This window comes from Pseudomonas sp. NPDC090752 (assembly GCF_055584805.1).
Window position 1 is genome coordinate 228,361 of the sequence record NZ_JBVJLI010000003.1, and the last position, 55,684, is coordinate 284,044.

Here is a 55,684-nt window from a genome sequence, read left to right on the forward strand (position 1 = left end):
AAGCACACCTCCGAAGACGAATGCTCAGGTCTGGCTGACGCAGCGCTGATGGCCCGCGATATCCCGGACCTGGACCTTTACCATGACTGGGACATCGAACCCGAGCAAGCCATCGAGATGGCGCTGGCCTGCGAGGCTGCGGCATTCGACGCCGACCCGCGCATCCTCAATGCCGATGGCACTACCCTCAACACCCACCAGGGCTGCCGTGTGTACGGCAACAGCCACGGTTTCATCGGCGGCTACGCCTCCACCCGGCACAGCCTGAGCTGCGTGATGATCGCCGAAGGCGATGGGCAGATGCAGCGTGATTACTGGTATGACGTGAACCGCCAGGGCAACCTGTTGGCCGATCCGCGCAGCATTGGCCAGCGCGCGGCGCAGCGTGCTGCCAGCCGCCTCGGTGCGCGCCCGGTGAAAACCTGCGAGGTGCCGGTGCTGTTTTCCGCAGAGTTGGCCGGCGGCTTGTTCGGCAGCTTCCTGTCGGCGATTTCCGGTGGCAATCTGTACCGCAAATCATCGTTCCTTGACGGCGCCATGGGCCAGCGCCTGTTCCCCACTTGGCTGACCCTCGACGAGCGTCCGCACATTCCGCGCGCCTTGGGCAGTGCAGCATTCGACGGTGATGGCCTGGCCACCTATGCCAAACCGTTCGTCGATAAAGGTGAGCTGGTTTCGTATCTGCTGGGGACCTATTCCGGCCGCAAGCTCGGCCTGCCGAGCACGGCCAACTCGGGCGGCGTGCATAACCTTTACGTCACCCATGGCGTAGAGGATCAGGCGGCGCTGATCCGGCGCATGGGCCGTGGCTTGCTGGTAACCGAGTTGATGGGTCATGGCCTGAACATGGTTACCGGCGATTACTCGCGCGGCGCAGCAGGCTTCTGGGTAGAAAATGGCGAAATTCAGCACGCCGTGCAGGAAGTGACCATCGCCGGCAATATGAAAGACATGTTCCAGCAAATTGTCGCGATCGGTAGCGATCTAGAAACGCGCAGCAACATCCATACCGGCTCTGTACTGATTGAAAAAATGACCGTTGCAGGAAGCTGATCAGCTGGCGATTCCTGCAAATACAAAAGACCCGGCCTTCGCGCCGGGTTTTTTCTTTCATCACGCCACACTTGAAGTGATTCTGTTTATCACTTAATAATGAATATCATTACCCAGTAACTCCGGTCGATGATGTTCATGAAAACCGTCCTCCACGAACTGCCCTACCTGGAAAACTGGCGCTGGCTCAGCCGGCGCATCCGCTGTGCCCTCGAGCCCGACGAGCCGCGCTTGATCGAGCATTACTTAGCCGAAGGCCGCTACCTGGTGTGCTGCACCGAAACCTCGCCATGGACGGTGGCGCTGACTTCCTTCCGCCTGCTGCTGGATACCGCCTGCGACCGCATGCTGCCGTGGCATTGGCGCTGCTTGTGCCTGGACCAGGCGTGGCGCCCGTTGCTCGACCTGCGCAACCTCGACCGTCAGGAACACAACCAGCGCTGGCAGCCGTACGCCCTGCAACTGGCCAATTGCCGCTTGTTGCCGTCGATTTCTCCCGATGAACTGATGCAAGGATTTGATGATGAGTGATACCCGTATCGAGCGTGACAGCATGGGTGAACTGCAGGTGCCGGCTCAGGCCTTGTACGGCGCCCAGACCCAGCGCGCGGTCGACAACTTCCCGATCAGCGGCCAGCGCATGCCGGCTCAGTTCATCCGCGCCTTACTGCTGGCCAAGGCCGCAGCCGCCAAGGCCAACATTGAACTGGAGCAGATTTCCGCCGGGCAGGGCCAGGCCATCGTCAAGGCGGTCGAGCAACTGCTGGCCGGCGACTTCATCCAGCACTTCCCGGTGGACGTCTACCAGACCGGCTCTGGCACCAGCTCGAACATGAACGCCAACGAGGTCATCGCCACCCTGGCCAGCCGCCTGCACAGCGAGCCGGTCAATGCCAACGACCACGTCAACTGCGGCCAGAGCAGCAACGACATCATCCCGACCACCATTCACGTCAGTGCCGCGCTGGCACTGCACGAACAGTTGCTGCCCGCGCTGGACCACCTGGCGCAGGTGATCGAGGCCAAGTCGCTGCAGGTGCATCGGTACGTGAAGACTGGCCGTACCCACTTGATGGATGCCATGCCGGTGCGCATGAGCCAGGTACTCGATGGCTGGGCGGCACAGATCAAGGCTGCCAAGGCGCATATCGAAGCGACGCTACCGAGCCTGCAGGCGCTGGCCCAGGGTGGTACTGCCGTCGGTACCGGGATCAACGCCCACCCACAGTTCGCTGCCGGTTTCGCCCGTCAGCTGAGCACCCTGACCCAGGTCGAATTCACCCCGGGACAGAACCTGTTCGCCTTGATCGGTTCGCAGGACACCGCCGTTGCGCTGTCCGGCCAGCTCAAGACCACTGCCGTGGCGTTGATGAAGATCGCCAACGACCTGCGCTGGATGAACTCCGGCCCGCTCGCCGGCCTCGGCGAAATCGAACTGCAAGGCCTGCAGCCGGGCTCCTCGATCATGCCGGGCAAGGTCAACCCGGTAATCCCGGAAGCCACCGCCATGGTCGCCGCTCAGGTCATCGGCAACGACGCGACCATCGCCGTGGCCGGCCAGTCAGGCAACTTCGAGCTCAACGTGATGTTGCCGGTGATCGCCCGCAACCTGCTGGAGAGCATCGAGCTGATGGCCAATGCCAGCCGGCTGCTGGCCGACAAGGCCATCTCCAGCTTCAAGGTCAACGAAGGCAAGCTCAAGGAGGCTCTGGCGCGCAACCCAATCCTGGTCACCGCGTTGAACCCGATCATCGGCTACCTCAAGGCCGCCGAAATCGCCAAGACCGCCTACAAGGAAGGCCGGCCGATCATCGACGTGGCGCTGGAGCATACCGACCTGTCGCGCGATCAGCTTGAAGCGCTGCTGGACCCGGAAAAACTTACCGCTGGCGGCATCTGACTCGCGACAGCGCTCAGGAGTAAACGTCATGCAGCACTGGAAACGCACCACCGAGACAGCCAATCGCCTGTTCGAACAGGGCGAGCTGGTCGATGCCCGGGAACATTACCTGCAAGCCCTGGCACTGGCCCAGGTGCTCCTCGAGCGCTGGCATGACGTCGACGAAGCGGTGGCGGCGTTCGTCGTCGCCCACCACAACCTGGCCGACCTGCACTTGCGGCTGAGCCAGCCGCAGGAGAGCGCCGACTACCTGTGCGCCGCTCACCAGCGCCTGCTGCAGGCCAGCCAGGAGGCGCGCCTGCCCCAGGCGCTGCGTGATGCCGCGCTGCGCCACAGCGGTCGCACCTACACCGAGTTGCTGAGTTTTATTGCCGAGTACGGCCAGTACCCGCGCACCGAGCGCCTGCTCAATCGCCAGGCGCCCGCTTCCAGCGAACTGGCTGCCCAGCCGGACCTGACGTCCCGAACCCACGCTTACGGAATCCACTGACATGCCTCATACCTTGCCTGCACTGCCTTATGCCTACGATGCACTGGAACCGCACATCGATACCCAGACCATGGAGATCCACCACACCAAGCACCATCAGACTTACGTCAACGGTCTCAATGCAGCTGTCGAGGGCAGCGAATGGGCCGAATGGCCGGTTGAAAAGCTCGTCGGCGCGGTCAAGCAGCTGCCTGAGAACCTGCGCGGGGCGGTCACCAATCATGGTGGTGGGCATGCCAACCACTCGCTGTTCTGGAGAGTCATGTCGCCGAAGGGGGGCGGTCAGCCACAGGGCCAGGTGGCCAAGGCGATCGAGGTTGAGCTGGGCGGTTTCGAGGCTTTCAAGGACGCCTTCACCAAAGCTGCGTTGACCCGCTTCGGCAGCGGCTGGGCCTGGCTTAGCGTCACACCGGAGAAAAAATTGGTCGTTGAGAGCAGCGGTAACCAGGACAGCCCATTGATGCACGGCAACACCCCGATCCTCGGTCTCGACGTTTGGGAGCACGCCTACTACCTGAAGTATCAGAACCGCCGTCCGGAATACATCGGTGCCTTCTACAACGTCATCGACTGGGCGGAAGTGGAACGTCGTTATCTCGAAACCTGTCAGTGAGTCGAACCGGTATGCGCTCTGAGGTGATGTCTGTCAGCAGTGTTCGCCTGTTCCGACTGGCGGTAGGCACTTTGCTGCTTTTGGTCGGCACGGCCCTGCTGGTGGCGAAGGGTATTGCCTGGCTGGACCTGGAACCCCGCATGTTGCGCGCCCTCGAGGGCGGTGCCTTGTGTGCACTGGGTACGGCGCTGGGTGCAGTACCGGTGCTGGTGATTCGCAATATGCCGGTGGCCCTGGCCGATACCCTGTTGGGCTTCGGCGCAGGGGTGATGCTGGCAGCCACCGCCTTCTCGTTGATCATACCGGGGCTTGATGCGGCACAATCCATTGGCTTCAGCCCATGGGGGGCGGGAGGGCTGATCAGTTTCGGCCTGTTGTTCGGTGCGCTGTGTCTGTTCGTCGTCGATCTGAAGGTATCTGGCGCCTCGCCCGAAGCCTTGGTCGGCAATGGCAACCAGCCCGTGATCGCGGCGCGGATCTGGCTGTTCGTGATCGCCATCATCGCCCACAACATACCCGAGGGCATGGCCATAGGGGTGTCGGCCGGTGGTGGCATGGCCGATGCCGACAGCCTGGCCATGGGCATCGCACTGCAGGACGTACCTGAAGGTCTGGTCATTGCGCTGGTGCTGGCGGGGGCCGGGATGCCTCGCTTCAAGGCATTCCTGATCGGTGCGGCATCGGGGTTGGTCGAGCCACTGGCAGCGGTGATCTGTGCCTGGCTGGTAAATGTTGCCGAGTTGTTGCTACCACTGGGCCTGGCCTGCGCGGCAGGGGCGATGTTGCTGGTGGTGACCCAGGAAATCATTCCCGAATCGCGTAGCAATGGGCATCACCGTTTGGCCAGCTTGGGGCTGTGTGTTGGCTTCTGCTTGATGATGGTGATGGACACGGCGATGTCGTGAGCGCCGCATGCCCTGTGGGAGCGGCTTTAGCCGCGAAGCGGGCGACGCGATGGATGGCACCGGCTTCGCCGGTGTTCGCGGCTGAAGCCGCTCCCACAGGAGGGGTTGTCACTCGCCTTCATCGAAGTAGTTGTTGATCAGCGCCACCAACGCCTCCAGGGCATCACTGTCCTGCTCACCCTCGGTGTGCAGGTGAACTTGGGTGCCTTTGCCCGCCGCCAGCATCATCACCGCCATGATGCTCTTGCCATCCACCAGCTTGTCTGGTGCGCGGCCCACCCGCACCTGGCAGGGAAAGCGCCCGGCCACGCCGACGAACTTGGCGGCCGCCCGGGCATGCAGGCCCAGCTTGTTGATGATGGTGATTTCGCGGGCGGGCATCGTGGTGCGGATCCTGTGGGCTAGAGGTCGCGGTGGCGGACCTGGACGTTTTTCAGTGACTGTTGCAGCAATTGGCCGAGACGTTCGGTGATATAGACCGAGCGGTGGTGGCCGCCGGTGCAGCCAATGGCAATGGTGACATAGGCGCGGTTGCTGGCGGCGAAGCGTGGCAGCCATTTGAGCAGGTAACTGGAGATATCGGAAAACATTTCTTCGACGTCCGGCTGTGCGGCCAGGTAATCGATGACCGGTTGCTCCAGGCCGGAATGCTCACGCAATTCGGGCTTCCAGTAAGGGTTGGGCAAGCAGCGCACGTCGAATACCAGGTCTGCATCGACAGGCATGCCGCGCTTGAAACCGAACGATTCGACCAGGAATGCAGTGCCGGGTTCAGGCTGGTTGAGCAGGCGCAGCTTGATCGAGTCGCGCAGTTGATACAGGTTGAGGTTTGTCGTGTCGATCTTGAGGTCGGCAAGGTCGGCGATCGGCCCGAGCAGCTCGCTTTCCACGCGGATCGCTTCGGCCAGCGAGCGGTCGGCGTTGGTCAGCGGATGGCGCCGACGTGTTTCCGAGAATCGCTTGAGCAGTGTGTCTTCGTCGGCATCGAGAAACAGCACATCGCACTGGATATGGCGACCGCGCGCTTCCGCGAGCAGGTCGGGGAAGCGCGACAGGTGGCTTGGCAAGTTGCGAGCATCAATGGACACCGCTACTTTTGGCTGCTGCAGCTCGGTGTTGATCAGCGCGTTTTCCGCCAGCTGCGGTAGCAGGCCGGCAGGCAGGTTGTCGATGCAGTAATAGCCATTGTCTTCCAATACATCGAGGGCGGTGCTTTTGCCGGAGCCGGACCGGCCGCTGACGATGATCAGGCGCATGTTCAGGCCTCGCTCTGTACGTCCAGGACTACCTGATAGAGGGCCTCGCTGCTGGTAGCGCTACGCAGGCGATCGCGCACATCTTTGCGATCGAGCATGCTGGCGATTTGACGCAGCAATTCGAGGTGGGCATCAGTGGCTGCTTCAGGCACCAGCAGGACGAACAGCAGATCGACCGGTGCGCCATCAATGGCGTCATAATCGATCGGAGCGTCCAGGTGCAGCAGGGCGCTAACCGGGCCAGTGCAATCTTTGATGCGGCAGTGAGGGATGGCGATGCCATTGCCGAAGCCGGTGGAGCCGAGCTTTTCGCGAGCAACCAGCTTTTCGAAGACGTCTTGCATCTCCAGCTCAGGCACTTCTTTGGCAATCAGGTTGGCGACCGTTTCCAGGGCGCGCTTCTTACTGCCACCCGGCACGTTCACCAAGGAACGGCCGGGGGTCAGGATGGTTTCAAGTCGGATCATGGATGAGGGGGATCAGCGGGCAGCTGCACCTTGCAGCAGGCTTTGCTGTTTTTCCTTGTGTTTTTTCAGTTGACGGTCGAGCTTGTCGGCCAGGGCATCGATCGCTGCATACATGTCTTCGTGTTCGGCGTTGGCAACCACTTCTCCACCAGGAATCTGCAAGGTCGCTTCGACCTTCTGCTGCAGCTTCTCGACTTTCATGATGACCTGCACGTTGGTGATCTTGTCGAAGTGACTCTCCACGCGGGCGAGCTTTTCAAGCACATAATCGCGCAGCGGCTGGGTGACTTCTACATGCTGTCCACTGATATTGACTTGCATACAGCTTCTCCTTTGTTGCCCGTGCATAAAGAGGCAGGTCTTGCACCTGCCCCACAAACGCTGTGGCACATCTCAGGCGCTACATCAGTCGCTTGCGCTCACTCGACGGTGCGATGCCGAGGGACTCGCGGTACTTGGCGACGGTGCGACGGGCTACCTGGATGCCTTGTGCTTCCAGTAAACCAGCGATCTTGCTGTCACTCAATGGCTTTTTCGGATTTTCCGCCGCAACCAATTTTTTGATGATCGCGCGGATCGCCGTGGACGAGCATTCTCCGCCTTCGGAGGTGCTGACGTGGCTTGAGAAAAAGTATTTCAACTCATAGATGCCGCGCGGCGTATGCATGAATTTCTGCGTGGTCACCCGCGAAATAGTCGACTCGTGCATGCCCACCGCCTCGGCAATGTCGTGCAGCACCAGGGGCTTCATCGCCTCGTCACCGTGGTCGAGGAAGCCGCGTTGGTGCTCGACGATCTGTGTGGCTACCTTCATCAGTGTTTCGTTGCGGCTCTGCAGGCTCTTGATGAACCAGCGCGCCTCCTGCAACTGGTTGCGCATGAACGTGTTGTCGGCGCTGGTATCGGCGCGGCGCACGAACCCCGCGTACTGCGGGTTGACGCGCAGGCGCGGGATCGCTTCCTGGTTCAGCTCGACCAACCAGCGCTCGCTGTCCTTGCGTACGATGACGTCAGGCACCACGTACTCCGGCTCGCTGGACTCGATCTGCGAGCCGGGGCGCGGGTTGAGGCTCTGCACCAATTCGATGACCTGGCGCAACTCGTCTTCCTTGAGCTTCATGCGGCGCATTAGCTGGCTGTAGTCGCGGCCACCCAGCAGGTCGATGAAATCGCTGACCAGGCGCTTGGCCTCGGCCATCCAAGGCGTGCTGGTCGGCAGTTGGCGCAGTTGCAGCAGCAGGCATTCGCCCAGGTTGCGCGAGGCAATACCGGCAGGTTCGAACTGCTGAATGCGGTGCAGCACCGCTTCGACCTCGTCGAGTTCGATGTCCAGCTCCGGGTCGAAGCCGGCGCAGATTTCTTCGAGGGTGTCCTCCAGGTAGCCCTGGCCGTTGATGCTGTCGATCAAGGTCACGGCGATCAGGCGGTCGGTATCGGACATTGGCGCCAGGTTCAGCTGCCACAGCAAGTGGCTTTGCAGGCTCTCGCCGGCCGAGGTGCGGGTGGTGAAGTCCCACTCGTCGTCATCGTTGCTCGGCAGGCTGCTGGCGCTGGTCTGGTAGATGTCTTCCCAGGCCGTGTCAACCGGAAGCTCATTGGGGATTCGCTCGCTCCACTCACCGTCTTCCAGGTTCTCGGCACTGGCGGTGCTTTCCTGGAAACTGTTGTCCTGGACTTCGGTGACCGGTTTGTTCTCGGCGTTGTCCGCCATCGGGTCGCTGTTGTCGAAGTCGTCGCCGTCTTCCTGACGTTCGAGCATCGGATTGGACTCCAGCGCCTCCTGGATTTCCTGCTGAAGGTCCAGGGTGGAGAGCTGAAGTAGGCGGATGGCCTGTTGCAACTGCGGGGTCATCGTCAGTTGCTGGCCCATTTTTAGGACGAGCGATGGTTTCATGGCTGGGGCTAAATACCTTGTTCGCCGGCGCGCATGCGCCATCCACTACACGAGGGCGCCGGAGCGCCAAATTCAAGCAAGTTTTATGCCTTAAATTGTAGCGTTTGCCTAGAGCGCTGTAACAACTTAAGCCCCATCAAGGCGGCAAGCCCGCGCTCCAGGCACACCCTGGGATCAGAGTCGGAACTCGTGGCCCAGGTAGACTTCCTTGACCAGCTCATTGGCCAGGATAGTCTGCGCATCGCCTTCGGCAATCAACTGGCCGTCGTTGACGATGTAGGCGGTTTCGCAGATATCCAGTGTTTCGCGGACGTTGTGGTCGGTGATCAAGACACCGATGCCCTTCGCCTTGAGGTGGTGGATGATCTGCTTGATGTCGCCAACCGAAATCGGGTCGACACCAGCAAAAGGTTCGTCCAGCAGGATGAACTTCGGTGCGGTCGCCAGGGCGCGCGCGATCTCGACACGGCGGCGTTCGCCACCGGACAGGCTCATGCCGAGGTTGTCACGGATGTGGCTGATGTGGAACTCCTGCAGCAGGCTTTCCAGCTCCTTGCGACGGCCCTCGCGGTCGAGTTCCTTGCGGGTCTCGAGGATGGCCATGATGTTGTCCGCCACCGACAGCTTGCGAAAGATCGACGCTTCCTGCGGCAGGTAGCCGATGCCAGCGCGTGCGCGGCCGTGCATGGGCTGGTGGCTGACATCGAGATTGTCGATGCGCACACGGCCCTGATCGGCCTGGACCAGGCCGACGATCATGTAGAAGCAGGTGGTCTTGCCGGCGCCGTTGGGGCCGAGCAGGCCGACGATCTGGCCGCTGTCGATCGACAGGCTGACGTCGCGCACGACCTGCCGCCCTTTGTAGCTCTTGGCCAGGTGCTGGGCTTTGAGGGTTGCCATTTACTCGGCCTTCTTCTTCGGCTGGATCACCATGTCGATGCGCTGACGCGGGGCGGTGACGTTGCCGCCACGACCGGCGGTCGCCACCTGGGACTTGGTGTTGTAGACGATTTTCTCGCCTTCGGTGGTGTTGCCTTCGTTCTCGACCTTGGCGCGATCGGTGAGGATGACCGTGTCTTTCTGCGCCTGGTACTGGATGGTCACGGCCCAGCCTTTCATCTTGTCGGGCTTGGCAGTGCTCTGCTGTTGCTCGAAATAGGCCAGGTTGCCCACCGAGGTGACCACGTCGATGTCGCCGTTGGCGGCACGGGTCATGGTCACGGTGTTGCCTTTGATCATCATCGAGCCTTGGGTGATGATGACGTCGCCGGTATAGGTGGCCACGCCTTGCTTATCGTCCAGGTGCGCGTTGTCGGCCTGGATGCGGATCGGCTGGTCACGGTCGGTCGGCAGGGCGAAGGCGCTCGCGCTTCCCAGTGCTGCGCTCAGGCTGAGCAAAAGGGGGAGGGTTTTAACGAGCCTCATACTGTCCTCTTACGTTAGAGAGCAGGTCCATCCTGCCTTCTTTCAAATACGCTTTCATTCCTTTGCCCGTAGTTGTGCCACCGGCGCCGTCGATTCTAACGGCTTGCTCGGTCTGCGCATATTGCTTCTGCGGGAACACAGTCATGCGTGAGCTGGTAATGATGGTTTCGCGCTGCTTTTCGTCGGTACGGGCAACGCGGACCTGGTCGATCAATTCGACTTCGGTGCCATCGGGGTTGACCTCGGCGCGCACGCTTTGCACGTGCCAAGGGTATTCGGTGCCCCGATACATGTGCAGGTCGGGCGTGGTCACCAGTGTGACCTCGGTGGCCTTGAGGTGTTCGACCTTGGCGGCGGTCATCTCGTATTGCAGCTTGCCGTCTGGCAAGAACTGCACGCTATGGGCGTTGATCGCGTAGTAGTCGATGGCGCTTTCGTCAACCTGCGTCACCGGTTTGTCCATGAAGCTCTCGGGGCTGACATTCCAATAGCCGATGGCCACCAGCAGGGCGGCGATCACCGCGAGCAGCGCAAAATTGCGGGCTTTCTTGCTGAACATGGGTAGCCTTACAGGTAGTTGGCGTTGGCAGCGTCCAGGGTGCCCTGGGCCTGCATGATAAGTTCACAAAACTCGCGCGCGGCACCTTCGCCGCCACGTGCCTGGGTCACGCCGTGGGCGTGCTGGCGTACGAACGGCGCGGCGCTGGCCACTGCCATGCCCAGGCCGACTCGGCGAATCACCGGCAGGTCGGGCAGGTCGTCGCCAAGATAAGCGACTTGCTCATAGCTTAGGCCCAGTTCGGCGAGCAGGCCGTCGAGTACCACCAATTTGTCCTCGCGGCCCTGAAACAGGTGCGGGATGCCGAGGTTCTTGGCCCGGCGCTCGACCACCGGGGTCTTGCGCCCGCTGATGATGGCCGTGGTCACGCCCGAGGCCATGAGCATCTTGATACCCTGGCCATCGAGGGTGTTGAAGGTCTTGAATTCGCTGCCGTCCTCGAGAAAGTACAGGCGGCCGTCGGTGAGTACGCCGTCGACGTCGAATACGGCCAGCTTGATGGCTTGGCCGCGTTGCATCAGGTCCTGGTTCATTTGCACTGTTCTCCTCTACATCACGCCAGCGCGCAGCAGGTCATGCATGTTCAGCGCGCCGGTCGGGCGCTCGTCCTTGTCGACCACCACCAGGGCGCTGATCTTGTGGTCTTCCATGATCTTCAGGGCCTCGGCGGCGAGCATCTCGGCGCGGGCTGTCTTGCCGTGCACGGTCATGACCTGGTCGATCAGGGTGGTATGCACGTCGATGCTGCGATCCAGGGCGCGGCGCAGGTCGCCGTCGGTGAAGATCCCGGCCAGTGTGCCGTCCGCCTCGACCACCACGGTCATGCCCAGGCCTTTGCGGGACATTTCAAGGAGCGCATCCTTGAGCAGGGTGCCGCGTTGCACTTGCGGCAGTTCGTCGCCGGCGTGCATGACGTTCTCGACCTTGAGCAGCAAGCGCCGACCCAGGGCACCGCCCGGGTGCGAGAAAGCGAAGTCCTCAGCGGTAAAGCCGCGTGCCTCGAGCAAGGCGATGGCCAGGGCGTCGCCCAGCACCAGTGCCGCGGTGGTCGAGGAGGTAGGCGCCAGGTTGAGCGGGCATGCCTCTTGGGCGACGCGGGCGTCGAGGTTGGCTTCGGCGGCTTGGGCCAGGGGCGAGTCGGGGTTGCCGGTCAGGCTGATCAGCTGGATGCCGAGGCGCTTGATCAGCGGCAACAAGGTGACGATCTCGGCGGTGCTGCCAGAGTTGGACAAGGCCAGGATGACGTCGTCACGGGTGATCATGCCCATGTCGCCGTGGCTGGCTTCGGCCGGATGCACGAAAAAAGCCGGCGTGCCGGTGCTGGCCAGGGTTGCGGCGATCTTGTTGCCGATGTGCCCCGATTTGCCCATGCCGACCACCACGACTCGGCCCTTGCTCGCCAGGATCAGCTCGCAGGCTTTGACGAAGTTGGCATCGATGCTGGCCGCCAGGCCTTGTACGGCCTCGATTTCCAGGCGCAGGGTGCGCTGGGCGGACTGGATCAGCTCACTGGATTGGCTCATGTCGAAAAGCAATGCCTGATGAAAAGGCGGCGATTATAGCCGCAATGGAAGAAAGCCTCACCCTTTCGATTGCTGTAACAAATGTCATCAAAGCCTGTCGTTGGCCTGAACGACGCATTTCATGGCCTTGGGGGCACCCGCTCAGCGGTGCTATAGTTCGCCGCAATTCGGCCCGCCAGGGGCGCGTGTGCCTTCAAGAAGAGGGCCGGCGTCCACTAGGACGAGGCTGCACTAGCAAGGAGTCTAGATGAGTGTGGATAGCGCCTACGCGGTCGAGTTGAAGGGCGTCACCTTCAAGCGCGGTTCGCGCAGCATTTTCAGCAATGTCGACATACGCATACCGCGAGGGAAGGTCACGGGCATCATGGGGCCGTCGGGTTGTGGCAAGACCACGCTGCTGCGCCTGATGGGCGCACAGTTGCGTCCGTCCAGCGGCGAGGTCTGGGTGGCGGGGCAAAACCTGCCAAGCCTGTCGCGTAGCGACCTGTTCGACGCGCGCAAGCAGATGGGCGTGCTGTTCCAGAGCGGTGCGTTGTTTACCGACCTCGATGTGTTCGAGAACGTGGCCTTCCCGCTGCGCGTGCACACACAGTTGTCGGAAGAGATGATCCGCGACATCGTGTTGATGAAACTGCAGGCCGTCGGCTTGCGCGGCGCCATCGACCTGATGCCCGACGAGCTGTCCGGTGGCATGAAGCGCCGCGTGGCTTTGGCCCGAGCGATTGCCCTGGATCCGCAGATCCTCATGTACGACGAGCCGTTCGTCGGCCAGGATCCAATCGCCATGGGCGTTTTGGTGCGGTTGATCCGTCTGCTAAACGATGCCTTGGGCATCACCAGCATCGTGGTGTCCCACGACCTGGCGGAAACGGCCAGCATCGCCGACTACATCTACGTGGTCGGTGACGGCCAGGTGCTCGGCCAGGGCACGCCCGACGAGCTGATGGGCTCGGACAATCCGCGTATTCGCCAGTTCATGAAAGGCGACCCGGACGGCCCGGTGCCTTTCCACTTTCCTGCGCCTGACTACCGCGCCGACCTGCTGGGGGCGCGTTGATGCGCAGAAAATCCTTACTCGAACGTATCCGCCTGTTCGGCCGCTCGGCGATCGACGTGCTGGCCGTGCTCGGGCGTTCCTGCCTGTTCCTGTTCCATGCGCTGGTCGGCCGTGGCGGCATTGGCGGCGGCTTCCAGTTGCTGACCAAACAGCTGTATTCGGTGGGTGTGTTGTCGTTGGCGATCGTTACCGTGTCCGGTGTGTTCATTGGCATGGTGCTGGCGCTTCAGGGCTACAGCATCCTGACCAAGTACGGCTCCGAACAGGCGGTCGGGCAGATGGTCGCGCTGACCCTGCTGCGGGAGCTTGGCCCGGTGGTCACCGCATTGCTGTTCGCTGGCCGGGCAGGTTCGGCGTTGACCGCCGAGATCGGCAACATGAAGTCCACCGAGCAGCTGTCGAGCCTGGAGATGATCGGCGTCGACCCGCTCAAGTACATCGTCGCGCCGCGTCTGTGGGCCGGTTTCATTTCACTGCCGCTGCTGGCGCTGATCTTCAGCGTGGTCGGCATCTGGGGTGGCTCGTGGGTCGCCGTCGATTGGCTGGGCGTCTACGAAGGTTCGTTCTGGGCCAACATGCAGAACAGTGTTTCCTTTACCGACGACGTGCTCAACGGCCTGGTCAAGAGCCTGGTGTTCGCCTTCGTCACCACCTGGATCGCCGTGTTCCAGGGGTATGACTGCGAGCCCACCTCAGAGGGGATCAGCCGTGCCACTACCAAGACCGTGGTCTATGCCTCGTTGGCAGTACTGGGTCTGGACTTTATTCTGACCGCCTTGATGTTTGGAGATTTCTGATGCAAAACCGCACCCTGGAAATCGGTGTCGGCCTGTTCCTCCTGGCCGGGATCCTGGCGTTGCTGCTGCTGGCCCTGCGTGTCAGCGGGCTGTCGGCCAGCCCGAGCAGCGATACCTATAAAGTTTATGCGTACTTCGACAATATCGCCGGTTTGACGGTCAGAGCTAAAGTGACCATGGCCGGTGTGACGATCGGCAAGGTCACCGCCATCGATCTGGACCGTGATTCCTACACCGGTCGGGTGACGCTGCAGCTGGATGGCAAGGTCGACAACCTGCCGACCGATTCCACTGCCTCGATCCTGACCGCCGGCTTGCTTGGCGAGAAGTACATCGGCATCAGCGTGGGCGGCGAAGACCAAGTGCTCAAGGATGGCGCGACCATCCATGACACTCAGTCGGCGTTGGTGCTGGAAGATCTGATTGGCAAGTTCCTGCTCAATACCGTGGGCAAGGAACCGAAAGAAGCGCAACCGGCTAATTAAGGAGTTTCCATGATTTCGATCCTGCGACGTGGCCTGCTGGTCCTGCTGGCGGCTTTTCCCCTGCTGACGATGGCTGCCCAAACCCCTCATGACGTGGTGCAGGGCACCACCACCCAATTGCTGGGTGAGCTCAAGGCCAACAAGACGCAGTACAAAGCCAACCCGCAAGCCTTCTACGATGCTCTTGACCGCATCCTCGGGCCGGTGGTCGATGCCGACGGTATTTCCAAGAGCATCATGACCGTCAAGTATTCGCGCAAGGCCACGCCCGAGCAGATGCAGCGCTTCCAGGAAAACTTCAAGCGCAGCCTGTTCCAGTTCTACGGTAACGCGCTGCTGGAGTACAACAACCAGGGCATCGTCGTCGACCCGGCCAAGGCCGATGATGGCAAGCGCGCCACTGTCGGCATGAAGGTGACCGGCAACAACGGCGCCGTCTATCCGGTGCAGTACACCCTGGAAAACCTGGGTGGCGAGTGGAAGGTGCGTAACGTCATCGTCAACGGCATCAACATTGGCAAGCTGTTCCGCGATCAGTTCGCCGATGCCATGCAACGCAACGGCAACAACCTGGACAAGACCATCGACGGCTGGGCCGGCGAAGTAGCCAAGGCCAAGGAGACCGCCGAAACCTCGCCTGAAAAGGAAGTGAAATGAGAGAGGCGGGTGTAAGCATGGCCGAGCCGGGCGTCCTGCGCCTGGCCGGCGTGCTGGATTACCGCAGCGGTCCGGCCTTGCGCAAGCAGGGCAAGGCGCTGATCGATGCCTCGCGCGAATCACGCCTGGTGCTCGATTGCTCGGCCGTCGAGAAGTCGTCGAGTGTCGGCCTGTCGCTGCTGCTGGCGTTCATTCGTGATGGCCAGGCCAGCGGCAAGGCCTTCGAGGTACGTGGCATGCCCGATGACATGCGGGAAATTGCCGAGGTCTATGACCTCGATGAGGTGCTGGCGAGCTGATGGCTCGGCAGTGTTGGAGGCCCCTCGGTCAGCGCGCGCCCTCGGTGGGCTTCGCAGGCGAGGGGCTTTTTTGTATGATGGCCGACCCGTGCGCATCGGGCGCCGATTGAGGTTGAGCATGCAGGCCGTAGAAGTTAAGAGCTTCCTTGAAGAAAAATTGCCGGGATCCCGGGTCGAAGTTGAAGGCGAAGGCTGCAACTTCCAGTTGAACGTGATCAGCGACGAATTGGCTGGCCTGAGCCCGGTCAAGCGTCAGCAGGCGATCTATGCTCACCTTAATCCCTGGATCGCCAATGGCAGCATCCATGCGGTAACCATGAAATTTTTCAGCAGCGCAGCCTGGGCTGAGCGCACCTGAGCCAACTTGGCGGCGAGACTCCAATGGACAAACTGATTATTACTGGCGGCGCTCGTCTTGACGGCGAGATCCGCATTTCGGGCGCGAAGAACGCGGCCCTGCCAATTCTGGCGGCGACCCTGCTGGCTGATGGCCCGGTCACCGTGGGCAACCTGCCACACCTGCACGACATCACCACCATGATCGAGCTGTTCGGGCGCATGGGCATCGAGCCTGTGATCGACGAGAAGCTGGCCGTGGAGATCGACCCGCGCACCATCAAGACCCTGGTTGCGCCGTACGAGCTGGTCAAGACCATGCGCGCTTCGATCCTCGTGCTCGGCCCGATGGTCGCCCGTTTCGGTGAGGCCGAAGTGGCCCTGCCAGGCGGTTGCGCGATCGGTTCGCGTCCGGTCGACCTGCACATTCGCGGCCTCGAAGCCATGGGTGCGAAGATCGAGGTCGAAGGTGGCTACATCAAGGCCAAGGCCCCTGAAGGCGGCCTGCGTGGCGCGCACTTCTTCTTCGATACCGTCAGCGTCACCGGTACCGAAAACATCATGATGGCCGCTGCACTGGCCAAGGGCCGCAGCGTGCTGCAAAACGCCGCACGCGAGCCTGAGGTGGTCGACCTGGCCAACTTCATCAACGCCATGGGCGGCAAGGTTCAAGGCGCCGGCACCGACACCATCACCATCGATGGCGTCGAGCGTCTGCACTCGGCCAACTACCGGGTCATGCCTGACCGTATCGAGACCGGCACCTACCTGGTCGCCGCTGCCGTGACCGGCGGCCGCGTCAAGGTCAAGGACACCGACCCGACCATCCTTGAAGCTGTCCTGGAGAAGCTCAAGGAAGCCGGTGCCGACCTGACCACCGGTGAAGACTGGATCGAGCTGGACATGCACGGTAAGCGGCCGAAAGCCGTCAACCTGCGTACCGCCCCGTACCCGGCGTTCCCGACCGACATGCAGGCGCAGTTCATCTCGCTCAACGCCATTGCCGAAGGCACCGGCGCAGTGATCGAGACGATCTTCGAGAACCGCTTCATGCACGTGTACGAAATGCACCGCATGGGTGCGCAGATTCAGGTCGAGGGCAATACTGCCATCGTCACAGGCGTGCCAACGCTCAAGGGTGCCCCAGTGATGGCCACCGACCTGCGTGCTTCCGCCAGCCTGGTGCTGTCGGCGCTGGTCGCCGAGGGTGATACCCTGATCGATCGCATTTACCACATCGACCGTGGTTACGAGTGCATCGAAGAAAAACTGCAGATGCTCGGCGCCAAGATCCGCCGGGTACCGGGCTAATCACCCGCAGGTGCAGGGATGCACCTTTCGAATTGAATGCGGCCGGGCGACACACGCCCGGCCGGCAGTAGCCGCTTAAGGACCGACGTTCCAATGTTGACCATCGCGCTTTCCAAAGGCCGCATCCTCGACGATACCCTGCCATTGCTGGCCGAGGCCGGTATCGTGCCGACCGAGAATCCGGACAAGAGCCGCAAGCTGATCATCCCCACCACCCAGGACGACGTGCGTCTGCTGATCGTGCGGGCCACCGACGTGCCGACCTATGTCGAGCATGGTGCCGCCGACCTCGGCGTGGCGGGCAAGGACGTGCTGATGGAGTACGGCGGCCAGGGCCTGTACGAGCCGCTCGACCTGCAGATTGCCCAGTGCAAGCTGATGACTGCGGGCGTCACCGGTGCGCCAGAGCCTAAGGGCCGCCTGCGCGTTGCCACCAAGTTCGTCAACGTAGCCAAGCGCTATTACGCCGAGCAGGGCCGCCAGGTCGACATCATCAAGCTGTACGGCTCGATGGAGCTGGCGCCGCTAATCAACCTCGCCGACAAGATCATCGACGTGGTCGACACCGGTAATACGCTGCGTGCCAACGGCCTGGAGCCCCAGGACCTGATCGCCACGATCAGTTCGCGCCTGGTGGTCAACAAGGCCTCGATGAAAATGCAGCACGCCCGTATCCAGAGCCTGATCGACACGCTGCGTCAAGCAGTCGAATCGCGACACCGCGGCTGACCCCTGCGCGCGGCCTTCGCTGCCGCGCCCGTCTATCCGCGTCATAGCCACTTTTCTCGGGTGCCCGCGCGGATGGACTGGTAGCCTAGGGCGCCTGAGCATTCGCTAATAATCGAGGCCCTCGCCATGACCGTGTCCACTGCAATTGCCCGTCTCAACGCCGCTGATCAGGATTTCGCCCGACATCTGGATCATCTGCTGAGCTGGGAAAGTGTGTCCGATGACGCGGTCAATCAGCGCGTGCTCGACATCATCAAGGCCGTGCGCGAGCGTGGCGATGCGGCGCTGGTGGAGTTCACCCAGCGCTTCGATGGCGTCGACGCCACGTCCATCGATGACCTGATTCTGGGCCGTGAGCGCCTGGAGCTGGCCCTGACCCGCATCACCGACACCCAACGTGCAGCTCTGGAAAAAGCCGCCGAACGTGTGCGTATCTACCACGAACGGCAGAAGCAGGACTCCTGGCAGTACACCGAAGCCGACGGTACCGTGCTCGGCCAGAAGGTCACCCCGCTGGATCGCGCCGGCTTGTATGTGCCGGGCGGCAAGGCATCGTACCCGTCGTCGGTGTTGATGAACGCCATCCCGGCCAAGGTCGCCGGTGTGACCGAAGTGGTCATGGTGGTGCCGACCCCGCGGGGTGAAGTCAACGAGTTGGTGCTGGCCGCAGCCTGCATTGCAGGCGTGGACCGCGTCTTCACCGTTGGCGGTGCTCAGGCGGTCGCGGCCCTGGCCTATGGCACCGAAAGCGTGCCACAGGTCGACAAGATCGTCGGCCCGGGCAACATCTACGTGGCTACCGCCAAGCGTCACGTGTTCGGCCAGGTCGGTATCGACATGATCGCCGGCCCGTCGGAGATCCTCGTGGTCTGCGACGGCCAGACCGACCCGGACTGGATCGCCATGGACCTGTTCTCCCAGGCCGAGCACGACGAAGATGCCCAGGCCATCCTGGTCAGCCCGGACGCCGAGTTCCTCGACCGCGTCGCGGCCAGCATCGACAAGCTGATGCCGACCATGGAGCGCGCCGAGATCATCGAAAAATCCATCAATGGCCGTGGTGCGCTGATCCAGGTGCGCGACATGCAGCAAGCCATCGAGGTGGCCAACCGCATCGCACCCGAGCACCTTGAGCTGTCGGTCGCCGACCCGCAGGCCTGGCTGCCGCAGATTCGCCACGCTGGCGCGATCTTCATGGGCCGACACACCAGCGAAGCGCTCGGCGACTACTGCGCCGGCCCCAACCATGTGCTGCCGACTTCCGGTACCGCGCGTTTCTCGTCGCCGCTGGGGGTGTATGACTTCCAGAAGCGTTCGTCGATCATCTTCTGCTCCGAGCAGGGCGCATCGGAACTAGGCCACACCGCCTCGGTCCTGGCCCGTGGCGAGTCGCTGACTGCCCACGCCCGCAGCGCCGAATACCGTATCCTGACCCAAGACAAGGGGAACTGAGCATGAGTCGATTCTGGAGCCCCTTCGTCAAGGACCTGGTGCCTTACGTGCCGGGCGAGCAGCCCAAGCTGTCGCGGCTGGTCAAGCTGAACACCAACGAGAACCCTTATGGCCCATCGCCCAAGGCGCTGGAGGCCATGCGCGCAGAGCTCAACGACAACCTGCGGCTGTACCCGGACCCGAACGGCGACCGGCTCAAGCAGGCGGTGGCAGAGTACTACGGGGTAACGCCCGGTCAGGTCTTCGTCGGCAACGGTTCAGACGAGGTGCTGGCGCATATCTTCCACGGCCTGTTCCAACACGACCGCGGCCCGCTGCTGTTCCCGGATGTCAGCTACAGCTTCTACCCAGTGTATTGCGGCCTGTACGGCATCCCATTCGAGCAGGTGGCGTTGGACGGGCAGTTTCAGATCCGTGTCGAGGATTACGCCAAACCTAACGCCGGCATCATCTTCCCCAACCCGAATGCGCCGACGGGCTGCCTGATGCCGCTGCAGGCGGTCGAGCAGCTGCTGCAAGCCAACCGCGACTCGGTGGTGGTAGTGGATGAAGCGTACATCGACTTCGGTGGTGAAACGGCCATCAGCCTGGTAGACCGCTACGACAACCTGCTGGTCACCCAGACCCTGTCCAAGTCGCGTTCGTTGGCCGGTCTGCGTGTTGGCCTGGCGGTGGGGCATCCGGATCTGATCGAGGCGTTGGAGCGAATCAAAAACAGCTTCAACTCCTACCCGTTGGACCGCATGGCGATCGTCGGCGCAGCAGTCGCCTTCGAAGATCAGGCCTACTTCGAAGAAACCTGCCGCAAGGTGATCGGAAGCCGCGAGGCATTGGTCGAGCAACTGACTGCCAAAGGCTTTGAAGTGCTGCCTTCGGCCGCCAACTTCATCTTCGCCCGCCATCCGCAGGAAGATGCGGCGCAGTTGGCTGCGCGTCTGCGTGAACAGGGCGTTATCGTGCGCCACTTCAAGCAGCAGCGGATCGCTCAGTTCCTGCGAATCACCATTGGCACACCGGAAATGAACCAGGCGTTGATCGAGGCGCTGGGCTGATGGCAATCGGGGTCGCAGCGCGGCCCCGATACTAGGGCTTTATGCCCATGTGGCGAAGCACGATCGCAGCGACTGCTGTCTGAGCCGGCATCACGCCGGTCTGCGGTTTGTTGCTGGCGATGAAAATGCTCCTTTCCCCTTCCGTCTGGCCTCCATGGCCCTTGCCCGATGCGTCGCGGCCGTGGTCGGTAGTGACGATGACCAGCCAGTCCTCAAACTTATACCGGTCACTGCGTTCAGCGACCTTGTCCAGCAACTCTCCCAACCGTGCGTCGACCTCACGCAGGGCTTGCTGATATTTGGGACCGAAGTCGTGGTTGTGGCCTGCTACGTCAGGGTCATCCAGTTGAATGAAGGTGAAGTCGGCAGATTCCTTGGTGAGGATTTCCAGGGCGCGTGCAATGACGCGTTCGTCCGGCAAGCCGCTTTCGCGCACATCGCTGCCTTGGGCGTCCTCCAGCAGGAAGGCCGTGTTGATGGGCGACCAATTCACCACGCTGGAAAGGTAGGCATTGGGCATTGCCTCGCGTAGACGTTTGAACAGGCTCGGATAGGCCGGATCGACTCGCAGGTGAAGTTCGTTGGAGATAACGCCATGCTTGTTAGCCCACACGCCTGTGAGCAATGTTATCCACCCGGGTCCGCTCACCGTCTGTTGCTGGCTTTCACTACCGATGATGCCGCCAGTAAATGCCTGGCTGACCTGCAAGCGCCTCAGAGCTGTCGGTTCGCTGAGTTTTTCAAATTCACTTAACTGAACGCCGTCCATACCAATGATTAACGTTTTAGGTTGCAAAGCCTGTGGAGTGGGGTCGCAACCTGCCAACAGCACACTGAATAGGAGTAGCAATCTATAAAGGGGCATCGCTCGGTGTCCTTTGACATGAGCACAAGCGTTGCAGCAAGCCGTCGTGTGTTCAACTGGTAGAACTACCAGGTGATTTACTCCACTCACTGTGCTGGCTTAAGCTAGATCAATTCATCGGATGATTGGTTGAGTTAACATGAGCACTGAGTTGTCCAAGCGATCTCTGGTCGAGCTCGCCGTCGAGCGCATGCGTGAACGCATCCTTCAAGGCGACTGGCAGGTAGGGCAGCGCATGCCAACCGAGCCGGAGCTTGCCCTTGAATTGGGCATCAGTCGCAACACCGTGCGGGAGGCCATGCGCGTGCTCGCGTTCAGTGGCCTGGTGGAAATTCGCCAAGGCGACGGCAGTTACCTGCGCACTTGCCAGGACCCGTTGCAGGCCGTGCAGGCGATGTCACGATGTACGCTGGAACAGGCGCGGGAAACGCGGCATATCCTCGAAACCGAGGCCATTGGCCTGGCCGCGCTGCGGCGCACCGATGCCGACCTGCAAAGCCTGCGCGCCGCGCTCGAGGGCAGCGCCGAACACTTTCATGGCAATGTCGACGCTTACGTCAGCTGCGACATGGTGTTTCACCAGCGCCTGATCGATGCCGCGCACAACCCCGCACTGAGCGAGTTGTACCGCTATTTCTCTGGTGTCGTGGCCGCTGCGCTGCAGCGAAACATGGCCAGCGTCCCGCGCTGCCAGGCGACCTTCGACTTGCATGGGCAGATCCTCGACGCCATCGAACAACGTGATCCGCAGCGGGCCAAGCGCCTGAGCCGGACCCTCATCGAATCCTGAAAGCGAGTAGGCCATGGCTGAACCAATGACCCGTAATACCCCCGTTCGCGAACGGGAGCTCGAACAGCTGCTGATCGATGCCGAAGCCGACGATACGCAGGTGCAGCAACACCCGGTGCAGTTGAAGCGGCCCTGGTTGCTGCTGGTGGGCCTGGTGCTGGTGGCGTTGAACCTGCGCCCGGCGCTGTCGAGCATGGCCCCCGTGCTTGGCCTGGTCAGCGAGGGCCTGGGCCTGAGTGCTTCGCAGGCCGGGCTGCTGACGACCCTGCCGGTGCTGTGCCTGGGCCTGTTCGCGCCGCTGGCGCCCATACTTGCCCGCCGCTTCGGCAGCGAGCGGGTGATCCTCGGCATCCTGTCGACTTTGGCGCTGGGCATCGTGGTGCGCAGCGTATTTGGCCAGGCCGGGGTGTTTCTTGGCAGTGTCATGGCCGGTGCCAGCATCGGCATCATCGGCGTGCTGTTGCCGGGCATTGTCAAACGCGACTTTCCCAAGCATGCCGGCACCTTGACCGGGGTCTACACCATGGCCCTGTGCCTGGGCGCGGCCATGGCGGCGGGCGCCACGGTGCCGCTGAGCGAGCGTTTCGAGGGCAGTTGGGCGTTGGGCCTGGGCTTCTGGATGATCCCGGCATTGCTGGCCATGCTGGTCTGGCTGCCTCAGGCGCGCCAGGGCCATGGCCTGCACAAGGTCGCCTACCGTGTGCGTGGCCTGTGGCGTGACCCGTTGGCCTGGCAGGTGACCCTGTACATGGGCTTGCAGTCGTCGCTGGCGTACATCGTCTTTGGCTGGTTGCCGTCGATTCTCATCGGCCGTGGACTGAGCCCCACCGAAGCGGGCTTGGTGCTTTCCGGTTCGGTGATCGTGCAGTTGGTCAGCTCGCTCAGTGCGCCCTGGTTGGCGACCCGAGGCAAGGACCAACGATTGGCGATCGTAGTGGTCATGCTGATCACCTTGGCCGGCCTGTTCGGTTGCCTGTATGCGCCGCTCTCCGGGCTGTGGGGCTGGGCGGTGCTGCTGGGGTTGGGGCAGGGCGGGACCTTTGCCTTGGCACTGACGCTGATCGTGCTGCGCTCCAAGGACGCCCATGTGGCGGCCAACCTGTCGAGCATGGCCCAGGGCGTGGGTTACACGTTGGCGTCCATGGGGCCGTTCGCGGTGGGGCTGGTGCATGATTTGACTGGCGGCTGGGCGGCGGTGGGGTGGATTTTTGCCGTACTGGGTGTGGGTGCCATCGTGTTCGGTCTGGGTGCCGGGCGGGCGCTGCATGTGCAGGTGAGCAGCGAAAAAGTCTGAAACTTGTTCCGCCAGTGCCGGCGCTTTCGCGGGGCAAGCCCGCTCCCACAGATTCACCGCCGCCCTCACAATCTGTGCAGTACCTGGGGGTGCGGGCTTGCCCCGCGAAAGGGCCGGCACTGGCTAAAGCAACCGGGGAAGATTATCGTGCAACCTTCAATCCCAGGACGGACCAGCCCATGAGCGATGCCAACCGCGACCTGATCACTCGCTTCTATCAAGCCTTCCAGCGCCTGGACGCCGAGGCGATGGTGGCCTGCTACAGCGACGACATCGTGTTCAGCGACCCGGTGTTCGGTACCCTGCGCGGGCGTGATGCGGGTGACATGTGGCGCATGCTGACCACCCGTGCCAAGGACTTTTCCCTGACCTTCGACCAGATCCGCGCAGACGAGCGCAGCGCCAGCGCCCATTGGCTGGCGACTTACCTGTTCAGCCAGACCGGCCGCACCGTGGTCAACGACATCCAGGCGCGCTTCGTCATCCGCGACGGGCTGATCTGCCAGCATGACGACAGCTTCGACCTGTGGCGCTGGTCGCGGCAGGCGCTGGGTGCGCCGGGGGTGCTGTTGGGCTGGTCGCCAATGCTGCAGAGCAAGGTCCGTCAGCAGGCATTCAAAGGCCTGCGCACGTTCCAGCAGGCGCGCTGACTGCCGTGAGCGAAGTTGCCGAAACCCCCACCTGCAAGCCTTGGTATCTGTATTTGGTTCGGGCCGCCAATGGTTCGCTGTACTGCGGGATCAGCGACGACCCGCAGCGGCGCTTTGCGGCGCACCAGAAAGGGCAGGGTGCGCGTTATTTCAAGACCAGTCCGGCGCAGGCGCTGGTCTATGTCGAGCAGTGGCCGGACAAGGGCGAGGCGCTGCGTCAGGAGCGCCTGGTGAAGAAGTTGCGCAAGTCGGCGAAGGAGGCGTTGGTCGCCTCCTATGCAGGCGCCTGATCAGTCCTTGCGGCGCTTGAGCTGGTCCACCAGCTGTGTCGGCAGGCCCTTGATGATCAAGGTGCCGGCCACCTCGTCATACTCCACCTTGTCACCCAGCAGGTGCGCCTCGAAGCTGATCGACAGGCCTTCGGCGCGTCCGGTGAAGCGGCGGAACTGGTTGAGGGTACGTTTGTCTGCCGGGATCTCCGGCGACAGGCCGTAGTCTTTGTTGCGGATGTGGTCGTAGAACGCTTTCGGGCGGTCTTCGTCGATCAGGCTGGACAGCTCGTCCAGAGCCACGGGTTCGCCCAGTTTGGTCTGGGAGGTGGCGTACTCGACCAGGGTCTGGGTCTTCTCACGGGCGGCTTCTTCGGGCAGGTCCTCGCTTTCGACGAAATCGCTGAAGGCCTTGAGCAGGGTGCGGGTTTCACCTGGGCCATCGACGCCTTCCTGGCAGCCGATGAAGTCGCGGAAGTAGTCAGAAACCTTCTTGCCGTTCTTGCCCTTGATAAACGAAATGTACTGCTTGGAGTTCTGGTTGTTCTTCCACTCCGACAGGTTGATACGCGCTGCCAGGTGCAGTTGGCCCAGGTCCAGGTGGCGTGACGGCGTCACATCCAGCTCGGCATTCACCGCCACACCATCACTGTGGTGCAGCAGGGCGATGGCCAGGTAGTCGGTCATGCCTTGCTGGTAGTGGGCGAACAGGATGTGGCCGCCAGTGGAGAGGTTGGATTCTTCCATCAGCTTTTGCAGGTGCTCGACGGCCACACGGCTGAACGCGGCGAAGTCCTTCTCGTCATCCAGGTACTGTTTTAGCCAGCCACTCAACGGGTAGGCGCCAGACTCGCCGTGGAAAAAACCCCAGGCTTTGCCTTGTTTGGCGTTGTAGCTGTCGTTGAGGTCGGCCAGCAGATTTTCGATCGCGTCCGACGCGCCCAGTTCGGTATCCCGTGCATGGAGCACGGCGGGGCTGCCATCGGGCTTCTTGTCGATCAGGTGAACGATGCAATGACGGATTGGCATGGAATTCTCGGTCAGTCGGGGGCGGCCAGGCGCCGCGCGCAAAAGTGGGCCAGTTTACCGCAGACCACAGGTGATGCAGTGGCCGGATGTTGGCAGAAATGCCGGTTGTTGATTTTTTGTTCAATTTTTTGCGTTTTCGGCTAAAACCCCCGAAAAACCTGCACTAAATTGAAGCGCGCAGCGGATATTTATCCTTTCCTGTGGTAGCTTTGCGCGGTCTTGCGCACCTCGGGTGGCGCATTGCTGGCAGCGCGTATTCAGCGTGTCGAACCAAACGCCAATTTATGCATCTACATGCCCGATTGGCGCGGCCCTCCAGCATTCAGGGGCTGGCCCGATAACGTCGTAGCGCGCTGCATAACCACTGAATTTGATAGGGAAGGAACACCACCATGGCATTGACCAAAGACCAACTGATTGCCGATATCGCCGAGTCGATCGCTCAGCCTAAAGCCACCGCTAAAAACGCTCTGGAGCAACTGGGCCAGATCGTTGCCGACCAACTGGAAAACGGCGCTGAAATCACTCTGCCAGGCATCGGCAAGCTGAAAGTCTCCGAGCGTCCTGCCCGTACCGGCCGCAATCCTTCGACTGGCGCAGCCATCGAAATCGCTGCCAAAAAAGTCGTCAAGTTCGTTCCAGCCAAGTCGCTGACCGACGCCATCAACAAGTAATGTGTTGACGCTTTGACGAAACCGCGCCCGGCTTGCCCGGGCGCGGTTTTTTCATGCCTGCGATTTGCGCGAGACATGCCAGGCTTGGCGTGCGGTGTCGTCATGGAAGCTCCAGGCGACCATGCGGCTCTGCTTTTGCCCTTGGCCCATCTCGATGATGCGCACGGCCTTGGCGCCGGCCTTTTTCAGCGCCGCGTCGATGCCTGGCAGGTTGCTGGCCTTGGACACCAGGCTGGTGAACCACAGCACCTGCTGCGCGTATTGCACGCTTTCGCCGACCAGTTGGCTGACGAAGCGAATCTCGCCTCCCTCGCACCACAGCTCATTGTTCTGCCCGCCGAAGTTGAGCACGGGCAGCTTGCGCTTCGGATCCTGCTTGCCGAGGTTCTTCCACTTACGCTGGCTGCCACGGGTGGCTTCCTCGCGTGAGGCGTGGAAGGGCGGGTTGCACAGCGTCAGGTCGAAGCGCTCGTTCGTCTGCAGCAGGCCGGTGAGGATGCATTTGGCATTGGCTTGCTGGCGCAGGGCAATGTTTTTGACCAGGCCGTTGGCCTGGACGATGGCCTTGGCCGATGCCAGTGCCACCGGGTCGATATCCGAGCCGAGAAAGCGCCAGCGGTAATCGCTGTGGCCGAGCAGGGGGTAGATGCAGTTGGCGCCCACGCCGATGTCCAGCGCACGCACCAGGGCACCCTTGGGCACTTCGCCGCCATTGTCTTCGGCCAGCAGGTCGGCGGCCACATGCAGGTAGTCGGCACGGCCGGGGATGGGCGGGCACAGGTAGTCGGCGGGGATGTCCCAGTGCTGGATGCCGTACTGGGCCTTGAGCAGCGCCCGGTTGAACACCCGCACGGCCTCGGGGTTGGCGAAGTCGATGCTGGGTTTGCCGTGGGGGTTGGTGATGGTGAAGCGGGCCAGATCAGGGTGGGCCTTGATCAGGCTGGGGAAGTCGTAGCGGCCTTGGTGGCGGTTGCGCGGGTGAAGCGTGGGTTTCTGGGTCATTCTTGAATCCAATTGGGCATCGCTGGCCTGGGGCCGCTGTGCGGCCCATTCGCGGCACAAGGCCGCTCCCACAGGATAGTGGAGCCATCACTGGCTACTTTCTCCTGTGGGAGCGGCCTTGTGCCGCGAACGAGGGCGAAGCCCTCGCCGGTCAGATCAGCGCTGTCAGGTTACAGCGCAGCAATCCGCGCATGCTGCTCGGTGAAGTTGGCCAGGGCCTGCTCGGACTCGGCCAGCTTGGCGCGCTCCTTCTCGATCACCGCAGGCGGTGCCTTGTCGACGAAGGCAGCGTTGGACAGCTTGCCGCCGACCCGTTGCACTTCACCTTGCAGACGCTGGATTTCCTTGTTCAGGCGCGCCAGTTCGGCGTCCTTGTCGATCAGCCCGGCCATTGGCACCAGCACCTGCAGGTCGCCAACCAACGCAGTAGCCGACAGCGGCGCTTCGTCGGCATCGCCGAGCACGGTGAACGATTCGACCTTGGCCAGCTTCTTCAGCAGCGCTTCGTTTTCCTGCAGGCGACGCTGGTCGTCGGCATTGGCGTTCTTCAGGAACAGCGGCAGCGGCTTGCCTGGGCCGATGTTCATCTCGGCGCGGATGTTGCGCAGGCCGACCATCAGTTCCTTGAGCCATTCGATGTCGCCTTCGGCGGCGGCATCAATGCGTGCTTCGTTAGCCACCGGCCACGGCTGCAGCATGATGGTCTTGCCGTCGATGCCAGCCAGCGGCGCGATGCGCTGCCAGATTTCTTCGGTGATGAACGGCATGAACGGATGGGCCAGGCGCAGCGCCACTTCCAGCACGCGCACCAGGGTGCGGCGGGTGCCGCGGGCGCGCTCGACCGGGGCGTTTTCGTCCCACAGCACCGGCTTGGACAGCTCCAGGTACCAGTCGCAGTACTGGTTCCAGATGAACTCGTACAAGGCCTGGCTGGCCAGGTCGAAGCGGAACTGCTCAAGCTGGCGGGTCACTTCGGCTTCGGTGCGTTGCAGCTGCGAGATGATCCAGCGGTCGGCCAGCGACAGCTCGTAGGCTTCGCCGTTCTGGCCGCAGTCCTCACCCTTGTCCAGCACGTAGCGGGCAGCGTTCCAGATCTTGTTGCAGAAGTTGCGGTAGCCTTCGACGCGGCCCATGTCGAACTTGATGTCGCGGCCGGTGGAGGCCAGCGAGCAGAAGGTGAAGCGCAGGGCGTCGGTGCCGTAGCTGGCGATGCCTTCGGGGAATTCGGCCTTGGTCTGCTTGGCGATCTTCTCGGCAAGTTTAGGCTGCATCATGCCGCTGGTGCGTTTTTCCAGCAGGGCGTCCAGGGTGATGCCGTCGACGATGTCCAGAGGGTCCAGGACGTTGCCCTTGGACTTGGACATCTTCTGGCCCTGACCATCACGCACCAGGCCGTGCACGTACACGGTCTTGAACGGTACCTGCGGGGTGCCATCCTCGTTCTTGATCAGGTGCATGGTCAGCATGATCATCCGGGCGACCCAGAAGAAGATGATGTCGAAGCCCGTGACCAGCACGTCGGTGGAGTGGAATTTCTTGAGGAATTCGGTCTGCTCCGGCCAGCCAAGGGTGGAGAAGGTCCACAGCCCCGAGCTGAACCAGGTGTCGAGAACGTCGTCGTCCTGGCGCAGCACCACGTCGGCACCGAGGTTGTGCTTGGCACGCACTTCTTCCTCGTTGCGGCCGACATAGACCTGGCCGGCCTCGTCGTACCACGCCGGGATGCGGTGGCCCCACCACAGCTGACGGCTGATGCACCAGTCCTGGATGTCACGCATCCAGGAGAAGTACATGTTTTCGTACTGCTTGGGTACGAACTGGATGCGGCCATCTTCCACGGCGGCGATGGCAGGCTCTGCCAGCGGCTTGGTGGAGACGTACCACTGGTCGGTCAGCCACGGCTCGATGATGGTGCCGGAGCGATCGCCCTTCGGCACTTTCAGCGCGTGGTCGTCGATGCTGACCAGCAGGCCCTGGGCATCCAGGTCGGCGACAATCTGCTTGCGTGCGACGAAGCGGTCGAGGCCGGCGTACTGGGCCGGCAGGGCGGTGTCGGCCTGCTCGTTGACACTGCCGTCGAGGTTGAAGGCCTGGGCGGCGGACAGCACCAGGGCATTCTTGTCGAAGATGTTGAGCAGTGGCAGGTTGTGGCGCTTGCCGACTTCATAATCGTTGAAGTCGTGGGCCGGGGTGATCTTCACGCAGCCAGTGCCGAACTCGGGGTCGCAGTAATCATCGGCGATGATTGGGATGCGGCGGCCGACCAGCGGCAGCTCGACGAACTTGCCGATCAGTGCCTGGTAGCGTTCGTCGTTCGGGTTGACCGCGACGGCGGCGTCACCCAGCAGGGTTTCCGGACGAGTGGTGGCAACTACCAGGTAATCCTTGCCTTCTGCAGTCTTGGCGCCGTCGGCCAGCGGGTAGCGCAGGTTCCACAGGTGGCCCTTCTCGTCGTGGTTTTCCACTTCGAGGTCGGAAATTGCCGTGTGCAGCTTGGTGTCCCAGTTGACCAGGCGCTTGCCGCGGTAGATCAGGCCGTCTTCATGCAGGCGCACGAAGGCTTCCTTGACCGCTTCGGACAGGCCGTCATCCATGGTGAAGCGCTCGCGGCTCCAGTCTACCGACGAACCCAGGCGACGAATCTGACGGCTGATGTTGCCGCCGGATTGCTCTTTCCATTCCCAGACCTTGTCCAGGAAGGCTTCACGGCCCAGGTCGTGGCGATTTTGGCCCTTGGCTTCGAGCTGGCGCTCGACCAGCATCTGGGTGGCGATACCGGCGTGGTCGGTACCCGGCTGCCACAGGGTGTCGCGACCTTGCATGCGGCGGAAACGAATCAACGCATCCATGATGGCGTTGTTGAAGCCGTGGCCCATGTGCAGGCTGCCCGTCACGTTCGGTGGCGGGATCATGATGGTGTAGGACTCGCCTGCACCTTGTGGAGCGAAATAGTTCTCGGACTCCCAGGTGTTGTACCAGGAAGTTTCGATGGCGTGCGGCTGGTAGGTCTTATCCATGCGCGGCGGGACCCTGTGCATTTATTCGGGAAAGCCGGGAAGTATAACGGAGCTGGGGGGATGAGGCGACAGCCGCTGGGGCTGCTTTGCAGCCCATTCGCGGGACAAGCCCGCTCCCACAGAGAAACGCACACAGTTGCTGAAACAGCTGCAGTCCCTGTAGGAGCGGGCTTGCCCCGCGAATGGGCCGCAGAGCGGCCCCAGGGTTTTATTCCGAACGCTTGATCAACCGCTCGATGCGCGCATCGAGCCGGCGTTTGATCTCGGTCTCGATATGCGGGGTGAAGTCGTTGATCACGTCCTGCATGATCATTTGCGCCGCAGCGCGCAGCTCGCTTTCAAGGTGCAGCAGCGTATCTTGGCGGCGGGTCTGTGGGTCTTCTTCAGGCTCGGCAGCCACTGGCGCAACATTGCCAGCCGGGGTGTCGAGCAACAGCGGAATCTGCTCCACCGTCTCGGTAAGCAGCGGCGGTTGCAGGTCGGCATCGCCCAACAGCTGGCGAATCGACTCCAGGTCGTCGAGCAGGTGGGCAGAATCGGGTCGGTCGGAATGCTTGTCCATCGTCGTCAAAGTCGCTGTAAGCGGTGGTCTTGCAGAGCATAGCCCTGTTCGCGGTAGAAACGGAATCGTTCGCGGGCGGATTGGCGGATAGTGGCCTCTTCGACAACGATCTCGGCGACCCGCTCGAACTGCCCGACGAACCCGGGCACATCGGCGCCCAGGTTGATCAGCAGGTCGCGGTGCTCGCCGGCGCTGTCGCCCAGGCCCAAGGCTACGGTGGCATCGGCATGCGCCTCGGCCAGGTCATGCGGCACGAAGGCTTCGCCTTTGAAGCGCCACAAACGTTGGTCCAGCTCGCTGCGCTGCTCGGCGTCCTGGCAATGCAGGTAGACCCGATGCCCGAGGCGCCACGCCTTTTCGCACAGCTTGCAGGCGAAATCCAGCCGCGCCGACAGCGAGTCGGTGGGCAGAATGTAGAAATCGACTTTGCTCATGGTTGGCTCTGCCGACCGGTGGTGCCAGGGGCACCACCGGCCTCATGGCATCAGGCGCTGGCGCGATCGAGCAGGTACTGGGTCAGCAGTGGCACGGGGCGGCCAGTGGCGCCCTTGTCCTTGCCGCCACTGATCCAGGCGGTGCCGGCGATGTCCAGGTGTGCCCAGTTGTAGGCTTTGGCGAAGCGCGACAGGAAGCAGCCTGCGGTGATGGTGCCGGCTTTCGGGCCACCGATGTTGCCCATGTCGGCGAACGGGCTGTCCAGTTGCTCCTGGTACTCGTCGAACAGCGGCAGCTGCCAGGCACGGTCGTCGGCGCGCTTGCCGGCGTCGAGCAGTTGGCTGACCAGATCGTCATTGTTGCCCATCAGGCCCGAGGTGTGGCTGCCCAGGGCGACGATGCAGGCGCCGGTCAGGGTGGCGATGTCGATGACCGCCTGTGGCTTGAAGCGCTCGGCGTAGGTCAGGGTGTCGCACAGCACCAGGCGGCCTTCGGCGTCGGTGTTGAGGATCTCGACGGTCTGCCCGCTCATGGTGGTGACGATGTCGCCCGGGCGCGTGGCGCCGCCGCTTGGCATGTTTTCGGCGCAGGCAAGCAGGCACACCAGGTTGATCGGCAGCTGCAGTTCGAGGACCGCGCGCAAGGTACCGAACACGCTGGCGGCGCCGCACATGTCGTACTTCATTTCGTCCATGCCGGCGCCTGGCTTGAGGCTGATGCCGCCGGTGTCGAAGGTGATGCCCTTGCCGACCAGTACGAAGGGCTTGTCGGCCTTCTTGCCGCCCTGATAGTTGAGCACGATCAGGCGTGGCGGCTGGTCGCTGCCCTGGCCCACGGCGTAGAACGCGCCCATGCCCAGGTCCTTGATCTTCTTGTCGTCCAGCACTTCGACCTTGAGGCCTTTGTGGGCCTTGCCCAGGTCCTTGGCCTGTTCGGCGAGGAAGCTCGGGTGGCAGAGGTTGGGCGGCAGGTTGCCCAGGTCGCGGGTGAAGGCCATGCCGGTGGCGATGGCGCTGGCATGCTTGACCGCACGCTCGACGTCGGCCAGGCCGGCTTTTTCAGCTAGCAGGGTGACCTTTTTCAGGGCGCGGGGCTCGGCCTTCTGGCTCTTGAAACGGTCGAACACGTATTCACCGTCGAGCAGGGTTTCGGCCAGCAGGCGGTATTTGCCGTAGTGGGCGTCGCGGTTGTTGATGGCGATGTCGTCCAGCGCCAGCACCGCATCGCTGCCGTTCAGGCCTTTGAGCACGCCGGCGACGCTGGTCACCAGCTTGCGCCAGGCGCGGTCACCGAGCGCTGCGTCCTTGCCGCTGCCGACCAGCAGTACACGCTCGGCCTTGAGGCCAGGCAAGCTTTGCAGCAGCAGGGTCTGGCCAGGCTTGCCGGCCAGGTCTCCACGCTTGAGGACGGCGCTGATGGCACCGTCGGCAGCCTGGTCGACCGCTTTGGCGACGGCACCGAGCTTGCGTCCTTCACCCACCGCTACGACCAGCGTGGCGGTTTTTACCGATGCAGCAGCTACGCTTTTTACAACCAGTTCCATGTCAGGGTCCCCGAATGATCTGTGCAGGTGGCGCGTTGAATGTTCGCGCTCTGGGCGGGCCTGGCCGCGTGGTCGCGGGCCAGTGGAAAAGTTGCCAGTTTGAGCCTCTGGCAAGCGTGCTGACAACCCCGTTGTCCGCCTTCATGCGCGGCCAAGTGACAGGCGAGGGCAATCACAGGATAATGCGCGCACTTTACAAGGAGGTTCGCCCCCGGCGAACCGGCATTGGTCTTGGCTGTCGTAAGCCTTTGTTTGGCAGTCCGCCCCTGACAACCCAGGAGTGTCTGGTTTGATCGTCTTTCGTTATCTGTCCCGCGAGGTCCTCGTGACCTTGAGCGCCGTCAGCGCCGTGCTGTTGGTGATCATCATGAGCGGGCGCTTCATCAAGTACCTGGCCCAGGCGGCCCAGGGCGTGCTCGATCCGAGCGTGCTGTTTCTGATCATGGGCTTCCGCCTGCCTGGTTTCTTGCAACTGATCCTGCCGTTAGGGCTGTTCCTGGGCATTCTGCTGGCTTATGGCCGGTTGTACCTGGAAAGCGAAATGACCGTGCTCTCGGCTACCGGCATGAGCCAGCAGCGCCTGCTCGGCATGACCATGGCCCCTGCGGCGCTGGTCGCGCTGCTGGTGGCCTGGCTGAGCCTCAGCCTGGCGCCCCTGGGCGTCGCTCAGGTGCAGCAGATCATTGGCCAGCAGGACGCCCTGACCGAGTTCGACACCCTGGTGCCGGGCCGCTTCCAGACCTTGCGCGACGGCTCGCGGGTGACCTACACCGAAGAGCTGACCGATGACCGCAGCAACCTCACCGGTGTGTTCATCTCCGAGAAACGCTTCAACCAGGACAAGACCAAGGACCGCGCACCGTCCGTGCTGGTCGCCGAAAAGGGCCATCAGGAAGTGCAGGCCGATGGCAACCGCTACCTGGTGCTGCAGAATGGCTACCGCTATGACGGCAACCCCGGCCAGGCCGACTACCGCGCGATCAAGTACGACACCTATGGCGTGCTGTTGCCCAAACCGGAGGTCAGCGAGGAAGTGACCGAGCGCGAGGCCATTCCGACGTCGCAACTGATCGGTCAGGACGGCCTGCGCGAGCGCGCCGAGCTGCAGTGGCGCATTTCGCTGCCGATCCTGGTGTTCATCGTGACCCTGCTGGCGGTGCCGCTGTCCAGGGTCAACCCGCGCCAGGGCCGCTTCCTCAAGCTGCTGCCGGCGATTCTTCTGTACATGGCCTACCTGACGATGTTGATTTCCGTACGTGGCGCCCTGGAGAAAGGCAAATTGCCGATCGCCCTGGGCATGTGGTGGGTCCATGGGCTGTTCCTGCTCATCGGCTTGGGGCTGATGTATTGGGAGCCGCTGCGCCTCAAGCGCGCCGCCCGTCGTGCGGAGGTGGCCCATGGCTAAGCTCGACCGTTATATCGGCATGAGCGTGCTGCTGGCCATCCTGGCCGTGCTGGGCATTATCCTTGGCCTGGCGTCGCTGTTTGCCTTCATCGATGAGATGAGCGACCTGAGCGATACCTATACGGTCCTGGACGCTGGCTGGTTCACTCTGCTGACCGCGCCGCGCCGGCTCTACGACATGCTGCCGATGGCCGCCTTGATCGGCTGCCTGATCGGCCTGGGCAGCCTGGCCAGCAGCAGCGAACTGACGATCATGCGTGCCGCCGGGGTTTCCATCGGACGTATCGTCTGGGCAGTCATGAAACCGATGCTGGTACTGATGCTGGTCGGCCTGCTGATTGGCGAGTACGTAGCTCCTGTCAGCGAGAACAAGGCCCAGGCCGACCGCTCCCTGGCCCAGGGTGGAGGCGAGGCGCAGAGCTCCAAGCGCGGCATGTGGCACCGCCAGGGCGATGAGTTCGTGCACATCAACTCGGTGCAGCCCAACGGTCTGCTACTGGGTGTGACCCGCTACCGCTTCGATGACGAGCGCAAGATCGTCACCTCGAGCTTCGCGCGCCGCGCGCGCTACCAGGATGATCACTGGGTGCTCAGCGATGTCAGCACCACCTACTTCCGTGGCGACCACACCGAGGTGGTCAAGAGCCCGGAAGAACAGTGGGACGTTTCCGTGACGCCACAGCTGCTCAACACCGTGGTGTTGGCGCCGGAGTCGCTGTCGATCACCGGCCTGTGGGACTACATCCACTACCTCTCGGACCAGGGGCTGAACAATGCCCGTTACTGGCTGGCGTTCTGGACCAAGGTGCTGCAACCGGCGGTGACTGCCGCGCTGGTGCTGATGGCGATTTCCTTCATCTTCGGCCCGCTGCGTTCGGTAACCCTCGGCCAGCGCGTGTTCACCGGCGTACTGGTGGGCTTTGTGTTCCGTATTGCCGGCGACCTGCTCGGCCCTTCGAGCCAGGTGTTCGGCTTCCCACCACTGCTGGCGGTGGTGATCCCGGCGGGGGTCTGCGCCCTGGCGGGCGTGTGGTTGCTGCGCCGGGCGGGATGACGGCCTGAGCTAAAAAAAAGCCGACCCTGAGGTCGGCTTTTTTGTGCGTGTCATCTTTTCTGCTTCGGCACCCGTACCAGTTGCGTCTCTGAATAGATGTCATGCCAGCCGCGCTGGCGCTTGTCGATCAACGACCAGAAAAAGCCCAGGCCCAGGCACAGCCACGATGCGATTGATACTACAAAGCGCAACAGCGCCTGCCACAGGCTGATCGCGCTGCCATCGGCGTTCTGCACGCGTATGCCCCATACCTGCATGCCCAGGGTTTGGCCGCCGTGGGTCCAGAACTTGGCAAAGAAGCCGAACAGCGCGAACAACAGGATCGTCGACAGCAGCGGGTCGCCATCCAGTGCGCCGGCGTCGGTCAGTTCACGCATGCGCGCCTCGCCGATGACCGCCATCTGGATCATCTTGTAGGCGCCTGCGGTGACGATCAGCAGCGCAGTGCAGAGCAGGAAGTCATAGAACATCGCCGCCAGGCGACGGCCGAGGCCAACCGGTGGGAAATCACCCTGGGGATAGAGGGGGCGCGTGGACATCGCTCGACAGCTCCATGTGGCAAAGGCCCATTCTATGGAATTGCGGGCACAAAAAAGCCCCTGCGCGTCAACGCAGGGGCTTTTTTATAACGATTATCAGGCTTCTGGCTGGACTTCGTCAGCCTGCATGCCTTTTTGGCCTTGCACTGCCACGAAAGTCACTTTCTGGCCTTCTTTCAGGCTCTTGAAACCATTGCCTTGAATAGCGCGGAAGTGCACGAACAGGTCCGGGCCGCTTTCTGGAGTGATGAAGCCGTAACCTTTCTCGTCATTGAACCACTTGACGGTACCGTTCTGACGCTCAGCCATTGTCTTATTTCCTAAAAATCTTAAATTTTAATGACAGTCACTTTCACGTTATTAACAGTGAAAGATTACTGGGCTGGGTTGCTGGAAAGTAAGTCACGTCGAACGGGTTGTAGCAGATTGCGGCTACTGGCCCAGGTCACGAACTGTTGCGACCCATGCAAACACAGTGCAGAGACTCTACGCCAACTCCCAAGAAAAAAACAAGCCCTTGGTCGAATGGAAAACGGCGCTTTTTTCGATAACCGCACGTTTCCCTGGAAACGGCATGGCGCCTGGCCTGGCGCCATGTTCAAAAGTTATTGGGCAGGTTCGAAAACGAATAAGTCGAACCCGCTCGCAAACCTCATGTTCGTTCTTCAACCGCGATAGTAACGTTGCGCCACGAAAGGCATTTTGCTGACTTTAAGGGCAACCTTCTTACCGCGCACCAGCGCAAACAAGGGGGTATCGATTGCCGCATGTTCGATATCGACATAACCCATTGCAACCGGTGCGCCGAGTGTCGGGCCGAAGCCACCGCTGCAGACATTGCCTACGGGCTTATCAGAGGCATCGACGATCTCTGCACCTTCACGTACTGGCGTACGTTCCTGTGGCAGCAGGCCCACACGTTTGCGCAACACACCCGATTGCTGCTGTTCGAAGATTACTTCGGCGCCGGGGAAGCCGCCAGCGCGGGCTCCATCGGCTCGTCGCACTTTGGACACCGCCCAGAGCAGGCTGGCCTCGACCGGCGTGGTACCGGCATTCATGTCATGCCCGTACAGGCACAGGCCCGCTTCCAGGCGCAGCGAATCGCGCGCACCCAGGCCGATCGGTTGTACTTCTGGCTCGGCCAGCAGGCGGCGGGCCAGGGCTTCGGCGGCCTGGGTCGGTACCGAAATTTCGTAGCCGTCTTCGCCGGTGTAGCCCGAACGGCTGACGAAGCACTCTGCACCCAGCAGCGTTACTGGGCGCAATTGCATGAAGGTCATGCCGGCCACTTCCGGGGCCAGGCGTTCTAGCACCTTGACCGCTGCCGGGCCTTGCAGGGCGAGCAGGGCACGTTCCTCGAACAGCGGCTGAATGTCGCAACGGGCACCGATGTGTTGGCGCAGGTGCGCCAGGTCCTGCTCCTTGCAGGCGGCGTTGACCACGAGGAACAGCGTGTGATCGCCCAGATTAGCGACCATCAGATCGTCGAGGATGCCGCCTTGCTCATTGGTGAACATGGCGTAGCGCTGCATGCCCACCGGCAGGTCGATGATGTCCACCGGCACCAGGCTTTCGAGTGCCGCAGCCGCTTCGGCGCCGCGCAGAATGATCTGGCCCATGTGCGACACATCGAACAAGCCGGCCTGCTCGCGGGTGTGCAGGTGTTCCTTCAGCACGCCCAGCGGGAACTGCACCGGCATGTCGAAGCCGGCGAATGGCACCATGCGCGCGCCCAGTTCCAGGTGCAGGGCGTGCAGCGGGGTCTTTTGCAGTGTTTCGGACATCGATGACTCCTCAGGTTTGTTGTCGGGTCAACATTCGATGATGTTGACGGCCAGACCGCCGCGGGCGGTCTCCTTGTATTTGCTTTTCATGTCGGCGCCGGTCTGGCGCATGGTGCGGATGACCTTGTCGAGTGATACGTAATGCTGCCCGTCGCCGCGCAGGGCCATGCGCACCGCGTTGATGGCCTTCACCGAGCCCATCGCGTTGCGCTCGATGCAGGGCACCTGGACCAGCCCGCCAATCGGGTCGCAGGTCAGGCCCAGGTTGTGTTCCATGCCGATCTCGGCGGCGTTTTCCACCTGTTGCACGCTGCCGCCCATCACTTCGCACAAGGCCCCGGCGGCCATCGAGCAGGCCACGCCGACCTCGCCCTGGCAACCGACCTCGGCGCCGGAAATCGAGGCGTTTTCCTTGTACAGGATGCCGATGGCCGCAGCGGTGAGCAGGAAGCGCACCACGCCGTCTTCGCTGGCACCCGGGACGAAGCGCATGTAGTAGTGCAGCACTGCTGGGACGATGCCGGCCGCGCCATTGGTGGGCGCAGTGACCACGCGCCCGCCATAGGCGTTTTCTTCATTGACTGCCAAGGCGTAGAGGTTGACCCAGTCGAGTACCGAAAGCGCATCACGCAGGTTGGCTTCCGGGTGCTGGCTAAGCTGGCGGTATAGCGCCGGCGCGCGGCGTTTGACCTTGAGCCCGCCCGGCAAGATGCCTTCATGTCGGTAGCCGGCCTCGACGCAATCCTGCATCACCTGCCAGATGCGCAACAGTCCGGCACGGGTCTCGGCCTCCGGACGCCAGGCCGCCTCATTGCACAGCATCACCTGGCTCACCGACAGGTGTTGCCTGGTGCAATGTGCGAGCAGCTGCTTGGCGGTCGTGAATGGGTAGGCCAGGACCGTGCTGTCTTCGACGATACGGTCTTGGCCAGCGGCATCCTCATCGACCACGAAGCCGCCGCCGACCGAGTAGTACTCGCGGCTGCGGATTTGCAATCCGGCGGCGTCGAAGGCGCGGAAGATCATGCCATTGGGGTGGTAGGCCAGCGGCTTGCGGATCATCGCCAAGTGCTGCTTTTCATCGAAGGCGATGCCGTGTTCGCCGAGCAGGCGCAGGTGGCCGCTGCTGCGGATCGCCTGCAGGCGAGCGGGGATGGCTTCGGTGTCGACGGTGTCGGGGTGCTCGCCTTCGAGGCCGAGCAACACCGCTTTGTCGCTGCCGTGGCCCTTGCCGGTGGCGCCCAGCGAGCCATACAGCTCAGCCTTGATGCTCGCCGTGCTGGCCAGCAGGCCGTCACGGCGCAAGCCTTCGGCGAAACGTGCGGCGGCGCGCATCGGGCCGACCGTATGGGAGCTGGAGGGGCCGATGCCGATCTTGAACAGGTCGAAAACGCTCAATGACATGGTGGACCTCCTAACCGGCTCTATCAGGTTTACGGCGAATCCTGTGGGAGCGGGCTTGTCCCGCGAAAGCGTCGGTGAAGTCACTATCGCATTCGCGGGGCAAGCCCGCTCCCACAGTGGTCCTGGGCCCCACAGTGGGAAGGCGGGCCTGAACGCTATCAGGCGTCCTGATAGCTCTCGATCGACGGGCAGGCACAGACCAAATTACGGTCACCGAATACGTTGTCGACCCGGCCCACGGGTGGCCAGTACTTGCTTTCTACCAGGCTTGGCAGCGGGTAAACCGCTTGCTCGCGGCTGTAGCCATGGGCCCAATCGCCAACCAACTCGGCGGCGGTGTGCGGGGCGTTCTTCAGCGGGTTGTCGTCCTTGTCCAGGCTGCCATTTTCCACGGCGCGAATCTCTTCGCGGATCTGGATCATCGCGTCGCAGAAGCGGTCCAGCTCTTCCTTGGACTCGCTTTCGGTCGGTTCGATCATCAGCGTGCCGGCCACCGGGAAGGACATGGTTGGGGCGTGGAAGCCGAAGTCGATCAGGCGCTTGGCCACGTCGTCGACGCTGATGCCGCTGGTGTCCTTCAGCGGGCGCAGGTCGAGGATGCACTCGTGGGCAACCAGGCCATTGCCGCCGGTATAAAGTACAGGATAGTGCTCTTCCAGGCGGCGGGCGATGTAGTTGGCGTTGAGAATCGCCATCTGCGAGGCGCGCTTGAGGCCGGCACCGCCCATCATGCGGATGTACATCCAGGTGATCGGCAGGATGCTGGCGCTGCCGAACGGCGCTGCGCACACAGCGCCTTCACGGTTGTCCAGCTGGGCGTGGCCCGGCAAAAACGGCGCCAGGTGCGATTTGACGCCAATCGGGCCGACGCCCGGGCCGCCGCCGCCGTGCGGAATGCAGAAGGTCTTGTGCAGGTTCAGGTGCGAGACGTCGCCGCCGAACTTGCCAGGGGCGCACAGGCCGACCATGGCGTTCATGTTGGCGCCGTCGATGTACACCTGGCCACCGTTATCGTGGATGATCGCGCAGATCTCGCCGATCGCTTCCTCGAACACGCCGTGGGTCGACGGGTAGGTGATCATGATCGCGGCCAGGCGCTCGCGGTGCTCGATGGCCTTGGCGCGCAGGTCATCGACATCGACGTTGCCGCGGGCGTCGCAGGCGGTGACCACCACACGCATGCCGGCCATGTGTGCGGTCGCCGGGTTGGTACCGTGGGCCGAGGAGGGGATCAGGCAGATGTCGCGATGGCTTTCGCCGCGGCTGCGGTGGTAGGCGCGGATGGCCAGCAGGCCTGCGTACTCGCCCTGGGAGCCGGCGTTGGGCTGCAGCGACACGGCGTCGTAGCCGGTGGCGGCGCAGAGCATGGCTTCCAGTTCGCTGGTCAGCTGCTGGTAGCCCTGGCTTTGCTCGGCCGGGGCGAACGGGTGCAGGTGACCGAATTCGGCCCAGGTCACCGGGATCATTTCGCTGGCGGCATTGAGCTTCATGGTGCAGGAACCCAGCGGGATCATGCTGCGGTCCAGCGCCAGGTCCTTGTCGGCCAGGCGGCGCAGGTAGCGCATCAATTCGGTTTCGCTGTGGTAGCGGTTGAACACTGGGTGTTCGAGGATGGCCGACTGGCGCAGCAGGGCGGCCGGCAGGCGTGAGCCGGTGCTGGCGGCCAGGGCGGCGAAGTCCGGTTGCGCCTGTTCGCCAGCGAACAGTTGCCACAGTGCTTCGACGTCCGACTGAGTGCTGGTTTCGTCGAGCGACAGGCCGAGGTGATCGGCATCGATCTGGCGCAGGTTGATACGCTGGCTGCGGGCTTTTTCGTGCAGTGCGGCAGTGGTGCTGCCGGTGGCCAGGGTCAGGGTGTCGAAAGCTGTTTCGCCGACGACGTCCAGGCCGAGCGTCTTCAGGCCAGCGGCGAGGATCGCGGTCAGCGCGTGGGTGCGCTCGGCGATGCGCTTGAGGCCTGCAGGTCCATGATAGACGGCGTACATGCTGGCGATGTTGGCCAGCAGCACCTGGGCGGTGCAGATGTTGCTGGTGGCCTTCTCGCGGCGGATATGCTGCTCGCGGGTCTGCATGGCCAGGCGCAGGGCGGTCTTGCCGAAGCGGTCGATCGACACGCCGACCAGGCGGCCCGGCATGTCGCGCTTGAACGCGTCGCGGGTGGCGAAGTAGGCCGCGTGCGGGCCGCCAAAGCCCAGGGGTACGCCAAAGCGCTGGGCACTGCCGATGGCCACGTCGGCCTCGAACTCGCCCGGCGGGGTCAGCAGGGTCAGGGCCAGCAAGTCGGCGGCCACGGCGACCAGGGCGTTGGCGGCGTGCAGGCGCTGCACCAACTCACGGTAGTCGAACACTTCACCGTTGCTGGCCGGGTATTGCAGCAGTGCACCGAAGAAGGCACTGACGTCGCCCAGCTCGCGCTCGTCGCCGACCACGATCTCGATGCCCAGCGGCTCGGCACGAGTGCGCAGCACGTCGAGGGTCTGCGGGTGGCAGTGCACGGAGGCGAAGAAGGCATGGCTGGCCTTGTTCTTCGACAGGCGTTTGCAGAAGGTCATGGCCTCGGCGGCGGCGGTGGCTTCGTCGAGCAAGGAGGCGTTGGCGATTGGCAGGCCGGTCAGGTCGCTGATCAGGGTCTGGAAGTTCAGCAGGGCTTCCAGGCGGCCTTGGGAAATTTCGGGTTGATACGGGGTGTAGGCGGTGTACCAGGCCGGGTTTTCCAGCAGGTTGCGCAGGATCGGTGCCGGAGTATGGGTGTTGTAGTAACCCTGGCCAATGAAGTTCTTGAACAACTCATTTTTGCCGGCGATGGCCTTGAGCGACGCGAGGGCGTCAGCTTCGCTCTGGCCGTCTTCCGAGCCGAGCACACTGGTGCCCTTGATGCTGTCGGGGATGACAGCGGCGCTCATCGCCTCCAGCGAGTCGAAGCCCAGGGTGGCCAGCATGGCCTGCTCGTCAGCGGCGCGTGGGCCGATGTGGCGGGCGATGAATTCGTTGGCGGTACCGAGGTTGATGGTCATGGTCAGGTTCCTCAGGCGTCGTCGTTGGCTTTGATCAGGCGGTCGTAGGCGTCCTGGTCGAGCAGGGCGGTGACTTCTTTCATGTCGGCGGGGATGAAGCGGAAGAACCAGCCTTCGCCCAGCGGGTCTTCGTTGACCAGCTCGGGGCTGTCGTTGAGGCCATCGTTGACGGCGACCACTTCACCGGTGAGGGGCATGTACACACCGCTGGCGGCCTTGACCGATTCAACGGTGGAGGCTTCGGCCCCCTTCTCGTATTGCTGCAGTTCCGGCAGTTGCACATAGACCACATCGCCGAGGGCGTTCTGGGCGTAGGCGGTGATGCCTACAGTGACGCTGCCGTCAGCTTCGGCGCGCAGCCATTCGTGATCTTCGGTGAAACGCAACTCGCTCATGGGAAATCCTCGGGAAGCAGGGCGTTGGGCGCGGTGGGTCCGCGCTCTTGGGTTGAGGATTCCTAAGCAAAATTGTGGCCACTCATAAAAAAGCTATGAAAATCATGAGGTTATCTAACTTATAAAGCGCGCTAGCGCATCCTTTGGAATGAAAACGCTACAGCCTGATCGGTTCGTGAAATATCCACAGGATCAAACCCTTGCAGTGCGGGGCTGGAGTTGTCTTGTATCGAAAACAGTACATCGTATTGATTTCGATACAAGATAATGTCTGATGGTTACAGCGGAGCGAAAAACGGCAACGCCAGATACAGCTTGATTACGATGACGTTGATGATATCGATGAAGAAGGCCCCCACCATCGGCACCACCAGAAAGGCGATTTGCGAAGGCCCGAAGCGTTGCGTCACCGCCTGCATGTTGGCGATGGCCGTGGGCGTTGCGCCCAGGCCAAATCCGCAATGACCTGCTGCCAGTACGGCGGCATCGTAGTTGCTGCCCATGATGCGGAACGTCACGAATATCGCAAACAGCGCCATGAGCAATGTCTGCGCCGCCAGCAGTATGAAGAACGGCAATGCCAGTGCCGCCAGGTCCCACAGCTTGAGTGACATGAGTGCAATCGCCAGGAACAGCGACAGGCTGACATTGCCCAGTACCGAAACTTCGCGCTCGAATACCTGATAGCGGCCCAATGCCGAAAGCCCATTGCGCAGTATTACGCCCACAAACAAGACACAGACGAATGTCGGCAATTCGAATGCGGTGTCGTGGAGTATCTTGTTCAGCAAGGTGCCCATCATGAGGCTGACGGCGATCAGCGCGAGGGTTTCGATCATCGAAAATGGTGTGATCAGGCGTTCTTTGTTCGGTTGTTCAAAGCCCCTTGGCACTCGGGGTTGGTCCTGCTCAAGACCCGGCGTTTGCACGCGCTTGATGAGCAGGCGGGCGACCGGCCCACCAATCAGCCCGCCAAGTACCAGCCCAAAGGTGGCCGCCGCCAGCGCGAGTTCAGTGGCAGATGCGAGGCCGTACTTCTCACTGAAGGTGGCCCCCCAGGCAGCGCCGGTGCCGTGGCCGCCGGACAGTGAGATCGAACCGGACAGCAAGCCCATCAATGGGTCGAGCCCCAACGCCGTGGCCAGGCCGATACCCATGGCATTCTGAACCAGCAGCAACCCGGTGACCGCAAGCAGAAACACACCGACGATACGGCCGCCTTTCTTCAGGCTGGCGAGATCGGCACTCAGGCCGATGGTGGCAAAGAAGGCCAGCATCAAAGGCGTTTGCAGAGAAGTATCGAACTGCACCTGAATGTCGAGGGCGCGCAACCCCAGAAGCAGCAGCGCCACTACCAGGCCGCCGGCTACTGGTTCGGGAATATTGTACGCACGCAGAAAACCAACGCGTGTGACCAGGCCGCGACCCAGTAGAAGCACCAGGGAGGCGGCCACCAAAGTGCCGTAGAAATCGAGTGCAAGCATGCAAAATACTCTCTGCTCTGTTAGCGGCGAACAGTCCTTGGTGCGCCTGTGGGGGAGCGAGTGTAGGTGCTAAGCCAGCGATAAGCGGCTAGGAAAAATCTGATAATTATTCGGATTTTACGCCGCGAAACTCAGGCCTTGCCTGGAATGCCGTACTTACGCAACCGTTGAGCGATGGCGGTGTGCGAGGTCTGCAGGCGCCCTGCCAACTGGCGTGTAGAGGGGTAACTGGCATACAACCGCTGCAGCAGCTCGCGCTCAAAATCGCCCACCGCCTGCTCCAGGCTTGCCACCTCGCCATCCTGCCCGCGCGCCACCGAGGTGCCGGCGATGTCCAGGTCACCGATGTCCACCAGGTTGCTTTCACAGATCGCCGCGGCGCGGAAGATCACGTTTTGCAGCTGGCGCACATTGCCCGGCCAGGGGTTGGCCAGCAGGGCCGAGTGGGTGGCCGGAGTCAGGCGGCAGGCAGGGCGCTGGATCTGCGTGCAGGCCTGCTGCATGAAGTAGTGCGCGAGCATGAGGATGTCCTGGCCCCGGTCACGCAGGGGCGGCACCTGCAGGTTGAGCACGTTGAGGCGGTAGAACAGGTCTTCGCGGAAGGTGCCCTCGGCGACCATGCGTTCGAGGTCGCGGTGGGTGGCGCTGATGATGCGCACATCGACCTTCACCTCACGGTCGCCGCCGACGCGGCGGAAACTGCCGTCGCTGAGAAAACGCAGCAGTTTGGCCTGCAGGTACGGCGACATTTCGCCGATCTCGTCGAGGAACACCGTGCCCTGGTTGGCCAGTTCCATCAGGCCCGGCTTGCCCCCGCGCTGTGCGCCGGTGAAGGCGCCGGGGGCGTAGCCGAACAGCTCGCTCTCGGCCAGACTCTCGGGGAGTGCAGCGCAGTTGAGTGCGAGAAAAGGCGCCGCGTGGCGGCTGTTGATGGCGTGGCAGGCGCGGGCCACCAGCTCCTTGCCGGTGCCGGTTTCGCCATGCACCAGCAGCGGTGCGTCCAGCGCCGCGACGCGCAGGGCGCGGGCCTTGAGGGTGCGGATTGCCGGCGATTCGCCAAGCAGCGCATCGAAGCCTTCAGCGTGGTCGTGGTGCAGGGCCGACAGGCGTTCGCCCATGCGGTTGGGTGGGTACAGCGTGAGCAGGCCACCGGCGTTGGTGATGGGCGTGGCATCGAGCAGCAGGCTCTGGCCGTTGAGCTGCATTTCGCGCATGGGCAGGTGGAAGTTGTTGTCCAACAGGGCCTGCAACAGTGCGGGGTCACCGAACAGCTCGCTCACCGACCGCCCGGCCGACTCACGGCCGCACAGGGCGATCAGCGCCGGATTGGCCAGCAGTACCTGGCCGGCGCTGTCCACCGCCAGCACTGGGTCGCTCATGGCGGCCAGCAGGGCATCGAGCTGCAGGTGGCGGCGCTGGCCGGGGAGGATGTCGACCACGTCCACCGACTGTACGCCGCGCACTTCGAACAGTGCGTCGTGCAATTCTTCGAGTACGGCGGGGCTCAGGGTCGGGGCGTCGATGTAGACGTTCGGCGGGACCATCTCCACGGCGTCCAGGTTGAGGTTGCGGGCACCGAGCAGGGCGAGGACTTCCTGGGTGATGCCGACGCGGTCGATGAAGCTGACGTGGATGCGCATGGGATAGGTGAATTGAGCGAGGAAGGCGCAAGTATGCCCTGAGTCGGCGTTCAAGCCCAATGTCGGCGGTGGTCCATTCGCGGTCAAGCCCGCTCCCACGGGTGCTTCTCAGTCATCTAGACCTGTGCAGTACCTGTGGGAGCGGGCTTACCCGCGAAGGTCACTCGAGATGTTCAGGCTTGATCGGGTCGCCGGACTTCACATCCAGCTTTTCACGGATGTCTTCGAACATCGCATCGTAGATCTTGTGCGGGGAACCCAAGGTCTCGAATTTCTTGGGCGGTGCGAGGTGGGCCTGGGCCTTGCGGCTCAGCACCATCAGAAAGCTCGGCAATACCTGATCCTTGGCCAGGAAGAACTTCTCGTCCACCGTCTCGCCTTCGATGCTGCCATGCATGCGGAACTGTATGCCTCGGCCTTCCTTGGGATCCTGAGTCGCTTCGTATTCGATGTTGAGGTCGTAGCTATGGTCGTTTTTGTTCAGCGCTTTGCGCTCGATATGCACGTGACCGGGTTGGTACTGGGCCATGGCGGAATCCTCCGGAAGGTCGAAAACGGCGGGCGACCTGCGCCCGCCTACTGCATTCAACGGTAGCTGATACCCGGCTTGGCCGTGGAAACGCGGGTGCCGGCGGTACCTTTGACGATGTCCTCGATGTTCTCCAGCGAGCTGATCACCGCCACCTTGCCGGTATTGCGGGCAAAGTCACTGGCAGCCTGCACCTTCGGCCCCATGGAGCCGGCGGCGAAGCCCAGGCGTTCGAGCTCGTCGGGGTGGGCCTGGGCGATGGCTTTCTGTGTGGGCTTGCCCCAATCAATGTAAGCCGCATCGACGTCAGTGGCGATGATCAACAGGTCGGCTTCCAATTGCTCGGCCAGCAGTGCCGAGCACAGGTCCTTGTCGATGACCGCCTCGATGCCTTTGAGCTTGCGGTTTTCATCGTACATGGTGGGGATGCCGCCACCGCCTGCGCAGATCACGATGCTGCTCTTTTCCAACAGCCATTTGATCGGACGGATCTCGAAGATGCGCTTGGGTTTTGGGCTGGCCACTACGCGGCGGTATTTGTCGCCGTCGGCCTTGACCACCCAGCCCTTTTCCTTGGCCAGGCGCTCGGCCTCTTCCTTGCCATAGACTGGGCCGATGAATTTGGTGGGGTCCTTGAAGGCGGGGTCGTTGGCGTCGACTTCGACCTGGGTCAACAGGGTGGCGAACGGCACTTCGAACGCCAGCAGGTTGCCCAGCTCCTGTTCGATCATGTAGCCGATCATGCCTTCGGTTTCGGCACCGAGCACGTCCAGCGGATAAGCTTCGTCGGGCTTGTAAGAGAGCGCCTGGAGCGACAGCAGGCCGACTTGTGGGCCGTTGCCGTGGGCGATGACCAGCTCGTTGCCAGGGTGAATCTTGGCGATCTGTTCGGTGGCGGTGCGGATATTGGCGCGCTGGTTCTCAGCGGTCATGGGTTCGCCGCGGCGCAGCAGGGCGTTGCCGCCCAATGCAACAACGATACGCATGGGGAATGTCCTTTAACGAATAGATGAAAGTCGACACCGACCCTGTGGGTGCGGGCTTGCCCGCGAAGGCGTCAGCTCGGGCAACGAGGGTGTTGCGGCTGGCCTATTCGCGGGGCAAGCCCGCTCCCACAGGGTGTAAGTGAGGCCGTTACAGATCAGCCAGGGTCGATACCAGGATCGCCTTGATGGTGTGCATGCGGTTTTCCGCCTGCTCGAAGGCGATGCAGGCCGGCGACTCGAATACCTCGTCGGTCACTTCGATGCCGTTGGCCATGTCCGGGTATTGCTCGGCAATCTGCTTGCCGACCTTGGTCTCGGAGTTGTGGAAGGCCGGCAGGCAGTGCATGAACTTGGAACGCGGGTTGCCGGTGGCCTTCATCAGCTCGGCATTCACCTGGTAAGGCTTGAGCAGCTTGATGCGCTCGCCCCAGGCTTCGATTGGCTCACCCATCGACACCCAGACGTCGGTGTGCACGAAGTCGACGCCCTTGACTGCGGCTTTCGGGTCCTCGGTGAGGGTGATGCGCGCGCCGCTTTCCTCGGCGTACTTCTGGCAGCGTTCTACCAGGTCGTCATGCGGCCACAGCGCTTTGGGCGCAGCGATGCGTACGTCCATGCCGAGCTTGGCACCGATCAGCAGCAGCGAGTTGCCCATGTTGTTGCGGGCGTCGCCCAGGTAGGCGTAGCTGATGTCATGCAGCGGCTTGTCGCTGTGCTCGCGCATGGTCAGCACGTCGGCGATCATCTGGGTCGGGTGGTATTCGTCGGTCAGGCCGTTGAACACTGGAACACCGGCGAACTTGGCCAGTTCTTCGACAATCTCCTGCTTGAAACCGCGGTACTCGATGGCATCGTACATGCGCCCGAGCACGCGGGCGGTGTCCTTCATGCTCTCTTTGTGGCCGATCTGCGAGGAGTTGGGGTCGATGTAGGTGACGTTGGCGCCCTGGTCATAGGCGGCCACTTCGAAGGCGCAGCGGGTGCGGGTCGAGGTTTTCTCGAAGATCAGGGCAATGTTGTTGCCTTTCAGGTGTTGCTGCTCGGTGCCGGTGTACTTGGCGCGCTTGAGGTCGCGAGACAGGTCCAGCAGATACCTCAGCTCGCGGGTGGTGTGGTGTTCGAGGCTGAGCAGGTTGCGGTTGTGGATGTTGAACGCCATGGTGATTCTCCTTGAATTCGGTAATCGGCCCGGCCGCCGCCTTGTGGGGGCGGCCGGGGGAATGGTCGTTAGTAGTCGATTGGGTCGCGGATGATTGGGCAGGTCATGCAGTGGCCGCCGCCACGGCCGCGGCCTAGCTCGCCGGCGCTGATGGTGATGACCTCAATGCCGGCCTTGCGCAGCAGGGTGTTGGTGTAGGTGTTGCGGTCGTAGCCGATGACCACGCCAGGTTCCACCGCCACCACGTTGTTGCCGTCATCCCACTGTTCGCGCTCGGCGGCGAAGCTGTTGCCGCCGGTTTCGACCACACGCAGCTTCACACCCAGTTGTTCGCCGACCACTTCGATGAACGATTTGTTGATGCGGCGAACATCCATGCCATAAGGCTTGCTTTCGTCAGGACGGATGATGAACGGCACGATTTCCTTCACCACTTCAGGGAAGACCGTGACCAGGTCGCGGTCGCAGAAGCTGAAGACCGTGTCCAGGTGCATGGCCGCGCGGGACTTCGGCAGCCCGGCGACGATGACTTCCTTCACCGCACCCTTGGCGAACAGGTTCTGCGCCAGTTGGCCGATGGCCTGGCGCGAGGTGCGCTCGCCCATGCCGATGAGGACGATGCCTTTGCCGATCGGCATCACGTCACCGCCTTCAAGGGTGGCATTGCCATGCTCTTTATCCGGGTCGCCGTACCAGACCTGGAAGTCGGCGTCGGTGAACTCCTTGTGGAACTTGTAGATGGCCGTGGTCAACAGGGTTTCCTGGCGTCGCGCCGGCCAGTACATCGGGTTCAGGGTGACGCCGCCATAGATCCAGCAGGTGGTGTCACGGGTGAACTGGGTGTTGGGCAGCGGCGGCAGGATGAAGCTTGAGTGGCCGAGATAGTCGTTGTACATCTTGACCACATCGGCGCCTTCACTTTGCGGCAGGTCCTGGCCGGCAACACCGCCGATGAGGAACTCGGCCAGGTGGCGAGGCTCCAGGCCTTCGAGCCAGCTGCGCACTTCGTTGGTCAGGCCGACACCGACGGTGTCAGGGGTGATCTTGCGGTCGAGGATCCACTTCAGTGCTTCAGGCTGCTGCACGATGTCGGTCAGCAGGTTGTGCATCTCCAGCACATCCACGCCGCGCTCGCGCATCTTGGTGACGAAGTCGAAATGGTCACGCTTGGCCTGGTCCACCCAGATCACGTCATCGAACAGCAACTCATCGCAGTTGCTCGGCGTCAGGCGCTTGTGCGCCAGGCCCGGGGAGCAGACCATCACTTTGCGCAGCTTGCCGGCTTCGGAATGGACACCGTACTTCTGTTTTTCAGTGGACATTATTCAATCCTCCATTGAGTGCAAAGGCGTGGTTCACAGGGTCAGGAAGCCGTCGTACAGACCATAGGCCGCCACCAGGGCGCCGATGACCACGGCTGCGAAGATCAGTTTTTCCACGTTGGTAAAGATCGGTTGGCCAATTTCATGCTTGGCCTTGGCGAACAGGATCACGCCAGGGGCGTACAGCAGGGCCGAGAGCAGCAGGTATTTCATGCCGCCGGCGTACAGCAGCCAGATGGCGTACACCAAAGCGATGGCGCCGATGAACAGGTCCTTGCTACGTTCGCCAGCGGCGTTCTCGTAGGTTTCACCGCGCAGCGCCAGCAGGAAGCCGTAGCCCGCCGACCACAGGTAAGGCACCAGGATCATCGAGGTGGCGAGGTAGATCAGCGACAGGTAGGTACTGGCGGAGAACAGCGTGATCACCAGGAAGATCTGCACCATGGCGTTGGTCAGCCACAGGGCGTTGGCCGGCACCTGGTTGGCATTCTCGCGGCGCAGGAACTCTGGCATGGTGTGGTCCTTGGCCGCGGCGAACATGATCTCGGCGCACAGCAGCACCCAGGACAGCAGTGCACCCAGCAGCGAGATGATCAGGCCAACGCTGATCAACACCGCGCCCCAGTGGCCGACCACATGTTCAAGCACGGCGGCCATCGATGGGTTCTGCAGCTTGGCCAACTCTGGTTGAGTCATGATGCCCAGCGACAGCACATTCACCAGCACCAGGAACAGCAGCACGGTAATGAAGCCGATCACCGTGGCCTTACCGACATCGGAGCGTTTTTCCGCACGGGAGGAGAAGATGCTCGCGCCCTCGATGCCGATGAATACCCAGACGGTGACCAGCATCATGTTGCGCACCTGGTTCATGACGCTGCCCAGTTCCGGCGTGCCGGTGGCCCAGATATCGGCGGTGAAGATGTCGAGCCTGAAGGCAAACAGGCAGATCAGCGCGAACAGCACCAGCGGCACGACCTTGGCCACGGTGGTGACCAGGTTGATGAACGCCGCTTCCTTGATGCCGCGCAGCACCAGGAAGTGCACCGCCCACAGCAGGATCGACGCGCCGATGATGGCGGCCGGGGTGTTGCCTTCACCGAACATCGGGAAGAAATAGCCGAGCGTGCTGAACAGCAACACGAAGTAACCGACGTTGCCCAGCCAGGCACTGATCCAGTAACCCCAGGCTGACGAGAAGCCCATGTAGTCGCCGAAGCCGGCCTTGGCGTAGGCGTATACACCGCCGTCCAGGTCAGGCTTGCGGTTGGCCAGGGTCTGGAACACGAATGCCAGTGTCAGCATGCCGACGGCAGTGATTGCCCAGCCGATCAGCACAGCACCGACGCCCGCGCTGGCCGCCATGTTTTGTGGAAGAGAGAAGATGCCGCCGCCAATCATCGAACCAACGACGAGGGCAACTAATGCACCAAGTTTTAGTTTTCCAGAGGAATCAGACATTTAACAACTCCGTACCAGGAGAAAGTTGACAACAGAATAAATCCGCCGCCCGAGCCATGACCTGACTTGGATCAGTGCATGGCAAGTGAAGTAAGAAATTTCCTTCACATGACTCCTGGAGAGTGCCGACAGCTCTGCTGCAGGCCACGTGCGCTGGCACCTCCATGTACATCCAGAGCAAACGCTCTGTTCAACCTGCGAGCTTAGAAGCTAGTCGGTTTTGAGGTTTTCGCAAATATTTCTCAACAAATGCCATAGTTAAAATGTTTCGTTAAAGTTGCCCGGCGGACATGCGTTTTTGTCAGCAGGCCGGTATAGACAAGGGAGTTATGAGTGCTATAGCTTTAATAGCTTTGCTCCTTATAACTGACCGTTTTTTTTTGTATGCACTTGAAGCTGTTTCAGGCGTGTGACATCACGCAAAAACGATGGGGATTTACATGAGCGAACCGGGACAGAAACTGCGCCTCGGCGCGTTGATCGCACTGGTGGTCGGTTCGATGATCGGCGGCGGGATCTTCTCGTTGCCCCAGAACATGGCGGCTCGCGCCGATGTTGGGGCGGTCTTGATTGGATGGGGCATCACCGCAGTGGGCATGCTGGCGCTGGCCTTCGTGTTCCAGACCCTGGCCAACCGCAAGCCGGAGCTGGACTCAGGGGTGTACGCCTATGCCAAGGCCGGCTTTGGCGACTACATGGGCTTCTCGTCGGCCTGGGGCTACTGGATCAGCGCCTGGTTGGGCAACGTCGGTTACTTCGTGCTGTTGTTCAGTACCCTGGGGTTCTACTTTCCCGTGTTCGGTGAAGGCAATACGCCGATCGCCATCGGCTGTGCCTCACTGCTGCTGTGGGCGGTGCATTTTCTGGTGCTGCGTGGCATCAAGGAAGCGGCGTTCATCAACCAGGTGACCACGGTGGCCAAGGTGGTGCCGTTGCTGATCTTCATCGTCATCGCCGCGTTTGCCTTCCGTGCCGACATCTTCACCCGCGATATCTGGGGGCTGAGCAACCCGCAGTTCGGCAATGTGCTGGACCAGGTGCGCAACATGATGCTGGTCACCGTGTTCGTGTTCATCGGCATCGAAGGTGCCAGCGTCTATTCGGGCCGGGCGCAGCGCCGCTCGGATGTCGGCAAGGCCACGGTCATCGGCTTTCTCGGCGTACTGGCGCTGCTGGTGCTGGTCAACGTGCTGTCGCTGGGGGTGATGACCCAGCCGGAACTTGCCGGGTTGCAGAACCCGTCGCTGGCGTCGGTGCTTGAGCATATCGTCGGCCCGTGGGGAGCTTTGCTGATCAGTATCGGCCTGGCGATCTCGCTGCTCGGTGCGCTGCTGTCGTGGGCGCTGCTGTGCGCCGAAATCCTATTCGCCACGGCGCGGGACAAGACCATGCCGCGCTTCCTCGCCAAGGAAAACGCCAACCACGTGCCGGCCAACGCGCTGTGGCTGACCAATTGCATGATCCAGGGGTTCCTGCTGATCACGCTGTTCTCGGCAGGCACCTACACCAGCCTGATCTACCTGGCGTCGTCGATGATCCTGGTGCCATACCTGTGGTCGGCTGCCTATGCAGTGCTGCTGGCGTTGCGGGGTGAGAGTTATGGCGGGCAAGAGGGGCTGCGGCGCAAGGACCTGCTGGTGGCGGCGGTGGCGCTGTTGTATGCGGTGTGGTTGCTGTATGCCGGCGGGCTCAAGTACTTGCTGCTGTCGGCCCTGCTCTATGCGCCTGGGGTGATCCTGTTTGTCCGGGCCAAGCGCGAGCAAGGGCAGGCGCTGTTCACCACCTGGGAAAAACTGATTTTCGCGGCGGTGCTGCTGGGTGCTGCGCTGGCAGCCTACGGGCTGTATTCAGGGGTGCTGAGCCTGTGACGCCGGCGCGCAAGGGTGCTCTGGCCGGGACCAGATCCACAGGTTGCCCAGGGTCATGCCAGCGATGGCCAGGAACACCGGCCAGTGATGGTCGAGGAAGGTCAGCATCGCGCCGGCGCACACCAGCATGCTGATGGTTGCGCTGACCTTGGCCCGGCGCTGTATCACCTTGCCATTGCGCCAGTTGAACAGGATGGGCCCGAACAGCCGATGGTTCTCCAGCCACGCCGACAGGCGCGGTGAGCTGCGGGTCGCAGCCCAGGCAGCCAGGAGGATGAATTCGGTGGTTGGCAGGCCGGGGATGACGATGGCGACCAGGCCAATGCCCAAGCTCACGTAAGCCAGGATGCCATACAGCAGGCGCGCTAGTTTCGATCGGGCAGGTTGGGTCATGGTCTCACTACGAAAAACGGTCCGGCCACCGGAAAGGTGGCCGGGTAAAGCGTATCAGGCCAGCGCGCGGTCTGCAGCGTAGGCATGCTTGAGCAGTTCGGTGAAGCGCTCGAAGGCGGCAACAGCGCCACGCTCGGCGGCAGCGTCCTGCTCGGCGGTCAATTCCAGCCCATCGAGAATGCGGGTGAACTGCTTCCAACCTTCGGCGCGGCCACCGACAGGCTCGCCCAGGTGACGGGCACCGAAGCTGTCGGACAGTTCCAGCGCAACGGCACGCTTGATCAGAAACGCAGCGCCCAGTTTGGAGCCTTCGGAGACGAAGATCCAGCCCAAAGCCTCGGCCAGGTTAGGGTTCTGCAGTGCGCCAGCGACGGCGGCCGGCACCTCGGTATCGAGGTCGGCGAGGTCCAGGCGGGCCTGTTCGGCGCGGCAGCGTTCGGCGAGGTCCGGGACGATGGCGATCAGTTGCGGGTCGTTGTACAGCGCCTGCAGTTCGGACTGGAACAGGTACTGGGCGACGACGAAACGGGCGAAGCTTTCGCGGCTGTCGAACGGCGCGTGGGATTTGACCAGGGCGTCGAGTTCGGTGTGCGGGGCGTGGGTGACCTGGTTGAGGCGTTGCGAGCGCAGGGCTGGGCGGTCGGTCATGGGGTGTCCTTGGAAAATGAGGGCGTCTAGTGACAAGACGAAGCAGCGGGGGCGGGAGAGTAAAAAAAGCTGGGTATTTGTGTTGAATGTTCCGGCCTCTTCGCGGGCAAGCCCGCTCCCACAAGGACCGCACTGAGCCTGAGGGCAGCAGGTTACCTGTGGGAGCGGGCTTGCCCGCGAAGAGGCCGAAACTGACTATGCGTTCAGATCAGATATCCCAAACCACATTGATGGCAAAATTGCGCCCCGGCATGGTCAAGCGGTCGAGGTTGGCCGGTTGGGTCACACCCGCTTCACCCTGGCCGTCGTAGCCGCGTACCGAATCCCACTGCCAGTACTTCTTGTCGGTCAGGTTGTACAGGCCAGCGTTGACCGTCACATCGTCGGTCACCTTGTAGAAGCCGCTCAGGTCCAGCACACCGTAGCCCGGGGAGCGGAACTGCGAGCTCTGGCCGTCGGGGGCGAAGAAGGTGGTGTCGTCGACGCGGGTCTTGCGCTTGACCAGGGTCCAGCTCAGCAAGCCGCCGTAGTTCGGCTGTTCGTAACCCAGGCCGAACACGCCAGTCAGCGGGTTGACGCTGTTCAACGGCTGGCCGTTGTCATCGTTGCGGCCATGGGCGTAAGCAATCGAACCTTGGGTATACAGGCCCTCTGGCGCACCGAAGTGGTCGAGGTTGAGACGGCCCTTGACCTCGGCGCCCTTGATGGTGGCGTGCTTGATGTTGTTGGCCTGGAAGGTGGTTTCCAGGTTGGCCGATTGCACGGCATCTTCATCGATGAAGTCGCGATACTTGTTGTAGAACACGGCGGCACTGAAGTTACCGGCATCGAAGTTGCCGCGCAGGCCGGTCTCGTAGCTCTTGCTTTTCTCCGGCTCAAGACCCGGGTTGCCCTGCACCACATAACCCTCAGCCTGGTTCTCGAAGCGGCCGTACATCGACTTGGCGGTCGGCGTGCGGAAGCCTTCGGCGTACTGGCCGTACCAGGTGTAGTTGTCGTTGAACGCGTAGGTCAGGCCGAATTTGGGCGACACGCGGTGCCACTTCTTGTCCGAATCGTCGAGGCTGCCTGGGGCTGCGCCCGAGCCCTGGATGCCGCGCAGGAATTCGTCGGTGAATTTCGGCTCCATGCGCGTGTAGTCGTAGCGGGCCCCTGGCAGGAAGGTCCAGTTGTTCCAGCGGATTTCATCCTGCACGAACAGGCTGTAGGTGTTGACGGTCGGGTCCGGGAAATCGCTGACCAAGGCCTGGGCGTCGCTGGCGCTGACCTGGCCGATGGCGCGGCATGTGCCGCCGACCGCCAGGCAGGTGCCGGTGCCGCTGCGCGAGCCGGTGACCTTCTCGTGCTTGAGGGTGGTGCCGTAGGTCAGCAGGTGGTCGGTAGCGCCGATGCTGAAGGCCTTGTCCAGCTGGGCGTCGAAGACCCACTGGCGGTCCTTGTAGGTGGTGTCGCGGGTACGAAAGACCGTGCGGCTGAACGGGAAGTAGACTTCTTCGGTGTGCTGGTCGGTCTTGGCGATCTGGTAGTTGAGGCTCCACTTGACGTGGTCGGCCACCAGCGAATCCAGGCCGAATTCGTGGTTGATGCCGAAGCGCTCGCGGGTCACGGTGTCGTTACCGGTGCGGCTACGGTACATGCCCATGCCGGCGCCGTTGCTGAACGGCCCACCCACGGCGCTGAGAATGTTCTGGTCGCGGTCATCCTTGTAGCGCTCGTAGGTGAAACCCAGGCGCGCGTCGTCGGCGTAGTTCCAGCCGAGCTTGGCCAGCACATTGGTGGTACGCACGTCTTCGGGGTTGGCTTCGGTGCGCGACAGGCCGGTGCCGCCATGCTCGCCGTAGGATTCGGTTTCGTGGCCGTTGCGCTGGCTCACGTGCAACAGGCCATCGAAGTCGCCCTGCCGGCCAGCCACGGTGGCGGAGGTCAGCCAACTGTCGTCAGCCGAGCTGTAGCCGGTCTTCAAGCGGGCACCGACGTCTTTACCGGGCTTGATGATGTCGTCCGGGTCGAGGGTGAAGTAGCTCACCGCACCGCCGATGGCGTTGCTGCCGTACAACACCGAGGCCGGGCCACGCAGGATTTCGACGCGTTTGACGATCTCGGGGTCGACGTAATTACGCTGGGTCTGGGCATACGGGCCGTAGAAAAAGCTGTCGGGGATCGACACGCCGTCGATCTGGGTCAGGATGCGCTCACCGTCGATGCC

56 protein-coding genes and 1 pseudogene (2 of these 57 running past the window's edge) are annotated in these 55,684 nt (G+C 62.3%); 24 read left to right on the forward strand and 33 right to left on the reverse strand.

From position 1 onward, the window contains the following. From pmbA to ACZ6YA_RS06245, 6 genes are all read left to right on the forward strand, one after another. A protein-coding gene (gene pmbA, locus ACZ6YA_RS06220; RefSeq protein ID WP_465896274.1) for a metalloprotease PmbA crosses the window boundary here: on the forward strand, positions 1–1,053 show its 3' portion. 294 nt of this gene lie to the left of the window's left edge; the window shows 1,053 of its 1,347 coding nt (coding positions 295–1,347); the start codon falls outside the window, past its left edge; its stop codon occupies positions 1,051–1,053. A 129-nt stretch (positions 1,054–1,182) separates the two neighbouring features. Continuing rightward, positions 1,183–1,584, forward strand: a complete 402-nt coding sequence (locus ACZ6YA_RS06225; protein WP_400797335.1) for a FagA protein — start codon at positions 1,183–1,185, stop codon at positions 1,582–1,584. Next, on the forward strand, positions 1,577–2,953 hold the full coding sequence (locus tag ACZ6YA_RS06230) for a class II fumarate hydratase (protein WP_465896275.1): 1,377 nt from the start codon (positions 1,577–1,579) through the stop codon (positions 2,951–2,953). The genes ACZ6YA_RS06225 and ACZ6YA_RS06230 overlap by 8 nt, the downstream gene beginning before the upstream one ends. Positions 2,954–2,981: 28 nt before the next feature. Further along, complete coding sequence (locus ACZ6YA_RS06235) at positions 2,982–3,443, forward strand: hypothetical protein (protein WP_465896276.1); 462 nt, start codon at positions 2,982–2,984, stop codon at positions 3,441–3,443. Position 3,444: 1 nt separating this feature from the next. Further along, positions 3,445–4,056, forward strand: a complete 612-nt coding sequence (locus ACZ6YA_RS06240) for a superoxide dismutase (protein ID WP_465896277.1) — start codon at positions 3,445–3,447, stop codon at positions 4,054–4,056. 11 nt (positions 4,057–4,067) lie between these two features. After that, entirely contained in the window at positions 4,068–4,961 is an 894-nt protein-coding gene (locus tag ACZ6YA_RS06245) for a ZIP family metal transporter (protein WP_465896454.1), read from the forward strand. A 108-nt stretch (positions 4,962–5,069) separates the two neighbouring features. Here the strand turns inward: ACZ6YA_RS06245 and ACZ6YA_RS06250 are convergent, their stop codons facing one another. From ACZ6YA_RS06250 to ACZ6YA_RS06295, 10 genes are all read right to left on the reverse strand, one after another. Further along, positions 5,070–5,342, reverse strand: a complete 273-nt coding sequence (locus ACZ6YA_RS06250) for an HPr family phosphocarrier protein (protein ID WP_465896278.1) — start codon at positions 5,340–5,342, stop codon at positions 5,070–5,072. A gap of 20 nt (positions 5,343–5,362) precedes the next feature. After that, on the reverse strand, positions 5,363–6,217 hold the full coding sequence (gene rapZ, locus ACZ6YA_RS06255) for an RNase adapter RapZ (protein WP_465896279.1): 855 nt from the start codon (positions 6,215–6,217) through the stop codon (positions 5,363–5,365). Between the two features lie 2 nt (positions 6,218–6,219). Beyond that, positions 6,220–6,684, reverse strand: a complete 465-nt coding sequence (ptsN, locus tag ACZ6YA_RS06260) for a PTS IIA-like nitrogen regulatory protein PtsN (RefSeq protein ID WP_465896280.1) — start codon at positions 6,682–6,684, stop codon at positions 6,220–6,222. Positions 6,685–6,696: 12 nt separating this feature from the next. Continuing rightward, positions 6,697–7,005 (reverse strand): ribosome hibernation-promoting factor, HPF/YfiA family, encoded by a 309-nt coding sequence (gene hpf, locus ACZ6YA_RS06265; RefSeq protein WP_003255135.1) that lies wholly within the window; start codon positions 7,003–7,005, stop codon positions 6,697–6,699. A gap of 79 nt (positions 7,006–7,084) precedes the next feature. After that, positions 7,085–8,578, reverse strand: a complete 1,494-nt coding sequence (locus ACZ6YA_RS06270; RefSeq protein ID WP_465896281.1) for an RNA polymerase factor sigma-54 — start codon at positions 8,576–8,578, stop codon at positions 7,085–7,087. A 174-nt stretch (positions 8,579–8,752) separates the two neighbouring features. Continuing rightward, positions 8,753–9,478: an LPS export ABC transporter ATP-binding protein gene (gene lptB / locus ACZ6YA_RS06275; protein WP_400797316.1), complete on the reverse strand. Its 726-nt coding sequence runs from the start codon at positions 9,476–9,478 to the stop codon at positions 8,753–8,755. Further along, complete coding sequence (lptA, locus tag ACZ6YA_RS06280) at positions 9,479–10,003, reverse strand: lipopolysaccharide transport periplasmic protein LptA (protein ID WP_400797314.1); 525 nt, start codon at positions 10,001–10,003, stop codon at positions 9,479–9,481. Further along, the gene (gene lptC, locus ACZ6YA_RS06285; RefSeq protein WP_465896282.1) at positions 9,990–10,562 is read right to left on the reverse strand and encodes an LPS export ABC transporter periplasmic protein LptC; all 573 of its coding nucleotides are present in this window, start codon (positions 10,560–10,562) and stop codon (positions 9,990–9,992) included. The genes lptA and lptC overlap by 14 nt, the downstream gene beginning before the upstream one ends. A gap of 8 nt (positions 10,563–10,570) precedes the next feature. After that, positions 10,571–11,095, reverse strand: coding sequence for a KdsC family phosphatase (locus tag ACZ6YA_RS06290; protein WP_465896283.1), 525 nt, complete (start codon positions 11,093–11,095; stop codon positions 10,571–10,573). Between the two features lie 15 nt (positions 11,096–11,110). Continuing rightward, positions 11,111–12,085 (reverse strand): KpsF/GutQ family sugar-phosphate isomerase, encoded by a 975-nt coding sequence (locus ACZ6YA_RS06295; RefSeq protein ID WP_465896284.1) that lies wholly within the window; start codon positions 12,083–12,085, stop codon positions 11,111–11,113. 247 nt (positions 12,086–12,332) lie between these two features. Between ACZ6YA_RS06295 and ACZ6YA_RS06300 the strand changes: the two genes are divergently transcribed. From ACZ6YA_RS06300 to hisC, 10 genes are all read left to right on the forward strand, one after another. Beyond that, a complete protein-coding gene (locus ACZ6YA_RS06300) occupies positions 12,333–13,142 on the forward strand; it encodes an ATP-binding cassette domain-containing protein (protein WP_465896285.1) in 810 nt (269 codons plus the stop codon). After that, positions 13,142–13,939 (forward strand): lipid asymmetry maintenance ABC transporter permease subunit MlaE, encoded by a 798-nt coding sequence (mlaE, locus tag ACZ6YA_RS06305; protein WP_403130988.1) that lies wholly within the window; start codon positions 13,142–13,144, stop codon positions 13,937–13,939. Before ACZ6YA_RS06300 ends, mlaE begins: the two co-directional genes overlap by 1 nt. Continuing rightward, on the forward strand, positions 13,939–14,424 hold the full coding sequence (gene mlaD, locus ACZ6YA_RS06310; RefSeq protein WP_465896286.1) for an outer membrane lipid asymmetry maintenance protein MlaD: 486 nt from the start codon (positions 13,939–13,941) through the stop codon (positions 14,422–14,424). Before mlaE ends, mlaD begins: the two co-directional genes overlap by 1 nt. Before the next feature lie 9 nt (positions 14,425–14,433). Continuing rightward, positions 14,434–15,081 carry an MlaC/ttg2D family ABC transporter substrate-binding protein gene (locus tag ACZ6YA_RS06315; RefSeq protein WP_465896287.1) on the forward strand — a complete coding sequence of 216 codons (648 nt, stop codon included), beginning with the start codon at positions 14,434–14,436 and terminating at the stop codon, positions 15,079–15,081. After that, a complete protein-coding gene (locus ACZ6YA_RS06320) occupies positions 15,078–15,380 on the forward strand; it encodes an STAS domain-containing protein (protein ID WP_465896288.1) in 303 nt (100 codons plus the stop codon). The genes ACZ6YA_RS06315 and ACZ6YA_RS06320 overlap by 4 nt, the downstream gene beginning before the upstream one ends. A 118-nt stretch (positions 15,381–15,498) precedes the next feature. Next, positions 15,499–15,738 (forward strand): BolA family protein, encoded by a 240-nt coding sequence (locus tag ACZ6YA_RS06325; protein ID WP_003255121.1) that lies wholly within the window; start codon positions 15,499–15,501, stop codon positions 15,736–15,738. Positions 15,739–15,761: 23 nt separating this feature from the next. Beyond that, positions 15,762–17,027: a UDP-N-acetylglucosamine 1-carboxyvinyltransferase gene (gene murA, locus ACZ6YA_RS06330; RefSeq protein WP_465896289.1), complete on the forward strand. Its 1,266-nt coding sequence runs from the start codon at positions 15,762–15,764 to the stop codon at positions 17,025–17,027. A gap of 93 nt (positions 17,028–17,120) precedes the next feature. Beyond that, complete coding sequence (gene hisG, locus ACZ6YA_RS06335; RefSeq protein ID WP_400797293.1) at positions 17,121–17,756, forward strand: ATP phosphoribosyltransferase; 636 nt, start codon at positions 17,121–17,123, stop codon at positions 17,754–17,756. Positions 17,757–17,882: 126 nt separating this feature from the next. Next, positions 17,883–19,208 carry a histidinol dehydrogenase gene (gene hisD, locus ACZ6YA_RS06340; protein WP_465896290.1) on the forward strand — a complete coding sequence of 442 codons (1,326 nt, stop codon included), beginning with the start codon at positions 17,883–17,885 and terminating at the stop codon, positions 19,206–19,208. A 2-nt stretch (positions 19,209–19,210) separates the two neighbouring features. Then, the gene (gene hisC / locus ACZ6YA_RS06345; RefSeq protein ID WP_465896291.1) at positions 19,211–20,260 is read left to right on the forward strand and encodes a histidinol-phosphate transaminase; all 1,050 of its coding nucleotides are present in this window, start codon (positions 19,211–19,213) and stop codon (positions 20,258–20,260) included. 37 nt (positions 20,261–20,297) lie between these two features. Here the strand turns inward: hisC and ACZ6YA_RS06350 are convergent. Continuing rightward, positions 20,298–21,125: pseudogene (locus tag ACZ6YA_RS06350) on the reverse strand (alkaline phosphatase family protein); the annotation flags it as partial. Positions 21,126–21,264: 139 nt separating this feature from the next. Here ACZ6YA_RS06350 and ACZ6YA_RS06355 point away from each other — a divergent pair. The 4 genes from ACZ6YA_RS06355 to ACZ6YA_RS06370 all read left to right on the forward strand — a co-directional run bounded on the left by ACZ6YA_RS06355 (position 21,265) and on the right by ACZ6YA_RS06370 (position 24,149). After that, positions 21,265–21,915 carry a FadR/GntR family transcriptional regulator gene (locus tag ACZ6YA_RS06355; protein ID WP_465896292.1) on the forward strand — a complete coding sequence of 217 codons (651 nt, stop codon included), beginning with the start codon at positions 21,265–21,267 and terminating at the stop codon, positions 21,913–21,915. Between the two features lie 13 nt (positions 21,916–21,928). Continuing rightward, a complete protein-coding gene (locus ACZ6YA_RS06360; protein WP_465896293.1) occupies positions 21,929–23,209 on the forward strand; it encodes a CynX/NimT family MFS transporter in 1,281 nt (426 codons plus the stop codon). A gap of 179 nt (positions 23,210–23,388) precedes the next feature. Continuing rightward, entirely contained in the window at positions 23,389–23,859 is a 471-nt protein-coding gene (locus ACZ6YA_RS06365) for a nuclear transport factor 2 family protein (protein WP_465896294.1), read from the forward strand. A gap of 5 nt (positions 23,860–23,864) precedes the next feature. Further along, on the forward strand, positions 23,865–24,149 hold the full coding sequence (locus ACZ6YA_RS06370; RefSeq protein WP_465896295.1) for a GIY-YIG nuclease family protein: 285 nt from the start codon (positions 23,865–23,867) through the stop codon (positions 24,147–24,149). Here ACZ6YA_RS06370 and yejK read toward each other — a convergent pair whose 3' ends face one another. Next, positions 24,150–25,157: a nucleoid-associated protein YejK gene (yejK, locus tag ACZ6YA_RS06375; protein WP_465896296.1), complete on the reverse strand. Its 1,008-nt coding sequence runs from the start codon at positions 25,155–25,157 to the stop codon at positions 24,150–24,152. A 392-nt stretch (positions 25,158–25,549) separates the two neighbouring features. Here yejK and ACZ6YA_RS06380 point away from each other — a divergent pair, with 392 nt between their 5' ends. Next, a complete protein-coding gene (locus tag ACZ6YA_RS06380; protein WP_012316055.1) occupies positions 25,550–25,831 on the forward strand; it encodes an HU family DNA-binding protein in 282 nt (93 codons plus the stop codon). Positions 25,832–25,882: 51 nt separating this feature from the next. On the opposite strand, the gene rlmF is transcribed toward ACZ6YA_RS06380, so the two are convergent. From rlmF to ACZ6YA_RS06405, 5 genes are all read right to left on the reverse strand, one after another. Then, the gene (gene rlmF, locus ACZ6YA_RS06385; protein WP_465896297.1) at positions 25,883–26,833 is read right to left on the reverse strand and encodes a 23S rRNA (adenine(1618)-N(6))-methyltransferase RlmF; all 951 of its coding nucleotides are present in this window, start codon (positions 26,831–26,833) and stop codon (positions 25,883–25,885) included. 170 nt (positions 26,834–27,003) lie between these two features. After that, positions 27,004–29,850: a valine--tRNA ligase gene (locus tag ACZ6YA_RS06390; RefSeq protein WP_465896298.1), complete on the reverse strand. Its 2,847-nt coding sequence runs from the start codon at positions 29,848–29,850 to the stop codon at positions 27,004–27,006. A gap of 208 nt (positions 29,851–30,058) precedes the next feature. After that, on the reverse strand, positions 30,059–30,412 hold the full coding sequence (locus ACZ6YA_RS06395) for a DNA polymerase III subunit chi (protein ID WP_465896299.1): 354 nt from the start codon (positions 30,410–30,412) through the stop codon (positions 30,059–30,061). Between the two features lie 5 nt (positions 30,413–30,417). Next, a complete protein-coding gene (locus ACZ6YA_RS06400) occupies positions 30,418–30,846 on the reverse strand; it encodes a DNA polymerase III subunit chi (protein WP_465896300.1) in 429 nt (142 codons plus the stop codon). A gap of 50 nt (positions 30,847–30,896) precedes the next feature. Then, positions 30,897–32,390, reverse strand: coding sequence for a leucyl aminopeptidase (locus tag ACZ6YA_RS06405; protein ID WP_465896301.1), 1,494 nt, complete (start codon positions 32,388–32,390; stop codon positions 30,897–30,899). A gap of 289 nt (positions 32,391–32,679) precedes the next feature. Here ACZ6YA_RS06405 and lptF point away from each other — a divergent pair, with 289 nt between their 5' ends. After that, entirely contained in the window at positions 32,680–33,795 is a 1,116-nt protein-coding gene (gene lptF, locus ACZ6YA_RS06410) for an LPS export ABC transporter permease LptF (protein WP_465896302.1), read from the forward strand. Further along, positions 33,788–34,849, forward strand: a complete 1,062-nt coding sequence (gene lptG, locus ACZ6YA_RS06415) for an LPS export ABC transporter permease LptG (RefSeq protein ID WP_465896303.1) — start codon at positions 33,788–33,790, stop codon at positions 34,847–34,849. Before lptF ends, lptG begins: the two co-directional genes overlap by 8 nt. Positions 34,850–34,899: 50 nt before the next feature. Here the strand turns inward: lptG and ACZ6YA_RS06420 are convergent, their stop codons facing one another. From ACZ6YA_RS06420 to arcD (ACZ6YA_RS06480), 13 genes are all read right to left on the reverse strand, one after another. After that, positions 34,900–35,388, reverse strand: a complete 489-nt coding sequence (locus tag ACZ6YA_RS06420) for an RDD family protein (RefSeq protein ID WP_465896304.1) — start codon at positions 35,386–35,388, stop codon at positions 34,900–34,902. Positions 35,389–35,484: 96 nt separating this feature from the next. Then, positions 35,485–35,697 (reverse strand): cold-shock protein, encoded by a 213-nt coding sequence (locus ACZ6YA_RS06425; protein ID WP_086979009.1) that lies wholly within the window; start codon positions 35,695–35,697, stop codon positions 35,485–35,487. Between the two features lie 356 nt (positions 35,698–36,053). After that, entirely contained in the window at positions 36,054–37,175 is a 1,122-nt protein-coding gene (gene gcvT / locus ACZ6YA_RS06430) for a glycine cleavage system aminomethyltransferase GcvT (RefSeq protein ID WP_465896305.1), read from the reverse strand. A 27-nt stretch (positions 37,176–37,202) separates the two neighbouring features. Beyond that, the gene (locus tag ACZ6YA_RS06435) at positions 37,203–38,579 is read right to left on the reverse strand and encodes an L-serine ammonia-lyase (RefSeq protein WP_465896306.1); all 1,377 of its coding nucleotides are present in this window, start codon (positions 38,577–38,579) and stop codon (positions 37,203–37,205) included. 158 nt (positions 38,580–38,737) lie between these two features. Further along, positions 38,738–41,593: an aminomethyl-transferring glycine dehydrogenase gene (gcvP, locus tag ACZ6YA_RS06440; RefSeq protein WP_465896307.1), complete on the reverse strand. Its 2,856-nt coding sequence runs from the start codon at positions 41,591–41,593 to the stop codon at positions 38,738–38,740. A gap of 11 nt (positions 41,594–41,604) precedes the next feature. Further along, on the reverse strand, positions 41,605–41,988 hold the full coding sequence (gene gcvH / locus ACZ6YA_RS06445) for a glycine cleavage system protein GcvH (protein WP_465896308.1): 384 nt from the start codon (positions 41,986–41,988) through the stop codon (positions 41,605–41,607). A 278-nt stretch (positions 41,989–42,266) separates the two neighbouring features. Beyond that, on the reverse strand, positions 42,267–43,472 hold the full coding sequence (gene gltS / locus ACZ6YA_RS06450; protein WP_465896309.1) for a sodium/glutamate symporter: 1,206 nt from the start codon (positions 43,470–43,472) through the stop codon (positions 42,267–42,269). A 131-nt stretch (positions 43,473–43,603) separates the two neighbouring features. After that, a complete protein-coding gene (locus ACZ6YA_RS06455) occupies positions 43,604–45,112 on the reverse strand; it encodes a sigma-54-dependent transcriptional regulator (RefSeq protein WP_465896455.1) in 1,509 nt (502 codons plus the stop codon). Between the two features lie 160 nt (positions 45,113–45,272). Continuing rightward, positions 45,273–45,641, reverse strand: a complete 369-nt coding sequence (locus ACZ6YA_RS06460) for a DUF5064 family protein (RefSeq protein WP_465896310.1) — start codon at positions 45,639–45,641, stop codon at positions 45,273–45,275. A 56-nt stretch (positions 45,642–45,697) separates the two neighbouring features. Then, positions 45,698–46,627 carry a carbamate kinase gene (gene arcC / locus ACZ6YA_RS06465; protein ID WP_403130938.1) on the reverse strand — a complete coding sequence of 310 codons (930 nt, stop codon included), beginning with the start codon at positions 46,625–46,627 and terminating at the stop codon, positions 45,698–45,700. Positions 46,628–46,775: 148 nt separating this feature from the next. Continuing rightward, positions 46,776–47,786 (reverse strand): ornithine carbamoyltransferase, encoded by a 1,011-nt coding sequence (locus ACZ6YA_RS06470; RefSeq protein ID WP_465896311.1) that lies wholly within the window; start codon positions 47,784–47,786, stop codon positions 46,776–46,778. 68 nt (positions 47,787–47,854) lie between these two features. Continuing rightward, positions 47,855–49,108, reverse strand: coding sequence for an arginine deiminase (arcA, locus tag ACZ6YA_RS06475; RefSeq protein WP_465896312.1), 1,254 nt, complete (start codon positions 49,106–49,108; stop codon positions 47,855–47,857). A gap of 33 nt (positions 49,109–49,141) precedes the next feature. Beyond that, a complete protein-coding gene (gene arcD, locus ACZ6YA_RS06480) occupies positions 49,142–50,569 on the reverse strand; it encodes an arginine-ornithine antiporter (RefSeq protein WP_465896313.1) in 1,428 nt (475 codons plus the stop codon). Positions 50,570–51,009: 440 nt separating this feature from the next. On the opposite strand from arcD (ACZ6YA_RS06480), the gene arcD (ACZ6YA_RS06485) reads away from it, so the two are divergent. After that, positions 51,010–52,437 (forward strand): arginine-ornithine antiporter, encoded by a 1,428-nt coding sequence (gene arcD / locus ACZ6YA_RS06485; protein WP_465896314.1) that lies wholly within the window; start codon positions 51,010–51,012, stop codon positions 52,435–52,437. Here arcD (ACZ6YA_RS06485) and ACZ6YA_RS06490 read toward each other — a convergent pair. The 3 genes from ACZ6YA_RS06490 to ACZ6YA_RS06500 all read right to left on the reverse strand — a co-directional run. After that, positions 52,417–52,830 carry a YbaN family protein gene (locus tag ACZ6YA_RS06490; protein WP_465896315.1) on the reverse strand — a complete coding sequence of 138 codons (414 nt, stop codon included), beginning with the start codon at positions 52,828–52,830 and terminating at the stop codon, positions 52,417–52,419. The two genes, arcD (ACZ6YA_RS06485) and ACZ6YA_RS06490, sit on opposite strands and share 21 nt — an antisense overlap. 54 nt (positions 52,831–52,884) lie before the next feature. Next, positions 52,885–53,478, reverse strand: a complete 594-nt coding sequence (locus ACZ6YA_RS06495; RefSeq protein WP_465896316.1) for a biliverdin-producing heme oxygenase — start codon at positions 53,476–53,478, stop codon at positions 52,885–52,887. A gap of 208 nt (positions 53,479–53,686) precedes the next feature. Then, on the reverse strand, positions 53,687–55,684 hold the 3' portion of the coding sequence (locus ACZ6YA_RS06500) for a TonB-dependent receptor (RefSeq protein ID WP_465896317.1). Its footprint extends 588 nt past the window's final position; 1,998 of the gene's 2,586 nt are visible here — the last part of the coding sequence; the start codon falls outside the window, past its right edge; it ends in the stop codon at positions 53,687–53,689.

Bases quoted from the DNA above. Each gene is read 5' to 3' on its own strand.
- ACZ6YA_RS06405 (WP_465896301.1), bottom strand. From the start codon at position 32,390: ATGGAACTGGTTGTAAAAAGCGTAGCTGCTGCATCGGTAAAAACCGCC.
- ACZ6YA_RS06235 (WP_465896276.1), top strand. From the start codon at position 2,982: ATGCAGCACTGGAAACGCACCACCGAGACAGCCAATCGCCTGTTCGAA.
- gcvH (WP_465896308.1), bottom strand. From the start codon at position 41,988: ATGAGCGAGTTGCGTTTCACCGAAGATCACGAATGGCTGCGCGCCGAA.
- ACZ6YA_RS06435 (WP_465896306.1), bottom strand. From the start codon at position 38,579: ATGTCATTGAGCGTTTTCGACCTGTTCAAGATCGGCATCGGCCCCTCC.
- ACZ6YA_RS06240 (WP_465896277.1), top strand. From the start codon at position 3,445: ATGCCTCATACCTTGCCTGCACTGCCTTATGCCTACGATGCACTGGAA.
- hisC (WP_465896291.1), top strand. From the start codon at position 19,211: ATGAGTCGATTCTGGAGCCCCTTCGTCAAGGACCTGGTGCCTTACGTG.
- hisG (WP_400797293.1), top strand. From the start codon at position 17,121: ATGTTGACCATCGCGCTTTCCAAAGGCCGCATCCTCGACGATACCCTG.
- ACZ6YA_RS06290 (WP_465896283.1), bottom strand. From the start codon at position 11,095: ATGAACCAGGACCTGATGCAACGCGGCCAAGCCATCAAGCTGGCCGTA.
- ACZ6YA_RS06320 (WP_465896288.1), top strand. From the start codon at position 15,078: ATGAGAGAGGCGGGTGTAAGCATGGCCGAGCCGGGCGTCCTGCGCCTG.
- ACZ6YA_RS06395 (WP_465896299.1), bottom strand. From the start codon at position 30,412: ATGGACAAGCATTCCGACCGACCCGATTCTGCCCACCTGCTCGACGAC.
- ACZ6YA_RS06455 (WP_465896455.1), bottom strand. From the start codon at position 45,112: ATGCGCATCCACGTCAGCTTCATCGACCGCGTCGGCATCACCCAGGAA.
- ptsN (WP_465896280.1), bottom strand. From the start codon at position 6,684: ATGATCCGACTTGAAACCATCCTGACCCCCGGCCGTTCCTTGGTGAAC.
- ACZ6YA_RS06325 (WP_003255121.1), top strand. From the start codon at position 15,499: ATGCAGGCCGTAGAAGTTAAGAGCTTCCTTGAAGAAAAATTGCCGGGA.
- yejK (WP_465896296.1), bottom strand. From the start codon at position 25,157: ATGCCAATCCGTCATTGCATCGTTCACCTGATCGACAAGAAGCCCGAT.
- ACZ6YA_RS06360 (WP_465896293.1), top strand. From the start codon at position 21,929: ATGGCTGAACCAATGACCCGTAATACCCCCGTTCGCGAACGGGAGCTC.
- ACZ6YA_RS06420 (WP_465896304.1), bottom strand. From the start codon at position 35,388: ATGTCCACGCGCCCCCTCTATCCCCAGGGTGATTTCCCACCGGTTGGC.
- ACZ6YA_RS06300 (WP_465896285.1), top strand. From the start codon at position 12,333: ATGAGTGTGGATAGCGCCTACGCGGTCGAGTTGAAGGGCGTCACCTTC.
- lptA (WP_400797314.1), bottom strand. From the start codon at position 10,003: ATGAGGCTCGTTAAAACCCTCCCCCTTTTGCTCAGCCTGAGCGCAGCA.
- ACZ6YA_RS06495 (WP_465896316.1), bottom strand. From the start codon at position 53,478: ATGACCGACCGCCCAGCCCTGCGCTCGCAACGCCTCAACCAGGTCACC.
- arcC (WP_403130938.1), bottom strand. From the start codon at position 46,627: ATGCGTATCGTTGTTGCATTGGGCGGCAACGCCCTGCTGCGCCGCGGC.
- hpf (WP_003255135.1), bottom strand. From the start codon at position 7,005: ATGCAAGTCAATATCAGTGGACAGCATGTAGAAGTCACCCAGCCGCTG.
- gcvP (WP_465896307.1), bottom strand. From the start codon at position 41,593: ATGACCATCAACCTCGGTACCGCCAACGAATTCATCGCCCGCCACATC.
- ACZ6YA_RS06355 (WP_465896292.1), top strand. From the start codon at position 21,265: ATGAGCACTGAGTTGTCCAAGCGATCTCTGGTCGAGCTCGCCGTCGAG.
- hisD (WP_465896290.1), top strand. From the start codon at position 17,883: ATGACCGTGTCCACTGCAATTGCCCGTCTCAACGCCGCTGATCAGGAT.
- ACZ6YA_RS06425 (WP_086979009.1), bottom strand. From the start codon at position 35,697: ATGGCTGAGCGTCAGAACGGTACCGTCAAGTGGTTCAATGACGAGAAA.
- ACZ6YA_RS06460 (WP_465896310.1), bottom strand. From the start codon at position 45,641: ATGGCCCAGTACCAACCCGGTCACGTGCATATCGAGCGCAAAGCGCTG.
- ACZ6YA_RS06230 (WP_465896275.1), top strand. From the start codon at position 1,577: ATGAGTGATACCCGTATCGAGCGTGACAGCATGGGTGAACTGCAGGTG.
- lptC (WP_465896282.1), bottom strand. From the start codon at position 10,562: ATGTTCAGCAAGAAAGCCCGCAATTTTGCGCTGCTCGCGGTGATCGCC.
- ACZ6YA_RS06270 (WP_465896281.1), bottom strand. From the start codon at position 8,578: ATGAAACCATCGCTCGTCCTAAAAATGGGCCAGCAACTGACGATGACC.
- lptB (WP_400797316.1), bottom strand. From the start codon at position 9,478: ATGGCAACCCTCAAAGCCCAGCACCTGGCCAAGAGCTACAAAGGGCGG.
- rlmF (WP_465896297.1), bottom strand. From the start codon at position 26,833: ATGACCCAGAAACCCACGCTTCACCCGCGCAACCGCCACCAAGGCCGC.
- ACZ6YA_RS06245 (WP_465896454.1), top strand. From the start codon at position 4,068: ATGCGCTCTGAGGTGATGTCTGTCAGCAGTGTTCGCCTGTTCCGACTG.
- murA (WP_465896289.1), top strand. From the start codon at position 15,762: ATGGACAAACTGATTATTACTGGCGGCGCTCGTCTTGACGGCGAGATC.
- ACZ6YA_RS06250 (WP_465896278.1), bottom strand. From the start codon at position 5,342: ATGCCCGCCCGCGAAATCACCATCATCAACAAGCTGGGCCTGCATGCC.
- lptG (WP_465896303.1), top strand. From the start codon at position 33,788: ATGGCTAAGCTCGACCGTTATATCGGCATGAGCGTGCTGCTGGCCATC.
- ACZ6YA_RS06490 (WP_465896315.1), bottom strand. From the start codon at position 52,830: ATGACCCAACCTGCCCGATCGAAACTAGCGCGCCTGCTGTATGGCATC.
- ACZ6YA_RS06295 (WP_465896284.1), bottom strand. From the start codon at position 12,085: ATGAGCCAATCCAGTGAGCTGATCCAGTCCGCCCAGCGCACCCTGCGC.
- ACZ6YA_RS06315 (WP_465896287.1), top strand. From the start codon at position 14,434: ATGATTTCGATCCTGCGACGTGGCCTGCTGGTCCTGCTGGCGGCTTTT.
- ACZ6YA_RS06470 (WP_465896311.1), bottom strand. From the start codon at position 47,786: ATGGCGTTCAACATCCACAACCGCAACCTGCTCAGCCTCGAACACCAC.
- gltS (WP_465896309.1), bottom strand. From the start codon at position 43,472: ATGCTTGCACTCGATTTCTACGGCACTTTGGTGGCCGCCTCCCTGGTG.
- ACZ6YA_RS06390 (WP_465896298.1), bottom strand. From the start codon at position 29,850: ATGGATAAGACCTACCAGCCGCACGCCATCGAAACTTCCTGGTACAAC.
- ACZ6YA_RS06225 (WP_400797335.1), top strand. From the start codon at position 1,183: ATGATGTTCATGAAAACCGTCCTCCACGAACTGCCCTACCTGGAAAAC.
- arcD (WP_465896313.1), bottom strand. From the start codon at position 50,569: ATGTCTGATTCCTCTGGAAAACTAAAACTTGGTGCATTAGTTGCCCTC.
- arcA (WP_465896312.1), bottom strand. From the start codon at position 49,108: ATGTCCACTGAAAAACAGAAGTACGGTGTCCATTCCGAAGCCGGCAAG.
- ACZ6YA_RS06400 (WP_465896300.1), bottom strand. From the start codon at position 30,846: ATGAGCAAAGTCGATTTCTACATTCTGCCCACCGACTCGCTGTCGGCG.
- gcvT (WP_465896305.1), bottom strand. From the start codon at position 37,175: ATGTCCGAAACACTGCAAAAGACCCCGCTGCACGCCCTGCACCTGGAA.
- mlaE (WP_403130988.1), top strand. From the start codon at position 13,142: ATGCGCAGAAAATCCTTACTCGAACGTATCCGCCTGTTCGGCCGCTCG.
- rapZ (WP_465896279.1), bottom strand. From the start codon at position 6,217: ATGCGCCTGATCATCGTCAGCGGCCGGTCCGGCTCCGGCAAAAGCACC.
- ACZ6YA_RS06365 (WP_465896294.1), top strand. From the start codon at position 23,389: ATGAGCGATGCCAACCGCGACCTGATCACTCGCTTCTATCAAGCCTTC.
- mlaD (WP_465896286.1), top strand. From the start codon at position 13,939: ATGCAAAACCGCACCCTGGAAATCGGTGTCGGCCTGTTCCTCCTGGCC.
- arcD (WP_465896314.1), top strand. From the start codon at position 51,010: ATGAGCGAACCGGGACAGAAACTGCGCCTCGGCGCGTTGATCGCACTG.
- ACZ6YA_RS06380 (WP_012316055.1), top strand. From the start codon at position 25,550: ATGGCATTGACCAAAGACCAACTGATTGCCGATATCGCCGAGTCGATC.